The 46,092-nt window shown below is 71.7% G+C and carries 43 protein-coding genes and 1 pseudogene; 27 read left to right on the top strand and 17 right to left on the bottom strand.

Annotated features, from left to right (window positions below; all coding sequences use genetic code 11):
* Window positions 1–106: 106 nt before the first annotated feature.
* Window positions 107–774, bottom strand: a pseudogene (locus ACWFRU_RS39255) (IS5 family transposase); the annotation flags it as partial.
* 30 nt (window positions 775–804) lie between these two features.
* Here ACWFRU_RS39255 and ACWFRU_RS39250 point away from each other — a divergent pair.
* On the top strand, window positions 805–1,014 hold the full coding sequence (locus tag ACWFRU_RS39250) for an EF-hand domain-containing protein (protein WP_453693123.1): 210 nt from the start codon (window positions 805–807) through the stop codon (window positions 1,012–1,014).
* 378 nt (window positions 1,015–1,392) lie between these two features.
* Here the strand turns inward: ACWFRU_RS39250 and ACWFRU_RS39245 are convergent, their stop codons facing one another.
* The 3 genes from ACWFRU_RS39245 to ACWFRU_RS39235 form a co-directional block, all read right to left on the bottom strand.
* Window positions 1,393–2,625 (bottom strand): glutaminase, encoded by a 1,233-nt coding sequence (locus ACWFRU_RS39245; RefSeq protein ID WP_453693117.1) that lies wholly within the window; start codon window positions 2,623–2,625, stop codon window positions 1,393–1,395.
* Between the two features lie 59 nt (window positions 2,626–2,684).
* Window positions 2,685–2,990, bottom strand: coding sequence for a GNAT family N-acetyltransferase (locus ACWFRU_RS39240; RefSeq protein ID WP_453693115.1), 306 nt, complete (start codon window positions 2,988–2,990; stop codon window positions 2,685–2,687).
* Between the two features lie 208 nt (window positions 2,991–3,198).
* Window positions 3,199–3,666 carry a MarR family winged helix-turn-helix transcriptional regulator gene (locus ACWFRU_RS39235; protein WP_453693113.1) on the bottom strand — a complete coding sequence of 156 codons (468 nt, stop codon included), beginning with the start codon at window positions 3,664–3,666 and terminating at the stop codon, window positions 3,199–3,201.
* 383 nt (window positions 3,667–4,049) lie between these two features.
* Here ACWFRU_RS39235 and ACWFRU_RS39230 point away from each other — a divergent pair, with 383 nt between their 5' ends.
* The 5 genes from ACWFRU_RS39230 to ACWFRU_RS39210 all read left to right on the top strand — a co-directional run bounded on the left by ACWFRU_RS39230 (window position 4,050) and on the right by ACWFRU_RS39210 (window position 6,700).
* Window positions 4,050–4,706, top strand: a complete 657-nt coding sequence (locus tag ACWFRU_RS39230) for a hydrolase (protein WP_453693111.1) — start codon at window positions 4,050–4,052, stop codon at window positions 4,704–4,706.
* 54 nt (window positions 4,707–4,760) lie between these two features.
* The gene (locus tag ACWFRU_RS39225; protein WP_453693109.1) at window positions 4,761–5,069 is read left to right on the top strand and encodes a GNAT family N-acetyltransferase; all 309 of its coding nucleotides are present in this window, start codon (window positions 4,761–4,763) and stop codon (window positions 5,067–5,069) included.
* A gap of 49 nt (window positions 5,070–5,118) precedes the next feature.
* Window positions 5,119–5,352, top strand: coding sequence for a (4Fe-4S)-binding protein (locus ACWFRU_RS39220; RefSeq protein ID WP_453693107.1), 234 nt, complete (start codon window positions 5,119–5,121; stop codon window positions 5,350–5,352).
* Between the two features lie 20 nt (window positions 5,353–5,372).
* Window positions 5,373–6,212: an alpha/beta fold hydrolase gene (locus ACWFRU_RS39215; RefSeq protein WP_453693105.1), complete on the top strand. Its 840-nt coding sequence runs from the start codon at window positions 5,373–5,375 to the stop codon at window positions 6,210–6,212.
* An 83-nt stretch (window positions 6,213–6,295) separates the two neighbouring features.
* Window positions 6,296–6,700 (top strand): FKBP-type peptidyl-prolyl cis-trans isomerase, encoded by a 405-nt coding sequence (locus ACWFRU_RS39210; RefSeq protein ID WP_453693103.1) that lies wholly within the window; start codon window positions 6,296–6,298, stop codon window positions 6,698–6,700.
* 57 nt (window positions 6,701–6,757) lie between these two features.
* Here ACWFRU_RS39210 and ACWFRU_RS39205 read toward each other — a convergent pair whose 3' ends face one another.
* Entirely contained in the window at window positions 6,758–8,038 is a 1,281-nt protein-coding gene (locus ACWFRU_RS39205; protein ID WP_453693101.1) for a YeeE/YedE family protein, read from the bottom strand.
* Between the two features lie 311 nt (window positions 8,039–8,349).
* Here ACWFRU_RS39205 and ACWFRU_RS39200 point away from each other — a divergent pair, with 311 nt between their 5' ends.
* Window positions 8,350–9,702 carry a CARDB domain-containing protein gene (locus tag ACWFRU_RS39200; protein WP_453693099.1) on the top strand — a complete coding sequence of 451 codons (1,353 nt, stop codon included), beginning with the start codon at window positions 8,350–8,352 and terminating at the stop codon, window positions 9,700–9,702.
* A 2-nt stretch (window positions 9,703–9,704) separates the two neighbouring features.
* On the opposite strand, the gene ACWFRU_RS39195 is transcribed toward ACWFRU_RS39200, so the two are convergent.
* The 4 genes from ACWFRU_RS39195 to ACWFRU_RS39180 all read right to left on the bottom strand — a co-directional run bounded on the left by ACWFRU_RS39195 (window position 9,705) and on the right by ACWFRU_RS39180 (window position 15,237).
* Complete coding sequence (locus tag ACWFRU_RS39195) at window positions 9,705–10,466, bottom strand: ANTAR domain-containing protein (RefSeq protein ID WP_453693097.1); 762 nt, start codon at window positions 10,464–10,466, stop codon at window positions 9,705–9,707.
* A 236-nt stretch (window positions 10,467–10,702) separates the two neighbouring features.
* Window positions 10,703–11,404 carry an alpha/beta hydrolase gene (locus tag ACWFRU_RS39190; protein WP_453693095.1) on the bottom strand — a complete coding sequence of 234 codons (702 nt, stop codon included), beginning with the start codon at window positions 11,402–11,404 and terminating at the stop codon, window positions 10,703–10,705.
* 72 nt (window positions 11,405–11,476) lie between these two features.
* On the bottom strand, window positions 11,477–13,408 hold the full coding sequence (locus ACWFRU_RS39185; RefSeq protein WP_453693093.1) for a hypothetical protein: 1,932 nt from the start codon (window positions 13,406–13,408) through the stop codon (window positions 11,477–11,479).
* A 155-nt stretch (window positions 13,409–13,563) separates the two neighbouring features.
* Complete coding sequence (locus tag ACWFRU_RS39180) at window positions 13,564–15,237, bottom strand: sulfite oxidase (RefSeq protein ID WP_453693091.1); 1,674 nt, start codon at window positions 15,235–15,237, stop codon at window positions 13,564–13,566.
* Window positions 15,238–16,052: 815 nt separating this feature from the next.
* On the opposite strand from ACWFRU_RS39180, the gene ACWFRU_RS39175 reads away from it, so the two are divergent.
* The 9 genes from ACWFRU_RS39175 (at window position 16,053) to ACWFRU_RS39135 (ending at window position 26,246) form a co-directional block, all read left to right on the top strand.
* Window positions 16,053–18,209 (top strand): hypothetical protein, encoded by a 2,157-nt coding sequence (locus ACWFRU_RS39175; RefSeq protein ID WP_453693089.1) that lies wholly within the window; start codon window positions 16,053–16,055, stop codon window positions 18,207–18,209.
* Window positions 18,210–18,432: 223 nt separating this feature from the next.
* A complete protein-coding gene (pelF, locus tag ACWFRU_RS39170; protein ID WP_453693087.1) occupies window positions 18,433–19,977 on the top strand; it encodes a GT4 family glycosyltransferase PelF in 1,545 nt (514 codons plus the stop codon).
* Complete coding sequence (locus ACWFRU_RS39165; RefSeq protein ID WP_453693085.1) at window positions 19,974–21,413, top strand: hypothetical protein; 1,440 nt, start codon at window positions 19,974–19,976, stop codon at window positions 21,411–21,413. Before pelF ends, ACWFRU_RS39165 begins: the two co-directional genes overlap by 4 nt.
* A gap of 89 nt (window positions 21,414–21,502) precedes the next feature.
* Window positions 21,503–22,504, top strand: a complete 1,002-nt coding sequence (locus tag ACWFRU_RS39160) for a GDP-mannose 4,6-dehydratase (RefSeq protein ID WP_363207341.1) — start codon at window positions 21,503–21,505, stop codon at window positions 22,502–22,504.
* Between the two features lie 88 nt (window positions 22,505–22,592).
* Window positions 22,593–23,306, top strand: coding sequence for a nucleotidyltransferase family protein (locus ACWFRU_RS39155; RefSeq protein ID WP_453693082.1), 714 nt, complete (start codon window positions 22,593–22,595; stop codon window positions 23,304–23,306).
* Window positions 23,307–23,313: 7 nt separating this feature from the next.
* On the top strand, window positions 23,314–24,276 hold the full coding sequence (locus tag ACWFRU_RS39150) for an NAD-dependent epimerase/dehydratase family protein (protein WP_453693080.1): 963 nt from the start codon (window positions 23,314–23,316) through the stop codon (window positions 24,274–24,276).
* Window positions 24,273–24,938 carry a spherulation-specific family 4 protein gene (locus ACWFRU_RS39145; RefSeq protein WP_453693078.1) on the top strand — a complete coding sequence of 222 codons (666 nt, stop codon included), beginning with the start codon at window positions 24,273–24,275 and terminating at the stop codon, window positions 24,936–24,938. The genes ACWFRU_RS39150 and ACWFRU_RS39145 overlap by 4 nt, the downstream gene beginning before the upstream one ends.
* Complete coding sequence (locus tag ACWFRU_RS39140; RefSeq protein WP_453693076.1) at window positions 24,935–25,726, top strand: endo alpha-1,4 polygalactosaminidase; 792 nt, start codon at window positions 24,935–24,937, stop codon at window positions 25,724–25,726. Before ACWFRU_RS39145 ends, ACWFRU_RS39140 begins: the two co-directional genes overlap by 4 nt.
* A 133-nt stretch (window positions 25,727–25,859) precedes the next feature.
* Window positions 25,860–26,246, top strand: a complete 387-nt coding sequence (locus tag ACWFRU_RS39135) for a hypothetical protein (RefSeq protein WP_453693074.1) — start codon at window positions 25,860–25,862, stop codon at window positions 26,244–26,246.
* 17 nt (window positions 26,247–26,263) lie between these two features.
* Here the strand turns inward: ACWFRU_RS39135 and ACWFRU_RS39130 are convergent, their stop codons facing one another.
* The 3 genes from ACWFRU_RS39130 to ACWFRU_RS39120 all read right to left on the bottom strand — a co-directional run bounded on the left by ACWFRU_RS39130 (window position 26,264) and on the right by ACWFRU_RS39120 (window position 29,321).
* Window positions 26,264–28,387, bottom strand: coding sequence for an MMPL family transporter (locus tag ACWFRU_RS39130; protein ID WP_453693072.1), 2,124 nt, complete (start codon window positions 28,385–28,387; stop codon window positions 26,264–26,266).
* Window positions 28,388–28,626: 239 nt separating this feature from the next.
* Window positions 28,627–28,941 carry a hypothetical protein gene (locus ACWFRU_RS39125; RefSeq protein ID WP_363207335.1) on the bottom strand — a complete coding sequence of 105 codons (315 nt, stop codon included), beginning with the start codon at window positions 28,939–28,941 and terminating at the stop codon, window positions 28,627–28,629.
* Entirely contained in the window at window positions 28,938–29,321 is a 384-nt protein-coding gene (locus ACWFRU_RS39120) for an ArsR/SmtB family transcription factor (RefSeq protein ID WP_453693070.1), read from the bottom strand. Before ACWFRU_RS39120 ends, ACWFRU_RS39125 begins: the two co-directional genes overlap by 4 nt.
* A gap of 193 nt (window positions 29,322–29,514) precedes the next feature.
* Between ACWFRU_RS39120 and ACWFRU_RS39115 the strand changes: the two genes are divergently transcribed.
* From ACWFRU_RS39115 to ACWFRU_RS39075, 9 genes are all read left to right on the top strand, one after another.
* Window positions 29,515–30,696, top strand: a complete 1,182-nt coding sequence (locus tag ACWFRU_RS39115) for a sensor histidine kinase (RefSeq protein ID WP_453693068.1) — start codon at window positions 29,515–29,517, stop codon at window positions 30,694–30,696.
* The gene (locus ACWFRU_RS39110) at window positions 30,693–31,412 is read left to right on the top strand and encodes a response regulator transcription factor (protein WP_453693066.1); all 720 of its coding nucleotides are present in this window, start codon (window positions 30,693–30,695) and stop codon (window positions 31,410–31,412) included. The genes ACWFRU_RS39115 and ACWFRU_RS39110 overlap by 4 nt, the downstream gene beginning before the upstream one ends.
* A gap of 101 nt (window positions 31,413–31,513) precedes the next feature.
* A complete protein-coding gene (locus tag ACWFRU_RS39105; RefSeq protein ID WP_453693064.1) occupies window positions 31,514–32,473 on the top strand; it encodes an ATP-binding cassette domain-containing protein in 960 nt (319 codons plus the stop codon).
* The gene (locus ACWFRU_RS39100; RefSeq protein WP_453693062.1) at window positions 32,470–33,264 is read left to right on the top strand and encodes an ABC transporter permease subunit; all 795 of its coding nucleotides are present in this window, start codon (window positions 32,470–32,472) and stop codon (window positions 33,262–33,264) included. The genes ACWFRU_RS39105 and ACWFRU_RS39100 overlap by 4 nt, the downstream gene beginning before the upstream one ends.
* A 133-nt stretch (window positions 33,265–33,397) precedes the next feature.
* Window positions 33,398–34,741, top strand: coding sequence for a hemolysin family protein (locus ACWFRU_RS39095; RefSeq protein WP_453693121.1), 1,344 nt, complete (start codon window positions 33,398–33,400; stop codon window positions 34,739–34,741).
* Window positions 34,738–35,760 carry a hemolysin family protein gene (locus ACWFRU_RS39090; protein ID WP_453693060.1) on the top strand — a complete coding sequence of 341 codons (1,023 nt, stop codon included), beginning with the start codon at window positions 34,738–34,740 and terminating at the stop codon, window positions 35,758–35,760. Before ACWFRU_RS39095 ends, ACWFRU_RS39090 begins: the two co-directional genes overlap by 4 nt.
* 133 nt (window positions 35,761–35,893) lie before the next feature.
* Complete coding sequence (locus ACWFRU_RS39085; RefSeq protein WP_453693058.1) at window positions 35,894–36,301, top strand: GNAT family N-acetyltransferase; 408 nt, start codon at window positions 35,894–35,896, stop codon at window positions 36,299–36,301.
* Window positions 36,302–36,344: 43 nt separating this feature from the next.
* Window positions 36,345–37,025: a hypothetical protein gene (locus tag ACWFRU_RS39080; RefSeq protein ID WP_453693056.1), complete on the top strand. Its 681-nt coding sequence runs from the start codon at window positions 36,345–36,347 to the stop codon at window positions 37,023–37,025.
* Between the two features lie 97 nt (window positions 37,026–37,122).
* Complete coding sequence (locus ACWFRU_RS39075; protein ID WP_453693054.1) at window positions 37,123–37,959, top strand: DUF1206 domain-containing protein; 837 nt, start codon at window positions 37,123–37,125, stop codon at window positions 37,957–37,959.
* 34 nt (window positions 37,960–37,993) lie between these two features.
* Here the strand turns inward: ACWFRU_RS39075 and ACWFRU_RS39070 are convergent, their stop codons facing one another.
* The gene (locus ACWFRU_RS39070; protein WP_453693052.1) at window positions 37,994–38,590 is read right to left on the bottom strand and encodes an MBL fold metallo-hydrolase; all 597 of its coding nucleotides are present in this window, start codon (window positions 38,588–38,590) and stop codon (window positions 37,994–37,996) included.
* Between the two features lie 81 nt (window positions 38,591–38,671).
* Between ACWFRU_RS39070 and ACWFRU_RS39065 the strand changes: the two genes are divergently transcribed.
* Window positions 38,672–39,637, top strand: coding sequence for a GlxA family transcriptional regulator (locus tag ACWFRU_RS39065; RefSeq protein WP_453693050.1), 966 nt, complete (start codon window positions 38,672–38,674; stop codon window positions 39,635–39,637).
* Between the two features lie 9 nt (window positions 39,638–39,646).
* On the opposite strand, the gene ACWFRU_RS39060 is transcribed toward ACWFRU_RS39065, so the two are convergent.
* The 3 genes from ACWFRU_RS39060 to ACWFRU_RS39050 all read right to left on the bottom strand — a co-directional run bounded on the left by ACWFRU_RS39060 (window position 39,647) and on the right by ACWFRU_RS39050 (window position 43,278).
* Window positions 39,647–40,435 (bottom strand): VOC family protein, encoded by a 789-nt coding sequence (locus tag ACWFRU_RS39060; protein WP_453693048.1) that lies wholly within the window; start codon window positions 40,433–40,435, stop codon window positions 39,647–39,649.
* Window positions 40,436–40,526: 91 nt separating this feature from the next.
* The gene (locus tag ACWFRU_RS39055) at window positions 40,527–42,158 is read right to left on the bottom strand and encodes a sigma-70 family RNA polymerase sigma factor (protein WP_453693046.1); all 1,632 of its coding nucleotides are present in this window, start codon (window positions 42,156–42,158) and stop codon (window positions 40,527–40,529) included.
* Window positions 42,159–42,399: 241 nt separating this feature from the next.
* Window positions 42,400–43,278: an alpha/beta fold hydrolase gene (locus ACWFRU_RS39050; RefSeq protein ID WP_453693044.1), complete on the bottom strand. Its 879-nt coding sequence runs from the start codon at window positions 43,276–43,278 to the stop codon at window positions 42,400–42,402.
* A gap of 127 nt (window positions 43,279–43,405) precedes the next feature.
* Between ACWFRU_RS39050 and ACWFRU_RS39045 the strand changes: the two genes are divergently transcribed.
* Window positions 43,406–45,361, top strand: coding sequence for a BTAD domain-containing putative transcriptional regulator (locus ACWFRU_RS39045; protein ID WP_453693119.1), 1,956 nt, complete (start codon window positions 43,406–43,408; stop codon window positions 45,359–45,361).
* Window positions 45,362–45,403: 42 nt separating this feature from the next.
* On the opposite strand, the gene ACWFRU_RS39040 is transcribed toward ACWFRU_RS39045, so the two are convergent.
* The gene (locus ACWFRU_RS39040) at window positions 45,404–45,907 is read right to left on the bottom strand and encodes a MarR family winged helix-turn-helix transcriptional regulator (protein ID WP_453693042.1); all 504 of its coding nucleotides are present in this window, start codon (window positions 45,905–45,907) and stop codon (window positions 45,404–45,406) included.
* Between the last annotated feature and the right edge of the window lie 185 nt (window positions 45,908–46,092).

Raw genomic sequence — 46,092 nt, 5'->3', positions numbered from 1 at the left:
GTCAGAAGAAACAGCCCCTCCAGCCTCACCAGCAGCACATCGAGCGGCAGACCAAAGCAACTCAGAACACTGCACTCAGGAGGAAAACGACCTCTAAGAAGTCATCTCATTTGGCGAGTCTGCGATAGCAGATGAGGGTGCAGGCGATGCTGGTGAAGGCGAGGAAGTGGTCGGCCTTGCGTTCGTAGCGTCGGTGGAGGCGGCGGCAGCCGGCGAGCCAGGCCATCGTGCGTTCGATGGTCCAGCGGTGGCGCCCCAGCCGTTGCGAGGACTCGACTCCCTTGCGGGCGATGCGGTGGGTGATGCCGCGCTTGCGTAACCATCGCCGCAGGTGGGCGTAGTCGTAGCCCTTGTCGGCATGGAGTTTGCCGGGCCGGCGCCGTCGCCGGCCGCGGCGCGAGCGGATCGGCGGGATGCCCTTCACCAGCGGGATCAGGGCCTGGCTGTCGTGCAGGTTGGCCCCGGAAATGGCGACAGATATGGGCAGACCTGACCGTTCGGTGATCAGGTGGAATATCGATCCGTACTTGCCCCGGTCGACAGGATTCGGACCCGTCAGGTCCCCCTTTTCAGGGCCCGCATGTTCACCGAGTCGATCGCGCACCGCGACCAGTCCAGCTCACCGCGGGCACCGAGTTCGTCGAGGACCAGGCGGTGGAGCCTGGCCCACACCCTTGCCTTCGACCACTCGGCGAACCGCCGGTGGGCGGTCGCTCCGGACGGGCCGAACGACGCCGAAGGCAGCTGCTGCCAGGTACAACCCGACGTAGCCATCACAAGGAAAGGCGAACTCACGTGGTGGACATGCAAGCGGCCGCACGCAAGGTCTTCGACCGGTACGACCTCGACGGCGACGGTCAGATCACGGCCAAGGAGTACCGGCAGGTCGTCGCAGAGCTGAACGGCGAGCACCTCACCAACGAGCAGGCGCAGCGGTTCATCGACGTGCTGGACACGGACGGCGACGGCACCATGTCCTTCGAAGAGTTCTGGGCACCGATGCAGGACGCCTGACAGCACTCGGCCGAGGTCAAGTGGGCACAGAGACGAGAGGCCGTTCGCGAACGGCCTCTTTCCGCTCTCCGGGCGCTCTCGAGTGGCAGTGCGAAGCGGGAGCACTGCCCCTGCCGAGAAATACTTCCGCGCAGTTCAAGCGGCATGCTGCGGACTTGCCGCTTCAGGTGTCTCAGCGTCGCCGTAGCTCCGCGTACGGCGTCGCACGACCGTCAATGGCGCTTCAGAACTCCGAACCGGAATCGCGCGCCTGACTGGGGGTCAAGGGGTCGCAGGTTCAAATCCTGTCGTCCCGACGGAAACGTCGCAGGTAGGGGCCATCTTCGGATGGCCCCTACTTCGTGGTTGGGCGCAATTCTGGAAGCGGGAGCCCGGGGCTCAGAGAACGTCCGGGTAACTGCCGTCCCCCAGGTCAGGGTTCGGCAGCACTCCCGCGGGGTCGTGGACGGCGACCCTGTGTCCGTCCAGCCGCAGTCGGCGCAGCCCCTCGAGTGACATGCGACGGCCGAGGTCCGAGAAGGAATGCACCTTGGTGACGTCCAGGACCACGTCGGCCGTGCCATCCGAGTCGGCCATCAGGTCCAGGAGCTCCGAAGCGGCGGTGAGCTGGACGTTGCCCCGCAGGGTGAAGGTGACCGTGCCCTCTGACTCGCTCACGTCGACGGCGTCGAGTCGGCCCCGGTCGGAGGAGAACAGGTGCATTCCCATGTCCCGGGAGAGCCGTTCGAAGATGAGGCGCCCTCTCTGGCTGTTGCCGTGGGAGTCCAGGCGCGGGGAGAACGTCCCGATGCCCACGAGGTCGGGCAGGACGCCGACGATGCCCCCTGAGACGCCGCTCTTGGCGGGGATGCCCACCCGGGTGAGCCAGTCGCCGGCTGCGTCGTACATCCCGGCGGCGGCCATCACGGCCATGACGTGCTGAGCGACGGCGGGGTCCATCACCCGTTCGCCGGTGACGGGCTGGATGCCGCCGGTGGCGAGTGTCGCGGCCATCACCGAGAGGTCCCGGACGCTGACAAGGATCGAGCACTGGCGCGTATATCCCTCGACGACGGAGGGCACGTCCCCGTCGAGGATGCCGTAGGTGCGCAGCATGTGGCCGATGGCGAGGTTGCGGTGCGCGGAGACGAGCTCTGAGGCGCACACACGCTCGTCGACCTGCAGATCCCGGCCGGCGAGTCGGGAGAAGAACGTCACGGCACGGTCGACGCGATCGTCCTGGCTCGCCTCTGAGCCGATCAGGAGCGAGTGCGTGGTGATCGCTCCGGCGTTGATCATGGGATTCATGGGCCGGTGGGTGCCGCCTTCGAGGGAGAGTTCGTTGAAGGCCTCGCCGGATGGTTCGACCCCGACGGCATCCAGGACGCGGTCGAGGCCGCGGTCGATGATGGCGGCCGCGTAGGCGAACGGCTTGGAGATCGATTGGATGGAGAACTCGGTGTCGGCGTCACCGGCGGCGTACGTGCGACCGAGCGTCGTGGTCAGCGCCATGCCGAGGCGCTCCGGATCGGCTTCGGCGAGCTCGGGGATGTAGTCGGCGTTGGCGCCGCTGGTGTCGTCACGCAGGCTGTCGAGTACTTCGTCGAGGTAGTCGGGCACGGGAGTCTTCATGAGGCAGGTCCTTCTGTCGCAAGCGGAAGAAGCGAGGTCAACCTCCGGCGTGGGCCGCCTCAGAGCCCGAACCGCGCCCGTTGCCCCTGCGGCACCAGGTCGGCGTAATCGGGGTGCTTACCGATCCAGCCACGGATGAAGGGGCAGAAGGGAAGTACCCCGAGCCCCTGCTCCCTGGCCGCACCGAGGGCCGCTCGGGCGAGTACACCGCCGAGACCCCTGCCTTCGAACCGCGGATCGATCTCCGTATGAATGAAGGCGATCTCGTCCTGGTACTGGTGGTACTCGGCGAAGCCAGCGAGCTCGTCGCCGTCGAAGACCTCGAAACGCGATCGGTCGGGATTGTTCGCCACGCGGGATTCCATCGCTGCTCCTCGGGATGGTCGCTGCGCCGTCGCTCCTCTCCTCAGCACGAGGAGGAGGCTGCCGCGGCAAGACAACCATCAGGGTAGTTGATGGATCAACTGGATCGGGAAGGAGTGGCCGCGAGGCGTCTGATACGCCCACCGAGTGGCGGAAATGGATGCGGTCGACGGCCGGAACGCTGGTACGCCCTCGCCGCATTCGGAGCGGTCAGTCAGGCTGCTTCTTCATGTGTTCGAGGACGCGGTTCGAGATCCGGGCGAGCGTGTCGAGCTCTTCCTGGGTGAGCGCATCGATGAACAAACGGCGCACGTGCGCGACGTGTACGGGCGCGGCATCTTCGATCGCCTTGTAGCCGGCCGGGGTGGCGACGATGAACGCTCCGCGTCCGTCGTCGGGGCATTCTTCCCTGCCCACAAGGCCGCGCTTCATCATTCGTTTGACCTGATGGGACATGCGGCTCTTCTCCCACTCCACCTGCTTGGCCAGGTCCAGGAGACGCATCCGCCCGCCGCCCCGCTCGGTGAGGCTCACCAGGACGATGTAGTCGGCGGCTGACATGTGGGAGTCGGCCTGGACTCGGCGGGAGAGTCGTCCGATGAGCGTCTCCTGCATGCGGATGAAGCTGTCCCAGGCGGCCTTCTGCTCCGAGGTCAGCCAGCGAGGCGTCGCGTTCATCGATGGAGTGTAACGAAGACGTTGACAGCTCATCTATCTCGTTGACGTGGCCGTTTCCGCGCGATGCCCGGCATGTTCGGGGGTGCTGTGCGCGTCGGCCAGCTCCCCACTCTCGGCCCGCTCGTGGGCTCGAACGCACACGGACCGACCGCCCTCGACATCTGGTTGACGCGTCAACCGGGTGACCCTAATGTAGGTGACACGTCATCCAGTCGGGTTGAGGGGGGCCTTGGGCCGGTACTGCGGACCGCCGCTGATGCGCGGGGCCTGCATCGCCGACATCGAGATCGAAGGTGTCCCGTAGAGATCGACGGCGCCCGTTGAAATCGTCGGTGCCCCGTTTCACCCCGCAGGCCCACAGCGCCCGGAGAGGGATCGATCCCATGAGCACCGAAGCGAAATCCGGACTGCAGGCACTTCTGACGCCCGAGGAGAGCGTCGTCGTGCTGATCGACCATCAGCCGTTCCAGTTCGCCAACTTGAATAGCCACGAACCCACGATGATTGTGAACAACGTCGTCGGCCTCGCCAAGGCCGCCAAGGTGTTTGACGTGCCGACGATCCTGACGACCGTCCTGGAGGAGCGCGGCGGCTACCTCATCAAGGGGTTGCAGGATGTGTTCCCCGAGCAGAAGCCGATCAACAGGACTTTCATCAACACCTGGGAGGACGAGCGCGTCGTCGATGCCGTCAAGGCGACCGGCCGCAAGAAGCTGATCATCGCCGGTCTGTGGACGGAGATGTGTGTCGCGATGCCGGCGATACAGGCGGCGGGCGAGGGCTTCGAGGTCTTCGCCGTCACCGACGCCTCGGGCGGCGCCTCGAAGGAAGCCCACGACATGGCCGTACGGCGCATGGTCCAGGCCGGCGTGGTGCCGATCACCTGGATGGCCGTGCTGGGCGAGTGGCAGCGCGACTGGGCCCGCGAGAAGACCGTCCCCGGTGTCGCCGAGGTCCAGTCGCAGCACGGCGGTGCCAGCGGGGTGGCCTTCGCATGGGAGATGCAGCTTCTGGCCACGGCGAGGGGAAGCGGGGCCTGACCTCGCTGCCGCCCCGGCGCCACGCCGATCCGTAGCGGTAGAAAAGGAGGACACATGGCAGTGGAAGTGAACGACGTTCCCGAAGCCAGGCGGTACGAGGCCCGCGTCGACGGAGAGTCCAAGGTCGCGGGTGTCGCGGAATACATCCGTACGCCGGAACTCGTCGCGTTCGTACACACCGAGGTCTCGACGGAGTACGAGGGGAGAGGAGTCGGGTCGGCGCTGGCCCGCGCCGCCCTCGACGAGGCGCGCGCCGCGCACCTGCGGGTGCTCGCCACCTGCCCGTTCTTCGCGGGGTGGATCGCCCGGCACCCCGAGTACGAGGACCTGCTGTACCAGTCGCGCAGCAAGGTCAGCGACTGAATTGCCCGGCACGGGAGCGATGGAAGCGACAGAGGCGACGGAGGCCGGCATGAGCGGCGGAACCGAGAAGAAGGCGTACGAGGGCCGGTCGATCACCGTGACCTTCGAGGCGAGACGCTGCATGCACGCCGCCGAATGCGTCAACGGCCTGCCGGAGGTCTTCGACACGGCCGAGCGCCCGTGGATCCGCCCCGACGGTGCCGACGCCGAGCGCTTGGCCGAAGTGGTGCGGCGCTGTCCCTCGGGTGCGCTGCAGTATGAATTCGTGGACAGCGGGTCGTAGACCCAGAAAGGGACGAACACATGGGGTACATCACCGTAGGCAGTGAGAACAGCACGCCGGTAGAGCTCTATTACGAGGATCAGGGCGAGGGCAAGCCCGTCGTCCTCATTCACGGATATCCGCTGAACGGCCACAGCTGGGAGCGCCAGACGCGAAGCCTCCTGGCCGCCGGGTACCGCGTCATCACCTACGACCGACGGGGCTTCGGCGCGTCGTCAAAGGTGAACTCTGGCTACGACTACGACACCTTCGCCGCAGATCTGAACACCGTCCTGGAGACGCTCGACCTGCGCGACGTCGTCCTGGCGGGCTTCTCGATGGGCACGGGCGAAGTCGCCCGTTACGTCGCACGATTCGGACATGAAAGGGTCGCCAAGCTCGCGTTCCTGGCCTCGCTCGAACCCTTCCTTGTCGCCCGGGACGACAACCCCGAGGGCGTGCCCCAGAAGGTCTTCGACGGGATCGAGGCAGCGGCGAAAGACGATCGGTTCGCCTGGTACACGCAGTTCTTCTCGGACTTCTACGATCTCGAGGAGAACCTCGGCAGTCGGATCAGCCAGGAAGCCGTCACCGCGAGCTGGAACGTGGCGACGTCAAGCGCCCCCGTGGCGGCCTACGCTGTCGTTCCCGCTTGGATCGAAGACTTCCGCACCGATGTCGAAGCCGTCCGCGCCAGTGGCAAGCCAGCCCTGATCCTGCACGGCACAGCCGACAAGATCCTGCCCATCGACGCCACGGCCCGCCGCTTTCGACAGGCCTTGCCGGAGGCGCAGTACGTGGAGATCGAGGGAGCCCCACACGGTCTGCTCTGGACGCACGCAGACGAGGTCAATGCAGCCTTGCGTTCCTTCCTCGGCTAGAGCCCCGGGTCTTGCGTTGCAGGTAGCGTGATCGGCTGTCGCGTGGAGTGTCCATGTGTCCGGTGGTGAGTGATGGGGCCGTGATGAGTGAGCTGGCGAAGCCTGTGGTCGAGGTTCCGGAGGGGGACGCGCCTGCCGAGTTGGCGGTTCGGGACCTCGTGCTTGGGGACGGGCCCGAGGCGTTGCCGGGCAGGGTTGTCCAGGTTCACTACGTAGGGGTTACGTTCGCGTCCGGCAAGGAGTTCGACTCCTCCTGGGAGCGGGATCAGCCGTTCAAGTTCGCTGTGGGCGGTGGCAAGGCCATCAAGGGCATGGACAGGGGAGTGCGGGGGATGAAGGTCGGCGGTCGGCGCGAGATCATCGTTCCCCCGCGTCTTGGGTACGGCCGACAGTCGCCCTCTTCCTTGATCCCGGCGGGCTCGACGCTCATCTTCGTCGTGGACCTGCTCACGGTCGTGGGCGGGCCTGCCGGAGCGATGCCCGCCTGACCGGCTCGGACTGAACCGGGAGCAGTTGTTCACCGTGGGCAGCCCGGAGCCGACGAGTCAGCAGACGCTGTCCGTCGGCTTCGGGTTGCCCAGGCCGAACAGCGGGCGCAGGCGTAGGCCCGCCCAGGTGCCGAGGATGGCCACGGCTGCCCAGATCCAGCCGTGCAGGGAACCCGAGGCGATGCCGGCCAGGTAGGCGCCGATGTTGCAGCCGCCGGCGAGGCGGGCGCCGACGCCCATCAGGATGCCGCCGATGACGGCGGCGAGCGCCGTGCGGGCCGGGATGTCGCGGTGCAGCTTCCACACGCCGCCGGCCGCCGCCGCGACGGCCGCGCCGACCATGATGCCGATGTCGGTGAGGCTGTTCTTGTCGGCGAGGACCGGCCCGGACAGCTGCGCCGCGTTGTTGGGCTGCTGCCAGAACGTCCAGGCCTCCGGCGTCCCGCCGAGTGCCTCCACGGCCTTCGAGCCCCACAGGGCGAACGCGCTGGTGACGCCCCAGGCGCCACCCGAGACGAGCAGCACCCCGGCGCCGAGCACCGCCAGGGCGATCGCTCCCGCGGCCAGCGGCCAGGAGCCCCTGACCGCACGGCGGAGGGCGCCGCGCGCTGACGGCGGGGTGCCGACCGGCGGGGGATTGCGGCGGGCCTGTATGGCGCGGGCGATGAACCAGATCGCGGCGAGCGCCGCGATCGTCACCGCCCAGGAGCCGAACCAGCCGACGTGGTCGGAGAGCACGTACGGGTCGAGCGCCGGCAGATCGTTCCAGAGGCCGAACTGCCAGGCGGCCAGGGTGGAGCCGGTGATGAAGCCGAACAGGGTGAGCACGATCGTGCCCTGGCCGGAACCGACGGCGAACAGGGTCCCGGAGGCGCAGGCGCCGCCGAGCTGCATGCCGATGGCGAAGAGGAAGGCGCCGACGAGCAGCGCCACCCCGATCGGCCCGGCGCTGGGTGCGGGCACTGAACCGAACAGGCCGCTGCCTGTGCCGATGATCAGGGCGAAGAGCGTCGCGGTGGTGCCGAGGAGCAGGGTGTGGGCACGCAGCCCGGTCCCGTTTCCGACGGCCACCAGCTGCCGCCAGGCGGAGGTGAAGCCGAACCGCGAGTGGAACAGGGCGACCCCGAGCCCGATGCCGAGCAGCAGCAGGGTGCCGGGCTTGGCCCCGTGCTCCGCGAAGACGTAGGCGGCGAGCGCGACGCCGAGGGCGCCCGCGACCGCCAGCGGCACCCGCCGGACCGGCGGCAACGCCTCGGCCCGAGGTGCGGGGGCGGAGGTGGGGGAAGGGGGGAGCACGGCGATCCGGGGCGGCGCCCCGGCATCGGGAGCGGTGGTCAAGGGGGTCTCCGGGAGCGGGAGGGGATTCGGACAGGCTCAGCTGCTGCGGAGCGCTGAGCGGGGCGTCAGCTGCTACAGAGCGCGTCGTCGACGCTCCACGGCGTGGCCGCGAAGAGCGCGAGAGCGAGCTGACGAGCGGGTCCGAACATGCGGACCACCATAAGCATCCCGAAGCGATCTCGAAACGCCGTCTCACATAGAGAACACCTGAATGAGACGGCGGCGGTTTTGGCGCCTTGATGGTGTGTCGCGATGAATATGGCCATTTTGGCATTTATATGTAGTTCAGAACCATCGAACGAGAGGCACACGTGAGGCTTGCGAATCTGACCCGCGCAACGACCGTTTCCGCCGCGGTGGTGCTCTCCGCAATCGCCTCCACCGGATACGCCGTTCCCACCACCACGGACGGCGACCGCACCCGCGCGGCAGCGAAGCCGTCCCTGCGGGCGGCGGCCGACCTGCGGATCACGAAGTCGGTGTCCCCCGACCCACTGGTGATCGGCGGGTCAGCCGTCTACACCGTCACCGTGACGAACAACGGTGACGAGGACGCCACGGGCGTCACGGTGACCGACCAACTGGGGCAGGGGCTCAGCGTCGGAGAGCTGCCTGACTCCTGCACCGCGGAGGGCCTGCAGATCACCTGCGGCGGTACGGGCATCACCGTACCGGCGGGTGGTACACGCGAGTTCCGGATTCCGGTCTCCGTGGACCCTTCCCTCTCCGACGGCACCAACATCACCAACCAAGCCGCCGTACAGCAGGAAGGCTCGCAGCAGCCCGCGGACTCCACCCAACTGATCTCGCAGTCCACCACGCTGACGGACGTGGAGATCACGAAGACGGCCAGTCCGGAAGTCGAGGCCGACGGCACGTACACCTTCACCGTGACCGTGACCAATCACGGTCCCTCCGACGCCGTCGACGTCACCGTCCAGGACCCCACCAACGGTCAGCTCTCCTCCATCGAGGAGCGCCCCGAGGAGTGTCCGGACACCGGCCTCACTCTCAGCTGCCCCCTGAACACCCTCAGCCCGGGCGAGACGCGCACCTTCACCGTCACCATGCGCGCCAACCCCGACGCCGCGGGCCAGACCATCCCCAACTGCGCCGAGGTCTACACGGGTTCCCGCGAAACCAACACCGAGAACAACCGCTCCTGCGCCTCGACCGACGTCATCCCACCCGTCACCCCCTCCCCGTCGCCTACGACGGAGGAGCCCACCCCTTCGCCGTCGCCTACGACGGAGGAGCCGACGCCCTCCCCGTCGCCTACGACGGAGGAGCCGACGCCCTCCCCGTCACCCACGACGGACGAGCCGACGCCGTCGCCCACCACGGAGGAGCCCACCCCTTCGCCGTCGCCCACGACGGATGAGCCCACTCCCACTCCCACTCCCACGACGCAGGAGCCGACTCCCACTCCCACGTCCTCTCCCACGACGCAGGAGCCCACCCCCAGCCCGTCCGGCAGCGGTGGTTCGGAATCCCCCGCGCCCACCTCCTCGCCCACGTCCTCGCCCACTTCCTCACCCACCCCGCCCCCCGACGAGCTGGCCGAGAGCGGGCAAGGGTCCACCGCTCAGCTCCTCATGGGGGTCGCGGCAGTCGTTCTGGTCGGGCTCGGAGTCCTGGTCAGGCGCGTCATCCGGCGCCGCTAGGTTCAGCGTTCGGGGCGCAGCAGGGTCTCCGCGACGCCGCCGTTCAGGACCTGGCGGGCCACGTCGGGGAGCTTGAGGCGTCGGTTGCGGGCGTACGTGCGCATGCGGAGGAAGGCCTGGTCCGCGCTGCATCCGCGGGAGCTGGCGAGGAATCCCTTGGCCTGCTCGATGAGGACGCGGGACTCCAGGGCGTCCTGGAGCTGCGCGATCTGCGTGCGCTGCTCGTGCAGCGCCTGCTGGCGGACGACGCAGGCCGTGGCGGTGTCCGCCAGGGCCTGGGCCAGGCGCAGCCGGGTCTCGTCCAGTGGCCTCGGCCGGTCGTGGAGGAGGCTCAGGGCGCCGACCACCGATTCCTGGCTGCGCAGCGGGACCGTCGCGACCGAGGTGAAGCCGAGCAGCAGGGCGCGCGGCGTGAACCGGGGCCACCGCGTGCAGGCGGGCTCGGTGTCCAGCCGGGACTCGCGGACCTGAGCCCGGGAGCGACGGCAGTCCAGGAGCGGGCCCTCGTCCCATTCGAGGCCGAACAGTTCCAGTGAGCGGGTGTACTCGTCGGAGGCCGCCACTTCCACGACCCGGCCGTGCGGAAGGCCGTGCGGAACGTCCAGCATGACCCCGGCCGCCGACACCTCCAGCAGATCAACACAGTGTTCGGCCAAGGAGTGCAGGGCATCGGGCACGCTCACCTCGCGCACCAAGGGGGCAGCGAGATCCACGAACGCGGACGCCAACCGTTCCTCGCGCTGCCTCTCGGACATGGCGGTCATGCCGCCTCTCCCTTCCGTGGACACACCGTCCAGGCCCCCGGCGGTCGTACGCCGGCGGTTCGCTGCCCGCGGGGACGGTGTGAGGAGATGCCTGCCACGCTACCGCCAAAGGTCGCCCCATGGCAGACGCGCGCTCATCGTCTCGGCACGCCAACTTACGGCGCCTGCAATGGCCTTGAAAAGAATGCGCGGTGCGTTCTTCCTTGCGTCATGCGTCATGCGTCATGCGTCATGCGTCATGCGTCACGCGGTAGTCCGCCGTGCGTGCCGTCAAGCTGGTCGGCGATCGCGGCAGGCAGTTCGGCGAGGCCCAGGAAACCGGCCACGGTCGCTGCCGTCAGGGTGTGCCAGGTGCGGGCGCGTCGGAGCATGGCGTGGTCACCGCCGCGCAGCAGCACGGTGGCCGTCTCGGCGCCCGCGGCACCGGCGCGCGTCGCGAAGTCCAAAGACAACTCAGGATCGGTCGTACGGTCCTGGTCGCCGTGCAGCAGCGCCACGCGGCGGTCACGCAGGTGCGCGACCGGCTCCCCGGCGGGGCACCAGGGGGACAGGCCGACCACACCCCGCACCAGCGGGCTTTCGGCGGCGCGCAGTGCGGCGCGGGCCCCCATCGAATGCCCCACCAGGACGGTCGGCACGTCACCGGTGAGCTGTTCCAGCTCCCGCAGTGCTTGGAGGGCGTCCCGCGCGGGGTCCTCGCGCTCTCCGTTCCAGCCACGGACGCGATAGCGCACCCGCCCCATCAGCACCGCGCCCTCCGACGTGGACCGGCGGATCGCGCCCTCGAAGAGACGCAGCCGCACGCCCGGCAGATTCCACGGCGGGGGCACGTCGGTCCCGTGTTCCCGGCCGCCGTGCAGCAGAAGCACGGCGGCACGTGGCTCCTCGATCGGTCTGCTCAGCACCAGCGCTGGGCGCCCGCCGTCGTTGAAGGACACAGGTACCGAGCTCCTCGACTTGACCTGACCTGACCTGACTCGACTCTCGGCTCTCGACTCCGCCCGCTCCGTCTAGCGCGAGCGGCCCGAGTCGACCTCCTCCAGCCTCTCACCGTCCGTAAGGCGCGCCCGCACGGTCGTGTCGGGGTTCTTGGGAGCCTTGACGGCCAGGGTGCGCCCCCGCTCGGTCGCTTCCACGTCACCGGTCACGTCGATCCCTTCGACCTCGCGGCTGCCCGCCGCCAGCAGGTAGTGGCGCCCGGAGGCCGCAGTCCAGGGGGTGCCGGCCACGATGTGCTGGCCGAACCGGCTGCAGGCCGCGGTCGACCGTGCCTGCCCGACGACCTTCGCGGGTTCGGTGGGGGAGGCGGCGGACGTGCGGAACTGCACGAGGACGTCGCCGGGGCCGCGCCAGGTGGAGGAACGCGTGCAGGACCACACCGCCCGGCCGCCCCGCTCGGGCAGGTCCTGCTCGGCGAACTCCCATTGGTTGACGGCCCGTACGCCGCTCTCCCGCAATCCGGGGAGCCGGCACGCGGTGTGCGCCCAGCTCCGCAGTGCCACGCTGCCGGTCGCCTCGCGGGGCTGCCGGGGCGGGGCCCCGGTGCCGGGCAGCGGGGTGTAGCTGAGATGCGCGGGGGTGAGGCCGCCCAGGTCGGCCACGAGGAAGGCGTGCTTCTCCACGATCCGGCCCGATGAACGCAGTTGCAGCACCGGCAGGCTGTCGCACGCTCCCTTGGCCGGTGGCTCGGGGACGGCGTCGGTGAGTCCCTCGTCCGACACGTCGAGCGGACGCCCGGGGGACTCGGGGGCCAGCAGGTCGCGCGTCCGCGCCTCGGCGATCCAAGGCGCGGTCAGGTAGCGGACCTTGTCCGCCTCACGGCTGACGACGAGCGCGGCCGCCGTGGTCACGTCGGCGTCGTCGGCACGGGAGATGTCCAGGGTCGCGTTGCCCGGCGAAGCGAGCGGTTCGCCGTAGCGGACCACGCGCCGGCCGTCGTGGAACAGCACGACCGCCTCCCGGCCGACGACATCCGCGTACAGCAACTGCGTGTTCCTGGGCGGGGGTTCGGCGATGGTGGCTTTCGCGACGTCGACCTGAGTGCCGGACGGCGGGTCGGTCCAGGTGCCGAGCGCGCGGCTGATCAGCGCGTCGTCGTCGGTACGCGCGCCGCGGGCAGGCCAGGCGGTGAAGTCCACCCGCGAGGTGTCGGTCCAGGCGTCGCCGGAGGTACGGAGCAACTCGTCGGGGCCGAAGGCGAGGGGAACGTCGGCGGCGCGGGAAGGCTTGCCCGAGGGTGTGCCGCCGACGGTCGCCAACAGCACCGCACAACACAGGGCGACGATCCCCGCGGTGAGCCAGGCCAGTTGGTGCCGGCGCCTGCGGCGCAGCAGATCGGTCGGGCGGGTCTGCACGGAACAGGCGTCGAACTCCCGTGAACGCAGCAGCGCTTCCTTCGCCGGGCCCGCGGCCGCCGCCACGTCGCAGGCGGCGTGCACCGCCTCTTCGGGCCGGGGCACCTGGGCGGCGGTGAGCAATTCGGCGACCTCGGAGCGGGGCAGCCCGTCCAACTGCAGCAGCACGAACGCCGCGCGGGCTGCCGCGGGAACCTCGGCGAGCGCCTGCCCCAGAGCGACCTCCTCGGTGGAGCCCGCGCGCGGGAACAGCCGCAGCCCCCAGACCACCGGGAGCATGGGGCGCAGCGCGCGGGGCGGCGGAAGGAAGCCGGGCCAGCCGCGCGGACGACGGTCGTGCGCGAGTGCCGAGCGCAGGACGCGCGCCCGGGTGCTCGCCACCACGGGGTCGGGCGTGACCCTGCGCTGCTCGGGCACGCGGGGCGTGGCCCGGCCGACGCGGAATCCGGGCAGCGCGCGCTGTACCAGAGCGTGGGCGACGAGGACCCGCCGGTGCCTGCCCAGCGAGTGGGGGAGGGTGAGATAGGCGAGGCGTACGAGCCGGGTGTACTGGTCGACGATGACGGCCTCGGCCTGGTCAAGGGCCATCCGCCCGGACGCCTTCGATGAGGGCCGTTGCGATGTGCTCATTGATCAAGAAGCCTTCCAAAGGCTGACGACGTTGCGTCCTGACCACGTTCAAACGAGTGAATCGTGGGATGGTCACAGCCGTCGGAGCCGCCGCCGGTCGGCGTCGGTGGGCGTCAGTCGACGTTGACCACCACCGAATGCCGGCCGCTGGCCCCGTCGGGGATCGTGCGGGTGCGCTTCTCTGTCTGGACCTCGCCCGTGCGGTCGGTCGCCCGCACGGTGAGGGTGTGGCCCCCCGCGGTCGCCTTCCACGGGAAGGACCACTGCCGCCAGGTGTCCCGGGTGTCCTCCGCGGCCAGATCGGCCTGCTGCCACGGGCCGTCGTCCACGCGCACCTCGACCTTGTCGATGCCTCGGTGCTGGGCCCATGCCACCCCCGCGACCATCACCGTGCCGGCCTTCGGCCGGGCGAAGGGCTTGGGGGTGTCGATCCGGGACTGCGTCTTGACCGGCGCCTTGCGTGCCCAGTCGCGCTTCACCCAGTAGGGGTCGTAGGCGTCGAACGTGGTCAGCTCGATGTCCTTGATCCATTTACAGGCGGACACATAGCCGTAGAGGCCGGGGACCAACATGCGTACGGGGAAACCGTGCACGAACGGCAGCGGCTCGCCGTTCATGCCGAGGGCGAGCATCGCGTCGCGGCCGTCCATCACGTCGTCGACGGGGGTGCCGATGGTCATGCCGTCCACGGACCGGGCGACCAGTTGGTCCGCGGGGCCGCCCTTCGACGGGGGTTGGACGCCGCACTCCGCCAACAGGTCGGACAGGCGCACGCCGATCCAGCGGGCATTGCCCACGTACGGGCCGCCGACCTCGTTCGACACGCAGGTCAGGGTGATGTCGCGTTCGATCAGGTCCCGCCGCAGCAGGTCGTCGAAGGTGAGGGTCGTCGGACGGTCGACGCCCTTGCCGTGGATGCGCAGACGCCAGGTCTCGGCGTTCACCTTGGGGACCACGAGCGCGGTGTCCACCCGGTAGAAGTCCTTGCCGGGCGTCACGAACGGACTGATGCCGGGCACCCGGAGCCGCGCGCCCTTGGGCACCGGTTGCGCGGCCGACGCCGGGGCGGGCAGCTCGATCCGGTTCCGCGAGGCGACGGCGTCCTGCCCGCCCGCGGCGTTCAGTGATCGTCCGAGTACGCCGGCTCCGGCCGACGCTGCGGCAACGGCTCCGGCCGCGATGACGAACCCCCGACGGTCCCACTCCGGCCGATCGACGCGGACGCGGATGCTGTCGCCGTCGCCGTCGCCGTTCGGCATCGACGTCCGCGTCGGCTCGGAGGCCGTGCCCGCGGGAAGGGCGAGGTGGCCCGCGAGCCGGTACAACAGCGCGGCACCGACGACGGACCCCGCGATCGAGGGCAGCGCGTCGGTGAAGCCGGTGGAGTCGGGGCGGCCGGTGGCCGCCACCGCACCGATCACTCCGAAGAGCAGCACTCCCGCCGCGCCGAGAAGGCGGTGGCGCAGGGCGAGGAGTCCCAGCACGAGTGCGAGCAGGGCGAGCACCGCGAGGATGCCTGACTGCAGGACGAGTTTGTCGTCCGTGCCGAACTGCTGGATCGCCCAGTCCTTGACGGGTGCGGGGGTGCGGTCGATCGCCGCGCCGCCGACCGCCACCACCGGGCCGGCCTCGGGCCGCACCGCGGCGGACACCAGTTCCGCCACCGCGAGCGCGGCGAAGCCCGCGAGCAGCCCGCCCAAGGCGCCTGCCGGGACACGCCACCGGCCGGCCGGTCGTCGCAAGTCTTCTCGCGCTTCCAGCGCTTCCCGCACTTCTCGCTCTGCCATCACATGAGGTATCCGTCACCGAGGGCCTCATGGATTGCCCGACTCCCTCATCAGTGCGTGAAAAGGGCCTGCTCGGCCCAAAGCGCGCCCGCGGGCGGAGGAGGAGGTGGCGGCGGCAGCATCCGGGCGGAGGAGGCTCACGCCTCGACGTTCCACCGGGACCTCCGACATCCGCCGCCACCTCTGTGCGTCCGGGTCCCTCACAAACCCATGCGGACACGGGGGATTCGACGGCGGGCGCTCAACGGATTGGTTCGTGTCGCGGACTTCGTCGCGACGGGCTCCGCACCACCCCCGGGAGCGCCGGAAACGCAAGAGCGCCCCCTCGCGCGCCCCCCATCACGCCCTGAATTGCGCCCCCAGATGTTCATGGAACGCGCTTGCCGTGCAGGTCAGAACGCGCTTTCCGGAGGAAGGCGCCATGACACGGGACCGGATCGCTTGGCTGAATCAGCGCGGTAGGGAGCGCATTCGATTCCGGTGTCCGCCCGGCGCACCCGGATCCGGTGCGTGCGCCCAGCATCTATCCGGTGCCCGGGGATCTACGACCCCTCTGAGCGGCCACGACGTCCCGGAGCGCCCCACTCCGGTGTGTCATCTCCTGTCACGTGTCGCTCATTTCGTACCGCTAAGGGTTCGCCATCTTTTTTCCGCCAGGTTTCACAGAATCCGCACAGACCCCACAGGTGGGCCGCACTATGTGACGCGTCAGAGCGACGCGGACACACAGTGCGATGTGTGTGCGCGTCGTTGGGGGGCGGGCCGTGGGATGGAGACATCCCCTCGGCCCGACCGTGGAGGGGACCACGCACCGCATGAATCACACCGCACGAGCGGCGGCTCTCGGCGCCACCGCTCTGCTTCTCGCGCTCTCGCTGCCCGGCACTCCGGCATCGGCGGCCGAGCTGCCACGCATCGACCTACGCGTCCTCGTGGTGACCGACGGGGGCCCCGCGACCGCCGCGATCACCGCCGAACTCGACGGCCAGGGCACGCCGTACACAACCGTCGACCTGCGGCAGAGCGGACGGCCGGTGATCGACGCCGCGTTCCTGGCGGACACCGTCGACGGCAGGGCGCGCGCCAAGTTCCAGGCCGTCGTGCTGCCCAACGACAACCCGTTCGCGGCCGGTTCGGCCGAGATGGCCGCCCTCGCGTCCTATGAGCAGACCTACGCCATTCCGCAGGTCGACGCCTACACGTATGCCAGGCCCGAAGCGGGGCTGAAGACACCCGAGTTCAGCGGCACGCTCGACGGGGTGCGGGCCCAGGTGACCGCGTCGGGCAAGGCCGGCCCCTTCGGGTACCTCGCCGGGCAGGTGCCCTTCGAGGACAACGCCCCGTCCACGAACGAGAGTTACGGCTTCCTGGCCGAGCCCGCGCCGGGCGCCGACTTCACGAGTTACGTGGACGCGCCGATCCCCGGCACCTCGGACCGCGGCTCGCTGGTCGGTGAGTACCGGCACGACGGGCGGCGCGAGCTGGTGGTGACCTTCGTCTACAACCAGCATCAGCAGCAGTTCCGGCTCCTCGCCCGCGGCATCGTGGACTGGATGACCCAGGGCGTCCAACTCGGCACATCGCGCAACTACTTCGCCGTGCACGTCGACGACGTCTTCGGGGCGGACGACCGCTGGGACAGCGAGCTCAACTGCACCCCCGGCGACGTGGACTGCCCGCCGGGTCAGGGCACACCCGACCCGATCCGGATGACCGCCGACGACGCGGCCTACGCGGCCCAGTGGTCCAAGGGGCGCAAGTTCCCGCTCGACATGGCCTTCAACGGCGGCGGCAGCGAGCTCTTCCGCGAGGAGAACGGCGGCGCCGACCCCCTGGCGGACCGGCTGATCGCGGACCGGGGCGAGCACCGATGGATCAACCACACGTACAACCACCCCTTCCTCGGCTGCGTCCAGGACGTCAGCGTCGTGCCGTGGACCTGCGCGAAGAACGCGGACGGCAGCACGCGCTACGTCTCGCGCACGGAGATCTCCCAGCAGATCTCGAACAACCGCAACTGGGGCCGGCGCGCCGGACTCCCGCTCGTAGACGACGAGTTGGTGACCGGCGAGCACTCGGGCCTCAAGGTCCTCCCGCAGCAGCCCGACGACAACCCGAACCTGGGCCCGGCCCTGCGGGACAACGGTGTGACCTGGCTCGGCTCGGACAACTCCCGGGACCGGGGCCAGCGCCCGGTGGGCTCGGCCCTGACCGTGCCGCGCTTCCCGATGAACGTCTTCTACAACGCGGGCCGCACCAGCGAGCAGATCGACGAGTACAACTGGATCTACACCCGCAAGGCGGACGGAGGCAGCGGTGTCTGCGAGAACTCCTCCGTCGCCACCTGTCTCGAGAGTCCCCTCGACCCCGCCACCGGCTATCAGGACCACATCGTGCCGGTGGAGTCGACGATCGCGATGGGGCACGTCCTGGCGAACGACCCCAGGCCGCACTTCATCCACCAGTCGAACCTCGCCGAGGACCGCATCGCCTACCCCGTGCTCGGCTCGATCCTCGACGCGTACGGCGAGCTGTTCGCGGACAACGCCCCCGTGGTCAACCTGCGGATGGCCGACATCGGCGGCGAGCTGCGCTCCCGCGCCGCCTGGGACACGGCCGTCAAGGCGGGCCGCGTCACCGCCTACCGGATCGGCGGCAAGGTGACCGTCCAGGCCCCGGCCGGCGTGGCGGTCCGCGCCACGATGCCCACCGGCACCGTACGGCAACTCCTGCTGGGCACCGACGCGTTCGGGACCGCGTACGCGGGAAGAACCTCTGGCTGGGTGTCCCCGGCGCTCCTCCAGAGCCGCGTCACGCTCAACCTTCCGTCCGCACCGGCCTCGGCCGCGGCGGCCGCAGAACCCGACATCGCGAAAGCGGCCAGGAAACTGCCCGTCCCGCCCGGCGTCGCCACGTACGTGAAGCCCGGCACCGACGGTCACACGCCACGCGCGCTGCCGACCCGGCGCTGACCTGACGGTCGCACCCGGTGGCAGGCCGGCCCCACCCGGCCGGCCACCGGGCCCGAGAAGCCGCCCCACACCGCCCGTCGATCAAGAGCCACACCGCACCACCATCCCCCCGCGCCCGTACGACCCGCACGCCGCCGTTCACGGAACGCGCCCACCCCGCACCACCGGGGCGGGCGCCGCCGTCGGCTCCCTCGCGTTCGTATCTCACCCGCGGAGCCCCACCATGTCCCCCTCGCCCTCGCCCGTGCCGATACCGGCACCCTTCCCCGCTCCGTCGCGCCGCCCCGCACGGACCCGCGTCACCCTGCTGACCGAAGGCACCTACCCGCACAGCCACGGTGGCGTCAGCGTCTGGTGCGACCAACTCGTCCGCGGCATGCCCGACGTCGACTTCGGCGTGCTCGCCGTCACCGGCACCGGCCGTGAGAGCCTCGCCTGGGAGCTGCCGCCGCACGTCGACGAGCCCGTCTGCCTGCCCATGTGGGGCCCGGCCCCCACCGGACACCCCCCGCGCGGCCGACGCCGACGCCAACTCCTCGGCTCCTACGAGCAGTTCCTCACGGCCCTGCTCGACGCGGCCGCCGAGGACGGCTTCGCCCCCGCGCTGCACGACCTCGCCCGGCACGCCCGCGACGGAGCCCTGGCGCCCGCGCTGCGCACCGACCGCGCGGTGCACGTCCTGACCTCCGTGTGGAACGTCCCCGGACGCGCGACCGCCGAGGCGCGGCCGACCCTGCACGACGCGGTCACCGCCACCAGCCTGCTCGAACACGCGCTGCGCCCGCTCGCCGCCCGGCCCCCGGAGAGCGGCGTCGCCCACGCGGTGAGCGGCGGCATAGCGGCCATGCCCGGCCTGGTGGGGCGCCAACTCCACGGCGTGCCCCTGCTGTTGACCGAGCACGGCGTGTACCTGCGCGAGCGCTACCTCGGCTACCGCACGGGACCGTACAGCTGGCCCGTCAAGGCCCTGCTGCTCGGGTTCTTCCGGCTGCTCGCCGAGGAAACGTACCGCCAGGCCTCCCTGATCACCCCGGGCAACCGCTACAACCGCCTCTGGGAGGAGCGCGGCGGCGCGGAGCCCTCCCTCATCCGCACCGTCTACAACGGCGTGGACCCCGAGGCCTTCCCGCCCGCGGGCCCCGAACCGCTGACCCCCACCCTGAGCTGGGCGGGCCGCGTCGACCCCATCAAGGACCTGGAGACCCTGATCCGCAGCTTCGCGCTGGTCAGGCAGGAGATCCCGGACGCCAGACTGCGCCTGTTCGGCGGCACCCCGCGCGGCGGCGAGGCCTACCGCGAGCGCTGCGAGGCCCTGGCCGCCGAGCTCGGCCACGGCGACGCGGTGGTCTTCGAGGGCCGCGTCGAGCACATCAAGGACGCCTACTCGGCGGGCAACGTGGTGATGCTGTCCAGCATCAGCGAAGGCTTCCCCTTCACCCTGATCGAAGCCATGTCCTGCGGGCGGGCCACGGTCTCCACGGATGTCGGCGGGGTGCGCGAGGCCGTGGGCCCCACCGGACTCGTGGTGCCGCCGCGCGCCCCGGAGGCCATGGCACGAGCCGTCGTCGAACTGCTCCGCGACCCCGCGCGCCGCGCCGCGATGGGCGAGGCGGCCCGGCTGCGCGTGATCGAGCAGTTCACGCTGCGCCAGACGGTCGACGCGTTCCGCTCGATCTACGAGGAGCTTGCCAACCCAGGCCAACAGGGCCTGTATCAGCCGGAGTTCGTCAGCCATGGCGCCCCCTTCAGCGGCGAGGTGGCGGGATGAGCGGCCCCCTCCCTCTCAGGCCGCGCGGCACACACGCCCGCGGCGCGGAGCACGGCGAGACGTACGGCGCCGACGACACCCTCGCCCTGCGCCTGGCGCGTCCGCCCCGCACCGGCCCCCTCGACAACCGGCCCCGCCCACACCCCGGCGTCGCGCTGCGCCCCGCCAGGGCCGACGACCCCGTGGACAGCCTCGCCGCCGAACTCGCCGAGGAGGCGGGCGCGGCCGTGCACGCCTACGAAGTCGCCGCGCTCCTGGAGTCGCAGGGCCTGACCGGCGACAGGATCCAGGAGACCTATGGGCACCCCGATCTGTTCTCGCTGGCCGACGCCGTCTTCCGGCGGGTGCCGCGCAGCCATCCGAAGCCGCCTGTGCCGCCCGACCCCTGGCGCCCCGACCACCTGCGCTGCGCCCTGCGCGGGCTGCTCTTCGCGCTTCCCGGCACGGCATACGTACTGGCGCAGGGCGCTTGGGGGCCGGCCTCCGGGCTGTACGGGCTGATCGCCGCCGCCCTCGTGTCCTGGGCCTGGTCGCAGGCGCTGAGCCACCGCGCGTACAGCAGGCTCGCGACAGGGCGGCACGAGGCGGGGCGCACCCTGCTGGCGGGCGCGCCGCTCGGCATCGTGGCCGCGTCGCTCACCGGCCTGCTGGTCGCGGGTCCGGGAGCCGCCGCGCTGTTCGCCGTCGGGCAGTCCTGCTATCTCGCCGCGGCGGGGCTGCTCCTGGTGCTCGGCCGCGAGAAGATCCTCGCGGCGGCGCTCCTGCCGGTCGTGGCGGGCGCGGCCGCCCTGCCGTGGTGGCAGCCGCCGGAACTCCTGCGCATCGGACTGCCGCTGCTCACCGTCCTGCTCGCGACGGCCGCCGCGGGGCATGCCCTGCGCTCGGCGCTGCGGGCGACCCCGGTGCCGGGCCCCGCGCCACGCCTGGCGCATTCGCTGCCGTACGGCCTGTTCGGGCTCGCGGCCGGTGCGCTGACCGCGGTGGCGGGACACCAGGAGCCGTACGCCGTCATCGTGCTGACGCTCAGCATGGGCCTCGCCGAGTGGCTCCTCTACCGCTACCGCGGGCTCGCCGTGGCCGCCCTGCACGCCTCGACCACTCCCCGAGGCTTCAGGCTGCGCTCCGCGCGTGCGCTCGCCGTGTGCGCCGCCGCCTATCTCGTGCCGCTCGCCCTGGGCGCCGTACTCGTCGGCGCGAGCGCGACCCGGCTCGTCCTGCTCGGGGCCGTGCTGTGGACCGCCCTGCTCCTCCAGGCGTTCGGCGCGGCCTGGCCGTCCGCCGCGCCCTGTATCGCCGCCGCGGCCCTCGCGACGGCACTGCCGCTCACCGGCACCGTCCCGACGCCCACCGCCCAACTCATCGGCTGCGCCGCCGCCGCCGCGGCGCTCCTCGCCGTCGCCGTCCACCACCTGGGCAGGCCCACGGCGCACGCCTGAGCCGGCCCGCGCCGTCCGGCGCCACATCCACCGGGCCCTGCCCCCGCCCGGCGCACCACCTCTCGTCCGTCCCAGCACCAGGAGAACTCATGGCATCCGCACCACTCGTCGCCGTCACCGGGGCCGAAGGCTTCATCGGCTCGCACCTCACCGAGGCGCTCGTCGCGTCGGGCCACCGGGTCCGCGCGATGGCGCAGTACAACTCCTTCTCCTCCTACGGCTGGCTGGAGACCCTCGCGCCCGAGGTGCTGGCCGAGGTCGAGATCGTCCTCGGCGACGTACGCGACCCCGGCTCCGTCCGCGGCCTGGTCACCGGCGCCGAGACCGTCTACCACCTGGCCGCCCTCATCGCGATCCCGTACTCCTACCAGGCCCCGCACAGCTACGTGGACACGAACGTGACCGGCACGCTCAACGTCCTCGAGGCCGTGCGCCACCTGGAGATCCCGCGCCTGGTGCACACCTCCACCAGCGAGACGTACGGCACCGCCCAGACCGTGCCGATCACCGAGGACCACCCCATCAACACCCAGTCCCCGTACGCCGCTTCGAAGGCCGGCGGCGACCGGCTCGCCGACAGCTACCACGCGAGCTTCGAGACGCCCGTGGTCACCCTGCGCCCCTTCAACACCTTCGGGCCGCGCCAGTCGATGCGGGCCGTCATCCCGACAGTCATCGGCCAAGTGGCCTCCGGATCACGGGAGATCACCCTCGGTGACCTGCGGCCGACCCGCGACTTCACCTTCGTCGCCGACACCGCGCAGGCCTTCATCGCCGTCGGCACCGCGCCCGCCGACGCGGTCGTGGGCCGCACCTTCAACGCGGGTACGGGCGGCGAGATCTCCGTGGGCGACCTGGTGCGGCTCATCGGCAAGGTGATGGAGGCCGACCTCGACGTCCGCGAGGACGAACAGCGCATCCGCCCCGCGGCCTCCGAGGTGATGCGCCTGGTCGCCGACGCGAGCCGGCTGCGCGCGGCCACCGGCTGGGCGCCCGGACACGACCTGGAGCAGGGCCTGGCCCGCACCGTCGAGTTCTTCCGCGACCCGGCCAACCTGGCCCGCTACAAGACGGACATCTACAACATCTGAAGCACCCCCGCACTTCGCTGACCGCCCGTCAGCACCACTGCGCATCTGGCCACTTGACCGCTCCGGGTCACTCACAGGGGAGACAACCATGCACGCAGTCATTCTTGCCGGGGGCAAGGGCGTCCGGCTCCGGCCGTACACCACCGCGCTGCCCAAGCCGCTCGTCCCGATCGGCGACCAGCACGCCATCCTGGAGATCGTCCTGCGCCAACTGGCGAGCGCCGGCTTCACCAGCTGCACCATCGCCATCGGCCACCTGGGCCACATCATCCGCGCGTACGTCGGCAACGGCGCCCGCTGGGGCCTGCGCGTCGGCTACTCCACGGAGGACAGCCCGCTCGGCACCATGGGCCCGCTCCTGACCATGATGGACCGGCTGCCCGAGCACTTCCTCGTGATGAACGGCGACGTCCTCACCGACCTCGACTACGCGGACGTCCTGAACAGCCACCGCACCTCCGGGGCGCCGCTGACCATCGCCACGTACGCCCGCCAGGTGCGCATCGACTTCGGCGTGCTGACCACCGACTCGGAGCGCGTGGTCGCCTTCACGGAGAAGCCGAGCGTGGACTACCGCGTCTCCATGGGGGTCTACGGCCTCTCGCGCGACACGCTCGCCTCCTACACGCCGGGCCTGCCGCTCGGCTTCGACGAGCTCGTCATCGACCTGCTGAAGACCGAGACCCCGCCGCACGCCTACGACTTCGACGGCTACTGGCTCGACATCGGGCGCCCGGACGACTACGACCGCGCCAACGCGGAGTTCACCTCGCACCGCTCCCTTCTCCTCAAGGGAGCGTGAGGGGACCGTGCGCGTTCTCGTCCTCGGCTCCAGCGGATACCTGGGCGGGCACATCGCCGAGCGGCTGCACGCCCTGCCGGGCGTGCGGCTGCTCCGCGGCGGCCGCGGCCCCTCGGACGACCTCCGGGTCGACCTCGCCCACATGACGCCCGCCGCGCTGGCCGAGCAGCTGACCCGGGCCGAGCCCGACGCCGTGGTCAACTGCGTGGGCGCGGTCGGCGGCAGCACGCTGAGCCTCGCCGAGGCCAACTCCCGTGGCCCGGCCGCCCTGTGCGCGGCCATGCGGTCGGCGGCGCCCGACGCGCGCCTGGTGCACCTCGGCTCGGCGGCCGAGTACGGGCCGACCGGCATCGGCGAGCGGACGGCGGAGGAAGCCTGCGCCCGCCCGGTCGCCCCGTACGGAGCCACGAAGCTGGCCGGCACCCTGGCCGTCCTCGACACGCAGCTCGACTCGCTCGTGCTGCGGGTCACCAACCCGGTGGGCCCCGGCGCTCCCCGGGCCGGACTGCCGGGGCGGCTCACCGCCGATCTCGGCCGCGCGGTGGCCAGGACCCCGCACGCCACCGTCCACCTCGGCGACCTGTCCGCGTACCGGGACTTCGTCGACGTACGCGACGTGGCGGACGCCGTCGCGCTGGCCGTGACCCTGCCGGGACGGCTGCCGCGCCTGCTCAACATCGGCAGCGGGCGCGCCGTGCCGGTGCGCGATCTGGTGCACGGCCTGGTCGGCGCCGCGGGCTTCACCGGGCGCGTCGAGGAGTCGCTCGGCAAGGTGGGCCGGTCGGTGGCCGTGCCCTGGCAGTGCGCCGACATCGGCGCCGCGGAACGGCAGTTGGGCTGGACGCCGACGCACTCCCTGCGGGATTCCGTGACCGCGCTGTGGGCCGCGGACGGCGCGCCACGGACGTGGCCGCAGGGCGCCGACGGCGGTCCGCCGCCTCTCGCGCAGGCCGGCGGGGACCCGCGATGACCCTGCTGGTGCCGCTGTACGTCCACCCGGCCGCGGACCCCGCGGCCTGGCAGGCGCTGGTGGCGGCCGCGCCCCAGTTGTACGGCGTCGTCCTGAACGTCGCCGACGGCCCGGGCGCGGCCCCCGACCCCGCCTTCACCACCGCATCGCGGGCCCTGCGCGAGGCGGGGGTGCGGGTGCTCGGGTACGTCGACACGGCGTACGGGGAGCGGTCGCCGGCCGCCGTCAGTGACGACCTGGAACGGCACCGCGCCTGGTACGGCGTCGACGGCTGCTTCCTGGACCAGGTGGCGTCCGGGCGCCGCGAGCTGCGGAACTGCCGGCGCATGGTCCGTGCGGTGCGGGAGCGGGGCGCGGACACGGTGGTCCTCAACCCGGGCGTGCATCCGGCGCCCGGCTACGCCCGCGCCGCCGACCTGATCGTCACGTTCGAGGGGCACTGGACGACGTATCTGCGCTCGTTCGAGGCCCCGTCCTGGACGGCCAGACACCCCCCGGAGCAGTTCTGCCACCTCGTCTACGGAGTGCCGCCCGCGCTGGCCCGCCTCGCCGGGCGCACCGCCGTGCAGCGGGGCGCGGGGGTGCACTGCGCGGTGCCCGGCGCGGGACCCAACCCCTGGACGCAGCCACCGCCCCCGCCGGTGTCCGGAGGCACGTCGTGAAGCACCGCGCTTCGTGGCTCGGCCCGCTCCTCGTCACCGTCCTGCTGCTGGCCGGTTGCGCGTCGGCGGAGCGGCACGGGGACACCCCGGACCGCTGGCGGCCCCGCCCCGGCGCGGCCTGGCAGTGGCAGCTCGACGGGCGCGTCGACCCGCGCGTGGACGTACCCGTCTACGACATCGACGGGTTCGAGAACCGCGCCTCCGACGTGGCCCGGCTGCACCGCGACGGGCGCCGCGTCATCTGCTACATCAACGCCGGTGCCTGGGAGTCCTTCCGCCCCGACAGCGACGCCTACCCCGCGTCCGTGCTCGGCCGCGCCAACGGATGGAAGGGCGAGCGCTGGCTCGACATCCGGCGCCTGGACGTGCTGCGTCCGCTCCTCGCGGAGCGCTTCGACATGTGCCGCCGCAAGGGCTTCGACGCGATCGAACCGGACCTGCTCGACAGCTACCTCAACCGCACCGGCTTTCCCCTGACCGCGCGCCACCAACTGGCCTTCAACCGCATGGTCGCCCGCCTCGCGCACGAGCGCGGCCTGTCCGTCGGCCTGAAGAACGACCTCCCGCAGATCCCGCGGCTCGTGCGGGACTTCGACTTCGCGGTCAACGAGGAGTGCGCCCAGTACGACGAGTGCGCGTCACTCACCCCCTTCGTCAAGGCGGGCAAGGCGGTGCTGCACGTCGAATACGCCGTGCCCAACGAGAAGTTCTGCGCCCAGTCCAAGCGCCTCGGCCTGTCGTCCATGCGCAAGAAACTGAACCTGGACGAATGGCGCAAGCCCTGCTGACCGGCCGTGCTGACAGGCCCTGCCGAGGTGCGCGGGGGGAAGCCGCGTAACCGGTGATCTTGCTCTCGCGTTGGTGTGCCGGGGCCCGGCACGTCCTGCCGGGCCATGACGCGAAGGCTTGAGGGCACTCACCATGCACGACATCACCAGGAAGATCGCCGCGGGGATCGGGGCCATGGCCGCGGCGCTGGGCTGTGTCATCGTCTCGGGCCCGTCGGCGGTGGCCGACGGCAAGTGGTGCAACCACTCGGTGTGCATCGAGACGTACGACAGCGGCACCTATCTCGGCAGGGTCGAGGTGTCGGTCACCAACACCAACCAGCCGCACCGCATCAGCGCGCGCGTGTGGACGACCAACGGCTGGAGCGCCGACACCAAGGTCGAGGACGTCGCCAAGTTCCGTACCTACCGCGACCAGGCCTACCCCCAACGCCACTTCCCCGCAGGCACCCGCCTCTGCGCGGAGGGCTTCCGCGGCGGCGCCAGCGTGGGCTTGCCCTGCGTCACCCTCACGAACTGACCCCGGCCGCCGGGCCGTCAGGCAGGTTCCCGTGTCGCGTCCGCGGTGGCGTGCGTGGCGCGGGACGGTCCCGCGTCGTCCTCGTGGCGGCGCGGGTCGTGGAAGAGGCGGCCCGGCCACCAGAACCAGCGGCCCAGGTCCAGGGCCAGGGCGGGCACCAGGACCGTACGCACGAGGAAGGTGTCCAGCAGGACGCCGATGCCGACGAGCACTCCCATCTGCGCCATCGTCACCAGGGGCAGGCCGGCGAAGACCGCGAACGTCGCGGCCAGCACGATGCCCGCCGAGGTGATCACCCCGCCCGTGCTGGTCAGGCCCTCCAGGACGCCTCGTGTGTGGCCCAGGCGTGCGGCTTCCTCCTTGACGCGGTGCATCAGGAAGATGTTGTAGTCGATGCCGAGCGCGACCAGGAAGACGAAGCCCATCAAGGGGATCGACCAGTCGACGCCCGCGAAGCCGAGCACGCTCTCGAAGAGCACGTTCGACGCGCCGAGGGCCGCGAAGAAGGACAGGACCACCGTCGCCAGGAGGAGGAGCGGGGCGACCAGCGAGCGCAGCAGCCAGATCAGTACGCCGAGGACGACCAGGAGGACGATCGGGATGACCGTCCGCAGGTCGCGGTCAGCGGCACGCCGGGTGTCCAGGGTCTGCGCCGTCGTGCCGCCGACCAGGGCGTCCGCGCCGTCGACCTCGTGCACGGCGTCCCGGAGCCTGTCCACGGTGTCCTTGGCGGACTGGCTGTCCGGGGTGTCCTTCAATACCACCGCCAACTGCGTGAGTTGGGCGTCTCGGGAGCGGTCGCCCGTCTCCACCCGGGCGACCCCCTCCACCCCAGAAGCGGCCGAGCGGACCCGTGCGGCCTGCCCCGTGTTCGTGACGATCTTCGCGGGGTCCGACGCGCCCGACGGATAGTGGGCGGAGATCTTCTCCTGGGCGACGACCGACTCGGGCTTGTCCTGGAACATCTCGGACTGCGTGAGGCCCAGGTTGATGCCGAAGGCGCTGAGCGCGAGGACTCCGGTGACGGCGACGGACATCATCCACGCCCACCGCGGGCGCCCGGCGACGGCGGCGCCGATGCGCGACCAGACCGTACGTTCCTTGCGCGCGGGCGTGCCGTGCCGCGGCACGAACGGCCAGAAGACCCAGCGGCCCGCGACCACCAGCAGCGCGGGCAGCACGGTGAGCATCGCGAGCAGCGCGCAGATCACACCGACGGCGCCGACCAGGCCGAGGGAGCGCGAGGAGTTGATGTCGGCGAAGGCCAGGCAGGCGAGCCCGACCGCGATGGTCCCGGCCGACGCGAGGATCGCGGGGCCCGAGCGGCGCAGTGCGGTGCCCATCGCCTGGTGCCGGTCCTCCTGGCGGTGCAGTTCCTCGCGGTAGCGGGCGATGAGCAGCAGGGCGTAATCGGTGCCGACGCCGAAGACGAGCACCATCAGGACGCCCGCGCTCTGCGGGTCCACGGGCAGATCCGCGTACTTGGCGAGGAGGTACGTGCCGACCTGGGTGAGCACGGCGGCGAAGCCGACGGAGATCAGCGGGAACAGCCACAGGACCGGGCTGCGGTAGGTGATCAGGAGCAGCACGGCGACGACGACGCCGGTGGCGATCATCAGCGTCGAGTCGAGGGTGTCGAAGACGGCGACCTGATCGGTCAGGGAGGCCGCGGGCCCGCCGACCTCGACGTCCACGCCCGGCGGCGCGTTGGCTCCGGCGATCTCGCGCAGCTCGTCGACCTTGTCGGTCAGGCCGTCGTCATCAGCGGACATCGGGACCATGACGAGCTGGGCCCTGCCGTCGTCCGAGGGGACCGGCCGTGAGACGCGCTCGCCCTTGGCGGTGAACTCCGCGAAGGCGGCCCGGTCGGCGGCGGCCACCCCTTCATCGGCGCCCCGGCCTGTGTAGACGACGACGGCGGGCATGAGTGTGTCGTCGCGGAACTTCTCCAGCTCGGTGTTGACCTGAGCGGACTCGGCGCCGCGCGGCAGGAAGGCGTTCGCGCTGGTGTCCTCGACGTCGCCGAGTTTCCCGGCCAGCGGGCCGAGGGCCACCGCGAGGATCAGCCAGGCGGCGAGGACGAGCCATTTGGCGCGCCGGTCCGATGGTGCGGCGGCGACGCGCCGGAGCAGCGGACGCATGAGTAGTCTCCTTCGTGTGTGGAGCGCGCCGCCGGTCGGTGACCGGCACAGGGCGCACGGGGCCCGCACCACGGCGCTGTAGGTGTGACGACCTGCCGTGGCGTACGGGTGGGTGTGAGAGTCCGGGCCGCTCGGGCCCGGGGCGCGTGCCGCGTCGCACGGCCGGGAGTTGCAGCTCCCGGCCGTGCAGGAGCACACGGTCGCTCTTCGGACTTCCGTGTCTTGCCGGCCTCTTGCGGCTACTCGATCTCGCGCATCATCTTCTCCATGGAGCCGACGGAGTGGCGGGTCTGCGCCAGCTCCTCCCGGGTCTGCCTCATCTCCTCGATGGAGCGCCGGTGCAGTTCGACGTTGTCCTCGAGGAGTTGCGCGTACTTCGAGGCCAGCGCCTTGTACTGCTCCTCGCGGGCGGCGAGCATCCGGGCCCGCCAGGTGGCGGCGACCTGCCAGACGATCACGATGAGCAGAAGGAAGAAGCCGGCCGCGCCGACGCCCCCGACCCATGCGCCCACGGCGTCGCCCCCGTCCGCGAGCGTCACCAGTTGTCCGTTCACTTCGCTTCCTCTTTCGTGGGTGCCGCGGATCCCGTGGTCTCCGCGGTGTCTTTGGGGCGGGTGTCGGAGAGGGTCCGGACCGCCCTGGCGAACAGCTGCGGCGTCAACTCGTAGAGAAATGGCGCCACTTCGAAGTACTTCATGGACTTGCCGTCCTCGGCGACCTCCAGCGACCCGATGACGAGGCCGGCGGCCTCGAGCAGCTTCAGGTGCATGTGCAGCAGCGGACGGCCCATGCCAATCTCGCGGGCGAGCGCGCTGACGTAGTTACGGCGCTCGGTGAGCGCCGCGACGATCCGCATGCGGTGCGGATTGCCCAGCGCGCTGAGCGCCTTCAGCAGTTCGTCGCCCGTCGGTTCCGGGGTCGGGACCTCGGCCATCGCGGCCTCTCTTTCGTGCCTGTCAAGAAAAGCTGACACGAGGTCCAGCCACCTGTCAAAGATTCCTGACACATCTCAGGGTTAGATCGGGGTCGTCACTGGGGGACGTCTCGGGGGTGCTCTCAGGGGCGTGTACCGGGCCTACTCCCTGTGTCGTACGCGCCCTGCGCGCGCGGCTCCTATCGTGAGTGTCGTGACCACCGCCTTCCGCTCCTGGCAGCGGCGCCTCCCGTGGCCTCTGCCCCCGCACCTCACCGACCCGGCCGTAGCCGCGGTCGTCGCGGTTCTCACGGGTCTGGACGCGGCGGTCAACGACTCCGGCCACCGGCAGGCCGACTGGCTGACCTGGCTGCTGTTCGCCGTGTCCGTCGCGGCCCTCTTGGTGCGCAGCCGGTGGCCCGTCGCCGTCACCGTCATCACCGGGGCGGCCTGCGCGGGCTGGGCGCTGTACGGGCACATCGGGGAACTGCTCAATCTGCCGGTGATGGTCGCGCTGTACGCCCTCGCCGTACGGGGTGACCGGCGCCGCACGCTGCGAACTGCCGTCGTCGCCGCCCTCGTGTCGGGGACGGTGTCGGTCATCGCGGGCAAGGACGTGGCACAGCCGCAGGGCGCCCCGCTCCTGGAGATGCTCTGGCCCCTCGTGCCGCTGCTGCTCGGTGAAGTCGTGCGCGGGCGACAGGAGTTGCTGCAGGAGTACGCCGAGCGGGCCGAGCGAGCGGAGGCCGACCGGGAGCGGGAGGCGCGGCGCAAGGTCGACCAGGAGAGGGTGCGCATCGCACGCGAACTGCACGACGTCATCGCCCACACCGTGTCCGCGATGACCGTGCAGGCGGGCCTGGCCCTGGACGCCCTCGACAGCAGACCCGAGGTGGCGCGGACGGCGATGCGGCAGGTGCGGACCTCGGGCAAGGAAGCCGTGCGCGAGCTGCGGACCACGGTGGGGGTACTGCGCGAGGGCCGGCACACGGCCGCCGCCGCCCCGGCTCCCCGCCTCGCGCAACTGGACGAACTGGTGGAGGGGGTGCGCGGCACCGGACCGCGCATTTCCCTGCACACCGACACGGGTGGCCGGGAGCTGCCGCAACTGGTGGAGTTGGCGGCGTACCGCATCGTCCAGGAGGCCCTGACCAACGTGATCAAGCATGCGGACGCCCGGCATGTGGCGGTGTCGGTGGCGGTGGTGGGCGAGGGCCTGGCCGTGGAGATCACCGATGACGGGCCGGAGCGCTCCGTGGACTCGGGTGAGGGCTACGGCCTGATCGGCATGCGCGAGCGGGCCACGACGATGGGCGGCGACCTGGAGGCGGGCCCGCTGCGAGGCGGCGGGTGGCGGGTACGTGCGGTGCTTCCCGTCGAGGGAGGCGCGCGATGAGTGAGGGGACGAGCGAGTGGACGAATGAGACGAGTGAGCGGACGAGCGAGCGGGTCCGGGTGGTCCTTGCCGACGACCAGACCGTCGTCCGTGCCGGTTTCCGCGCCCTGCTGGACCTCACCGACGACCTCGCCGTGGTCGGCGAGGCGGCCGACGGCCTGGCGGCCGTGGAGTTGACCCGCACCACGCGCCCGGACGTCGTCCTGATGGACATCCGCATGCCGCGGGTGGACGGACTCGAAGCCACGCGGCGCATCGTCGCCGACCGCGCCCTCGACGCCGTACGCGTCCTGGTCCTGACCACCTTCGAGACCGACGAGTACGTCTTCGAGGCGCTGCGCGCGGGCGCCGCCGGATTCCTGCTCAAGGACATCGAACCGGACGACCTGCGGACCGCGATCCGCACCGTCGCCGCCGGACAGAGCCTCCTGGCGCCAGGGGTCACACGCCGGGTGATCGAGGAGTTCGCCCGCCTCAAGGCGCCCGAGGCACAGGCGCTACGGCTCCTCGACCCGCTCACCGACCGCGAGCGCGAGGTGCTGGCGCTGGTCGGCCGCGGACTGTCGAACGACGAGATCGGCGCACGGCTCCTCATGTCGCCGCTGACGGCCAAGACGCACGTCAGCCGGTCGATGACCAAGCTCGGAGCGCGGGACAGGGCCCAGTTGGTGGTGCTCGCGTACGAGACGGGCCTGGTGCGCGCGGGCGAAGTCTGAGCCAGCAGCACTGCCCCCCGCCGGTCGGTACTCCGCGGGGAGTAGTCGCCGACTCCCGGCGGCAGATGTCAGGGGCGCCGGGCCTTCGTAGCGTCGACGGCATGATCGAAGCACGGGAACTCACCAAACGGTACGGCGACAAGGCGGCTGTCGACCGGCTCACCTTCAGCGTCCGCCCCGGCCGCGTGACCGGCTTCCTCGGCCCGAACGGCGCCGGGAAATCGACCACCATGCGCATGACCCTCGGCCTCGACGCACCGAGCGGCGGCACGGTCACGGTCAACGGGCGGCGCTACGACCGCCTCACCGCGCCCCTGCGCGAGGTCGGCTCACTTCTGGACGCCAGGTCGGTGCACGGCGGGCGCACCACACGCCGGCACCTCCTCGGCCTGGCCCGCAGCAACGGCATCGGCGCGCGCCGGGTCGACGAGGTGCTCGAGGCAGTGGGCCTCACGGACGTCGCGGGACGGCGGGCCAAGGGGCTCTCCCTGGGCATGGGCCAGCGCCTGGGCATCGCGGCCGCGCTGCTCGGCGACCCCGGCGTACTCATCCTCGACGAGCCGGTGAACGGCCTGGACACCGAGGGCATCCGCTGGATACGCGACCTGCTCAAGTCCCTTGCCGCGGAGGGCAGGACGGTGTTCCTCTCCAGTCATCTCATGAGCGAGATGGAACTGACCGCCGACCACCTCATCGTGATCGGCCGGGGGCGCCTCCTCGCGGACACGGACATGCGGGACTTCATCGAGACCAACTCCCAGGGCGCCACCCTGCTGCGTACGCCCGACTCCGAGGCGCAGCGGATGCGTGCCCTGCTGGAGACGGCGGGCGCCTCCGTGCGTCTGGACGCGCGGGGCGGCTGGCGGGTGGACGGTCTGAGGTCCGCCGAGATCGGTGAGCTGGCCCGCACGCAGGGCCTGGCCATCCATGAACTCACCCCCGTTTTCTCCTCCTTGGAGGAGGTCTACACCGACATGACGCGGACCTCGGTGGAGTACCGGGGCACGGCGACGGCGACGCGCGAAGCCGCGGCGTCCAAGGGAAAGGAACCGGTCCGATGACGACGACAGCGACGGCGACAGTGACGACGGCAACAGCCCCTCCCGCCCCCGGCTTCCGCGAGGCCCTCGCCTTCGAGTGGACCAAGTTCGCGGGCCTGCGCTCCACGCGCTGGACCCTGCTCGTGACCGGCGCGCTCACCGTCGTCGGCGCGGTGTTCGTCGGTCTGAGCGGCAGCCTGCAGTCCGACGACACGGTGCTCGGCGGCAGCCTCACCCTCAGCGTCGTCTCGCTGATGGTTGCGGGCACGGTGGGCGCGCTGACCATGTGCGGCGAGTACGCGAGCGGCACCATCGCCGCCACCCTCACCGCCGTACCGCGCCGCGGCCGGGTGCTCGCCGCGAAGGCGACGCTGCTGGCCTGCCTGCTGTACGCCACCGGCCTTGTCTCCTGCACGGTGGCCTATCTCCTCGGTGGTGCGGTCCTGGAGGACGGCACGTACGCCCAGGGGGAGCCGATGCCCGCGCTGCTCGGCATCGCGGGGCTCTTCGCGCTCGTCGGTCTCATCGGCCTGGCGGTCGGCACCCTCCTGAAGCACTCGGCCGGGGCGGTCGTCACGGTGGTCGGCGTGCTGCTCCTGCCGTCCCTGTTCGGACCACTGCTCGGCGACCTCCAGCGCTGGGTGGCGGGCGCGACGCCCACCGCCGCCCTGGAGAAGCTCACGCAGACCGCGGACGCGAGCCCGGAGACCGTCGGCAGCCTCGGCGCCTGGCCCTCGCTCGGCCTGGTCGCCGCGTACACCCTGCTGCTTCTGGTGGCGGCCGGGTGGCGCCTGCGCCGAAGGGACGTATGACCGGCACTTTGCGTTTCTTTTACAGTGGGTGTAGAAGTGAGGCGTGCCGGGGTGTCCCGGCCGGCGTGGCGAGCTGCCCCCGTCCCGCCGAGAATGACCGGCACGCCCCTTCGTCGGAACGGAGCCACCGTTGCTGTCCGCCGTCCTCGGTCTGCTCGCCGTCCTCGTCCTGACCGCGGGCACCGGCTACTTCGTCGCGCAGGAGTTCGCGTACGTGGCCGCGGACCGCCTCGCTCTCACCCGTGAGGCGGAAGCGGGCGACAGGCGGGCCGCCCGTGCCGTGCAGGTCCTCGGGCGGCTCTCGTTCATGCTGTCGGGCGCCCAGCTGGGCATCACCGTCACCGGTCTGGTCGTCGGCTTCCTCGCCGAACCGTCCGTGTCCGGACTCCTGAGACCCGCCCTGGACGGCACCGGCCTCTCGGACGGCGTCGTCTCGGCGCTCTCCGTGGTCCTCGGCTTCGTCTTCGCCACGGTCCTCCAGATGGTCCTCGGCGAGCTCGCTCCCAAGAACCTCGCGCTCGCCGTCCCCGAACGGCTCGCGAAGTCCCTCGCCGCCTCCACGCTGGCGTATCTGAGAGTCGTCGGCCCCCTCGTCCGCGTCTTCGACGGCGCGGCCGACCGGCTGCTGCGCCGGATCGGCATCGAGCCCGTCGAGGAGCTGCACCACGGAGCCACGCTCGAAGAGCTCAGCCACCTCATCGGCGAGTCCCACGAGCACGGTCAGCTGCCACGCGAGAGCGCCGAACTCCTCGACCACGCCCTGGAGTTCACCGAGCGCACACTGGACGAGGTGATGGTGCCGCGGGCGGACGTCACGTTCGTGCGCAAGGACGCCACGGCGGACGAGGCCGTGCGGCTCATCGCCCTGCACGGCCACTCGAACTACCCCGTCATGGGCGACCACCCGGACGACGTCGCGGGCGTCCTCGGGGTGCGCGAGCTGATGCGCCTGCCCGCCACCCGCTTCGACCGTGCCACGGCGGGCGGCGAGGCCCGCCGCGCCCTGCTGCTGCCCGACACCCTGCCGCTGCCGGGCGCGGTGGCGCAGATGCGCGAGCGTGACGACGAGTTCGCGGTCGTCCTCGACGAGCACGGGGGAGTGGCGGGCATCGTGACGTACGAGGACATCGCCGAGGAGCTCGTCGGGGACATCGCCGACGAGTCCGACACCGTCGTGGAACTGGCGGTCGCGGACGGCGCGGGCTGGTTCGTCGACGCGGGCCGCCGCCTGGACGAGGTGGCCGCCGCGACCGGCATCGACCTGCCCGAGGAGGACGACTACGACACCGTGGCCGGGCTGATCGTCGACCGGCTCGGCCGCTTCCCGGCCATCGGCGACCGCCTGACCGTGCGGCTGCCCGACGGCGGCCGCGTCGCCGTCGCCGTACTCGGCCTCGATCGCCACGTCCCCGAGCGCGTACGGATCGAGCGTCTGCCGACGGCGGACGCGCCGACCGCCGAGGAGGCCCCGGCATGAGCTTCCCCCTGGCCCTCCTCGTGACCGTCCTGCTGCTGATCGCCAGCGGGTTCTTCGTCGCCGCCGAGTTCGCCCTCGTCGCCGCCAAACGCCACCGCGTGGAACGCGCGGTCGCCGCCGGACAGCGCGGCGCCAAGTCCGCGCTCGCGGGCATGCGGGAACTGTCCCTGATGCTCGCCGGGGCCCAACTCGGCATCACCGTCTGCACCTTGGGCCTCGGCTCGGTCTCCAAGCCCGCCATCTCCCACGCACTCGACCCGCTCCTGGCGAAGCTGGGCCTGCCCGCCGGGCTCAGCTACGGCATCGCCTTCGCGCTCGCCATGATCGTCGTCGTGTTCCTGCACATGGTCGTCGGCGAGATGGCCCCCAAGTCCTGGGCCATCGCCCACCCCGAGCGCTCGGCGATGCTGCTCACCCCGCCCTTCCGGGCCGTGGTCAAGGCCGTGCGCCCGCTGCTCACCGTCCTCAACAAGGTCAGCAACGCGCTCGTACGGCTGTGCAAGGTCACCCCGCGCAACGAGCTCACCTCGGTGCACAACCGCGAGCAACTCGCCCATCTGGTCGAGGAGTCGTGGCGGCTCGGCCTGATCAGCGACGCCGACTCCGGCCTCATCACCACCTCCCTCACCGCGCCACTGACCGCGGTGGGCGACCTGCAGACCGCCGCCGCGCAGATCACGTCCGTCGCGGCCGACGCGAGCATCGACGAGGTGCTTCAGACGGCCGCCGCCAGCGACCGCACCCGCCTCCTCGTCACGGACGGTGCCACCGTCCTCGGCTCGGTGCACGCCCGCGACGCCCTGGTCGCCCGCGCCCGCAGCCGCGCACTGACCGCCCGCGAGCTGGCGCGCCCCGTCCCCGAGCTCGCCGCGGACGACACCGTCGCCCACGCCGTCGAGGAACTGCGCCGCCGCCGCGCCTCGCTCGCCGTGCTCTGCGACGAGTCGGGCCGGCTCACCGGCCTGGTCAGCCTGGACGACCTGCTCGCCCGCCTGATGGAACCACGGCAGCCGGTCTGAGGCCGCCGATGAGCCCCGTCCCGGTACGCCCGCCGCGCCTCTCCCCGGTCCGCCCGAAGCGCCCGTCCTGGCACGAAAAGCCACCCGGTACGGGGATATACGGGGGTCGCTCCCTGTGGCTAGTGTGCCGGCGATGAAGTTCCGAAGACAGCCTCCCCCATGTCCGCGGGCGGTCACCTACCGGTGCGCCCCCGCCACGGTGGCGGCGGGCCGCCAGGTCGTCACGCTCCTCGACGCCGGCGGCCGGGAGATCGGACACCTCGTCCACCAGGTGTGCCACCTGTGCGCCGCCGCCCACGTCAACACCGTCGCGATCGCGGGCCCTTGGCAGGGGCTCGGCCTGGGGCGCGAGGCCCTGCACCGCGCCACGGACCCCTGGCCGGGTTACGCGTGGACCACCTCCCGGCAGTCCGCGGACGGCCGGAAGTTCTTCGCCGCGATGGCGGAGGAGACCGGCATGGACTTCGTGCCGGGATCCGCGGGATGCCCGCACATCGAGGCCCGAGCACGAGAGTCGAGGACCGGGGGAACGTCCCCCTGATGCGCCCGCCGGCCCAGGACCCGCACGCGATAGCGTCACCGCCGTGACGATCAACACCCGTGGGACCACCGCCGACTCCGCCGGGCACCCGGAGGTGACCGCGGGACAAGGGCGCACCGCGCGCCGCGTCGCCGACTGCGTCGTCCTTCTGACGCCGCCCCTGCTGTTCGTGGTGCCCGTACTGCTCATCAGGGCCCGGCTGATCGACGACGGGTTCCTCTTCCTCAACCTGGTCTCGCTCTTCATCAGTGCCCTGGTGGCCGCCTACGCCCACATGGGCTGGCGCGCGCGCCCGTACGACGGTGACCTGCTGTCCGCCCGCACCCTGACCGGGCGGCACACCGTCGACCTCTCCCGGCTCACCAAGGTCGGCCGCCTCGAAGTACCGGGCGAGACCCGAGTCGACGACCGGCTGATCCTCACCGACGCGCACGGCGTGCGGATCGTCCTCGACAAGCTCGCGGGCGGCGACGAGACGGTCGACGCCCTGGTGCGCAAGGCTCTGCTGAGCAGGCCGCCCGGCGCGGGCGTGATCGTGTCGGACCGGGCCGCCGAACGCCTCGACCTGCGGACGGAGGTGCGCCGCCCGCACGGCCGCCTCAAGGCTGGACGCACTATCCGCGAGGGGCTCACCGCGTGGGTTCCCCTGCTGTTGCTGCTCGTGGTCGCGCCTGTGGGCTTCGGTCTGCTGGTGGGCGCTTTCCTGCTCTCCGACCTACGCTGACCTCCCGGGGCCGGAGGCTGTCAGGAATGCCCGGCGGCTGACGGGGGCACTCGGTGACCGGGCGCGTACCGCGCGCAGACGGTTCTGGGAGGACACGATGACGCTGTCTCGAGTGCACATGCGAGGCTGGACCAAGAAGCCCTTGGTCGGACGCTCGGCGGAGAACGAATCGCTGACGGCGGCCGGCCGAGCGGGCTTCGTCGCACGGGGTGTCGTCTACGTCCTCATCGGCGCGCTGGCCCTTCAGATCGCCTTCGGCAGCAGCGATGAAGAGGCCGACCGGCAGGGCGCGTTGGCCCAGGTCCGCGAGCAGCCCTTCGGCGAGGTCATGCTGTGGGCGCTGGTCGTCGGCTTCGGCTGCATGGCTCTGTGGCGGGGCGCCCGCGCGGTGGGAAGGAGGGCGCCCCACCGCAAGGCCCCTTCCCGGGCCCTCGACGGCGGCAGGGCGGTCTTCTACGCCTTCGTCTGCTGGGCGACCGCCTCGTACGCGGCCGGTGGAGGCCAGGGCTCCAGCGGCGACGCCAAGTCGCAGGACTGGACGAAGACCGCGCTGGAACTTCCCTATGGCCGCTACCTGGTGGGCGGCGCGGGCCTCGTGCTGATCGGCGTCGGGGTGGTGCTCGCCGTACGGGCGATGATGCGCCGCTTCCTGAAGCAGCTGGACCTCGGCCGCCTCAAGGGCCGCAAGCGGCAGGTCGTCACCACCCTGGGCGTGACCGGCGGTGTGGCGCGCGGCGCCGTGTTCGCCGCCGCGGGCGTGTTCATCGTGACGGCGGCCGTCCAGTTCGACCCCGACGAGGCCAAGGGCGTGGACGCGACGCTCCGCAGCTTCTCGCACACCCCCGCGGGCCCCTGGCTCCTGGCCGCCGTCGCGGCCGGTCTCGTCCTCTACGGCATCTTCTCCTTCGCCTCCGCGCGCTGGCGTCGGCTCTGAGCCCGGGGCGGGCACCGCGTGCGGCGGACGGGTCCTAGACCGGCGCCGTCTCGTCGGCCTTGAACGCACCGCCGTGGCCCGGCACGATCACGTCGGCGGCGGCGAGGACGCGCAGCCGTGACGTCCGCAGCGTCGTGAGGTCCGGAGACACCGGGTCCTCCACCGGGCCGTTCGGGCGCCACCACAGGTCGCCCACGAACGCGATGGTGCCCTCGGCGGTGCCCGCGAGCAGCGTGATGTCCTCGCGGCTGTGTCCCGGAGTGCGGATCAGCCGCAGGGACGGGGCGAGTTCGTACCCCTCGGCGTCCCGGTCGGTCCACTGGTCGTTCTCGTAGATCGCCTTGTGGTCGTGGACCCGGGCCCGCCCGAACAGGCCCACGTTCATGGTGTTGTCCGGGTGGTGGTGGCTGAGCACCACGTCGGTGATGTCGTCCGGGCCCAGGCCCAACTCCGCGAGCGGGCCCAGGATCCGGTCCCGGCTCGCCACCATGCCCGGGTCGACGATCACATGCCGGTCGGCGTCGCGTACGTAGGAGACCGTGGCGGCGACTCCGGGGCCGGTGGAGCCCGTGTAGCCGGTGGTCAGGATCGTGTAGCCGGCGCTCTGGCCGAGCGGTGCGTCTGTCGTCATGCCGATGAGTCTTCCGGCCGGACGGCCGGGCGACGAGTGGCCCTTCTGCCACCGATCGCAGGAAACGTGCCACACTCCCGTATGCCGCCTTTCGTGACCATCGCCGCCTACGCCCCGACGGGCGTCGGCATCCTCGGCGCCGGCATCGTCTCCGAGGTGTTCGACGAGCGGGGCCCCGGTCTGCCCCGCTTCGACTTCGCCCTGTGCACCGACCGGCCCGGGCAGGTCCGCAGCGACGCGGGGGTGCCGATCCTGGTGGAGCACGGCCTCGACAGGATCGCCGCCGCCGACCTCGTGATCGCCCTGCCCTGGGCCGACTTCCGTACGCTGCCCGCGCCCGCCGTCCTCGACGCGTTCACCGCGGCCCACGAGCGGGGCGGCCTGGTCGCGGGGCACTGCGTGGGGGCGTTCGCCCTGGCCGCGGCGGGGCTGCTCGACGGGCGGCGCGCGACCACCCACTGGCGGTTCGCGGAGCTCCTCGCGGAGCGGTATCCGCACGTCACGGTGGAGCCCGAGGCCCTCTACATCGACGAGGGACAGGTCGTCACGGGCGCGGGAGCGGCCGCGGGCTTCGACCTCAGCCTGCATCTGCTCAGACGGGAGTACGGCGCGGCGACGGCCAACACCATCGCCCGGGACCTCGTCCTGCCCTCCCACCGCGACGGCGGCCAGGCCCAGTACCTCGCCGCTCCCGTCCCCGAGGACTGCGGGGACGACCGGCTCGCCGAGGTGCTCGACTGGGCCCGCGCGCATCTGCACGAGCCGCTGCCGGTCGCCGAGCTGGCCCGCCGCGCACTAATGAGCAGACGTTCGTTCGCCCGCCGCTTCTCGGCGGCGACCGGCACCACCCCGCACGCCTGGCTGGTCAACCTGCGACTGAGCAGCGCGGAGGAACTCCTGGAGACCACCGACCTGCCGGTGGAGGAGATCGCCCACCGGGTCGGTTACGGCAGCGCGGCGGTCCTGCGCGAGCAGTTCGTACGCCGCAGGGGCGTGCCCCCGCGGTCCTACCGCCGCGCGTTCACGCGGGCGCCGGAGCCCTTCTGACGGATCTCCTCAGGAGAACGAGGGCATCTCGCCCTCCGTGGTCGTCAGGTCGATGACGCTGAAGACGGCGCCCTGCTGGTCGGCGACCGTGGCGAAGCGGCCGAAGGGGCTGTCCATCGGGCCGAAGAACAGGCGGCCGCCGAGCTTGGTGACGGTCGCGATCGCGGCGTCGCAGTTGTCCACGGCGAAGTGCACGTTGATGAACGGATCCACGTCCGGCGGGAAGTCCTCGGTCATCTTCAGCCTGCCGAGCACGGGCTCTCCTTCGATCTCCAGGACGCTGAAGTCGACGTCGTCGACGTCCATCCGCTTCATCCCGAAGGGGAAGACGGCGGGCAGGAACGCGTCCGTCGCCGCCGGGTCCCGCGTGGTGAGCTCCGCCCAGCAGTACGCGCCCGCCTCGCCGGTCTTCTCGAAGCCCTGGTGAGAGCCGGGCTGCCAGACGCTCAGGTACGCGCCGCTCGGCTCCCGCGCCACCGCCATGGTGCCGAACTCGCCGACCTGCGTCGGCTCCACGGCGAGGGTCCCGCCGTTGTCACGGATTCTGGCGGCCGTCGCCGCGGCGTCGGGCGAGGCGAAGTAAAGGTTCCACGCGGCGGGCCCCTCCACCCCCTGCATCTGCGGGACGACGGCCGCCACGGCCCTGCCGTCCGAGCGGGCCTGCGTGTAGCCGCCGTGCTCCTCCGAGGCGGAGTCGAACGTCCAGCCGAGCAGCTCGCCGTAGAAGCTCTTCGCGGCCGTCACGTCGGGGAACATCGCGTCCGCCCAACAGGGTGTGCCTTCCGGGTACGCCGTCATCGCGAGGCCTCCAGTTCCGGCGGTTCCTGTTGTTCACGCTATGCGAGCGAGGGCGCCCGCGCCCGTCGAAACCCCGGCCCCGCGGGCCCGGCTACCGCGCGCCGAAGTTCTGCGTCCACCAGGGTCCGCCGCTGCCCTCGCGGTAGCCGACGCCGATCTCCTTGAAGGAGCAGTTGAGGATGTTGGCGCGGTGGCCGGAGCTGTTCATCCAGGCGTCCATCACGGCGGCCGGGGTGCGCTGGCCCGCGGCGATGTTCTCGCCGTAGGTGCTCCACTTGTAGCCGGCGGCCGTGACCCGGTCGCCGGGGTCCTTGCCGTCGGGGTTCGTGTGGTCGAAGAAGTCGCGCTCCGCCATGTCGTCGGAGTGGCCCTGCGCCGCGTCGTCCAGCTTGCTGTTCAGGGTCAGCGGGCCGCAGCCGCTCTTGGCGCGCTCGGCGTTGGCGAGCCGGGTGACCTGCTCGCCGTACGAGTTGCCCGCCGGGGCCTGCGGGGCCTGGGGCGGGGTGCTGGTACGGGTGGGCTTCGGGGTGCTCGCCCTGGGCTTCGGCGCCTTGGTCTTCTTCGAGGGCGAGGCCTTGGGGGACGGCTTCTTCGAGCGGCTGGGGGAGGCGGAGGGGGACTTGCTCGGCTTGGCGGCCTTGGTGGACGGAGCCGCCGGGGAGGGCGGCTGCGAGGCGGTCAGGGGCTGCGCCTCGGTCTTCTTGTCGTCCGAGGGGCGCGTGGCCGAGTAGATGACCCCGGTCGCGACGACGAGCACGGCGACCCCCGCGGCCACGGTCCGGCCCTTGCGCGGCGTCCGGTGGCGCTTGGCGGCATGTCTCGCCGGGGCGCTCCGGGAGCCGGATATCTCGTACGTGTTGCCGCCCGTGGAGTGCGCGTCGGGCGATATGTGCGGTGAGTCGGCCGACGGGTGGTGGGCGTGGCCGGCGCTCACCGCGCGTATCGCACCGGGGGCGGCGAGCGCGGCGGACAGCGGCACCAGGGCGAGGCCCACCAGGAGCCGCTCGGCGAGCACCATGCCCGCGCCGTGGCCCGAGCACATCGGGCAGTCGCGGACGTGCCGGGCCAGGCGCTTGCGCCAGAGGGCGGACGGCGTGCCGTCCCACGGGGCCACCACTTCGCTCAGGTACACGCACCGGGGGTCCGCGGCGAGCGCGCGGACCACGATCCGGGCCGTCTCCAGCTGCGTCTTCATCCGCTGCACCCGCACCGTGGCGTGCTGCGTGGGCAGCTCCATGGCCGCCGCCACCTCCGGCCGGGTCAACTCCCCGGAGACCTCGAGCCACCACAGCGAGAGGAGCGCGCGGTCGTCGGTGTCCAGCCAGCGGGTCGCCTCGGCCACCTCCTTGCGCTGCCCCACCAGACCGAGCCGGATGATCGTCAGGTCGACGAAGTCGGCGCCGGGGTCCGCGACGTCGTGCGCCTCGTGGAGCGGGCTCGGGCTCTTCTGGCCGGACGCGCGCTGAACCCAGTGCCTGCGGATCTCGTTCATGGTGATGGCCACGAGCCAGGACCGGAAGCTCGCCGGATCGCGGAGCGACGCCAGGCCGGCGAGCGCGCGCAGCATGGTCTCCTGCACGACGTCGTCGACGTCGGCGTGGCCGTCGAGCGCCCGCCCGACGATGTTGTAGACCAGCGGCAGGTATCCGGCCACCAGCTCGTCCTGCGCCTGCTGGTCCCCGGTCTGCGCCGCCGTCACCAGAGGATCGTGTTCACCGATCATGGACTGCCTCACTCGCTTTCATCGTCGGCACGTTTGGCCTTACACCTGGGAGATCGCGTGAGCGTACGGAGATAACAGAAATCCGCGAACAGATATCCGGGCCGAGTCGGTGAGCATACGCACCCGGTGGCCGGACGAGGGCACGCATGGCCTTTCGTCCGGCATACCGGACATCTGCCGCTCACGCACCGTTCGATGGGCTGAACGCGGCCATGAGGCCGGGTCGGCGCGGGACGAGGGTTCAGCGCGCCAGGAGGTCCCGCAGTGCACCGGCGATCTCGTCCGGTGCCTCCTCGGCCATGAAGTGGCCGCAGGTCACCGGGGTGTGCCGCAGGTCCGGCGCCCAGGCACCCCACAGGGCCGCCGCGTCGAAGCCGAGCGCGGCGCCCCAGTCCTGCTGGAGCACGGCGACGGGCATCTTGAGCGTGCTGCCGCTGTCCCGGTCGGCGCGGTCGTGGTCGACGTCCACACCTGCCGAAGCGCGGTAGTCGGCCACGATCGAGGGCACCGCCGCGCGGCAGGCGTCCAGATAGGCGGCGCGTACGTCGGCGGGGATCGCCTCTGGATCATTCGTCCAGATGTCGAGGAAGTGACCGAAGAACGCGTCCGGGGCGGCGGCGATCAACTGCTCCGGCAGACCCGGGGGTTGGGCCATCAGATACAGGTGGAAGCCGACGGCGGCGGTGACGCCGTGCATCACCTCCCACATGTCCAGGGTGGGCAGCACGTCGAGACAGGCCAGGTGCGTGACCGTGCCCGGGTGGTCGAGACCGGCGCGGAAGGCGACCAGGGCACCCCGGTCGTGCCCGGCCAGCGCGAACCGCTCGTGGCCGAGGGCACGGGCCACGGCGACGACGTCGGCCGCCATGGTGCGCTTGGAGTACACGGTGCCGTCGGTCTCCGCGGGTTTGTCGCTCGCCCCGTAGCCGCGCAGGTCGGGGCAGATCACCGTGTGGTCCGCGGCGAGGTCGGCGGCGACGTGCCGCCACATCAGATGGGTCTGCGGGAAACCGTGCAGCAGCACCAGCGGCGGCCCCGAGCCGCCGACGGCCACGTTCAGGGCGACGCCCTCTTGGACGGGCACACGGTGGTAGCCGAAGTTCTCGATGGGAGGGGTCATGGTCGCGGTCCTTCGCGGTGGCGGAACAAGTGCTCCCGAGCCTGCCGGGCGCCGATGAGCATCCGATGAGCGCGCTACCGTGACCAGGGGCGATGCCCACGAGAACGGGTGGAAGGGCTGGTCAGGCGTGCAGGTCACATTCGGGGTGCTCGGGCCGGTGGCGGCCTGGGACGGCACCGGGGGAGCCGTCGCGCTGAAGGGTCCGCGGCACCGCGCGGTGCTCGCCCGGCTGATCACCGCACGCCGCCGCGTCGTCCCGGTCGCCCGCCTGGTCGACGACCTGTGGCAGGACCCGCCCCAGGACGCGGTCGGGACCGTACGCACCTTCGTCGCCGCACTGCGCCGGGCCCTGGAACCCGGGCGCCCGCCCCGCACGCCCGCCCGGCTCCTCGTCACCGAGGGCCCCGGGTACGCCCTGCGTGCCGAGCCCGCCGCCGTGGACGCCTGGCGCTTCGAGCAGGCGGTGAGCGACGCGGCGAACCTGCCGCCGGGCCAGGCCGTCGACCGCCTGACGGAGGCGCTCGGGTGGTGGCGCGGCCCCGCCTACGCCGAGTTCACCGACGAGGCCTGGGCCCGCGCCGAGCGCTCCCGCCTGGGCGAGCTGCGCCTGCACGCCATCGAACGCCGGGCCGCGGCACGGCTCGACCTGGGACGTGCCGCCGACGCGGTGCCCGACCTCGACGCGCACGTGGCGGAGCATCCGTGGCGCGAGGACGCCTGGCGGCTCCTCGCCCTCGCGCTCTACCGCACCGGCCGCCAGGGCGACGCGCTCGCGGTCCTGCGCCGGGCCCGCGCGCTCCTGGTCGAGCAACTGGGCGTGGACCCCGGCCCCGCGCTGCGCCGCCTGGAGGCGGACATCCTCGGCCAGGCCCGCCACCTCGATCCCGAGCCGTCCCGGGCCGCCGGGGCGGCGGAAGAGGTGTGGGCGCGGGCCACCACCGCCTACGACCGGACCGTGGCGTCCGGCGCCCGCGCCAGGCTGGACTCGACGGTGAGCCTGCTGCGCAACCTGGCGGTCACCGGGGGCGGCGGCCTCGAAGCGGCCCGCGAGCACCGCATGGCGGCCGTCGAGGCGGCGGAGGAACTGGGCGACGCGGAACTCACCGCCCGCGTGATCGGCGCGTACGACGTCCCGGCGATCTGGACCCGCGTCGACGACCCGCGCCAGGCCGCGCAGGTCGTCGCGGCGGCCGAACGCACCCTGGCCGCGCTCCGGCCCGACGCGCACCCGGCGGCGCGGGCCCGCTTGCTCGCCACGATCGCCCTGGAGTCACGCGGCACCAGGTCGGCGCGCGGACCCCAGGCCGCCCGCCAGGCCGAGGAGATCGCCCGCCGCCTCGACGACCCCGGACTCCTCGCGTTCGCCCTCAACGGCCTGTTCATGCAGAGCTTCCACCGCACGGGCCTTGCCGCACACCGGGACGCGATCGGCGCCGAACTCGTCGCCCTGTCCACCCGGCACGGGCTCGCCACCTACGAGGTCCTCGGCCACCTCATCCGGCTCCAGGCCCGCAGCGCGCTCGCGGACTTCCCGGGCGCCGACGGCCACGCGGCGGCAGCCGACCTCCTGGCGGAGCGTCATGAACTGCCGCTGGTAGGGGTGTTCACCCAGTGGTACGCGGCGCTGCGGCTCGCCGCGACAGGTCAGACCCCGGCAGCCGAGGCCGCCTACCGGGAGGCCGCCGGGCGACTGCACGGCTCGGGCATGCCGGGCCTGGAGCACGGACTGCTGCCGCTGGCGCTGCTGACCCTGGACCGGGGGCAGGACGCGGGCACCGTCTGGGGCCCGTACGAACCCTGGGCCCGCCCCCTTGTGCTGCTGTCCCAGGACCGTCGCGGCGAGGCGGCCGAGGCGCTGCGCCACATCCCGGACCCACCCCGCGACCTGCTGCAGGAAGCCCTGTGGTGCCTGGCAGGACGAGCGGCGATCGCCCTGGCCGACAGGGAAACGGTGGAACGCGCCCACACCGAACTCACCCCAGCCGCAGGCGAGTTGGCGGGAGCGGGCAGCGGCCTGCTCACACTGGGGCCGGTCGCACGGCACCTCGACGACCTGGCCTCGGCTCTCCGCCGTCTCGGGTGAACGCTCAGGCAGGGAGCGACCGACGCCGCTGCCCCTACGACCTCAAGAACCCTGCGCGCCTTGCACGTTGGCCACCATCGCGCGGAGTACCTTCAGCGCGGCCACATACTCCTCGTCGCTGATCCCCTCGTGCACCACGGCGCGCAGCTCGGTCATCACCTCGCGCAGCCGGAGCCTGGCCGCGTCGCCCGCGTCGGTGAGATACAGGCGCTGCCCCTCGTCGGCCCTGAGCCAGCCGCGGTGCAGCAACTGGTCGACGACGCGCGAGATGTCGTACGGCCCGTCCGCGAGCGGGGTGAGCTGGCCGGCCACTTCCTCGCGACTCGGCGCTGTGGGACCGCCGTTGACGCGGTTGAGCACCCAGTACTGGGGCTGGGTGACATCTATCCGGGCCAGCGCGTCGCGCAGATGCCGGGTCACCGCGTCGTGGGCCAGGCCGCTCCAGTAGCCGATGGGCTGAGTGGCGAGCATGTCGTCGGTGGCGGCGGGATCGGCGGGGGCCTGGTCGGTGGTGGGACCGCTGGTGTCGCTGTTCGACGGAGTCATGATCGCGAGGCTATCCCGGCACAGGGGCCGCACAGAGCTCGGCCCGGCGGCGCGGGCTCCGCGCGGCCGGGCCGAGGTTTGAACAGGCTTAGCCCTTGCGGGTGTTGATCTCTTCGGTGAGGGCGGGGACGACGTCGAAGAGGTCGCCGACCACGCCGTAGTCGACCAGGTCGAAGATGGGGGCC

Source organism: Streptomyces sp. NPDC055099 (assembly GCF_053607685.1).
Note: the sequence above shows the minus strand (reverse complement) of the source record. Positions and strands in the feature narration are given on the sequence as shown.

What these genes read in the sequence shown, in the direction of transcription:
- ACWFRU_RS39250 (WP_453693123.1), top strand. Translation starts at nt 805, where the DNA reads ATGCAAGCGGCCGCACGCAAGGTCTTCGACCGGTACGACCTCGACGGC.
- ACWFRU_RS39245 (WP_453693117.1), bottom strand. Translation starts at nt 2,625, where the DNA reads ATGAAGACTCCCGTGCCCGACTACCTCGACGAAGTACTCGACAGCCTG.
- ACWFRU_RS39240 (WP_453693115.1), bottom strand. Translation starts at nt 2,990, where the DNA reads ATGGAATCCCGCGTGGCGAACAATCCCGACCGATCGCGTTTCGAGGTC.
- ACWFRU_RS39235 (WP_453693113.1), bottom strand. Translation starts at nt 3,666, where the DNA reads ATGAACGCGACGCCTCGCTGGCTGACCTCGGAGCAGAAGGCCGCCTGG.
- ACWFRU_RS39230 (WP_453693111.1), top strand. Translation starts at nt 4,050, where the DNA reads ATGAGCACCGAAGCGAAATCCGGACTGCAGGCACTTCTGACGCCCGAG.
- ACWFRU_RS39225 (WP_453693109.1), top strand. Translation starts at nt 4,761, where the DNA reads ATGGCAGTGGAAGTGAACGACGTTCCCGAAGCCAGGCGGTACGAGGCC.
- ACWFRU_RS39220 (WP_453693107.1), top strand. Translation starts at nt 5,119, where the DNA reads ATGAGCGGCGGAACCGAGAAGAAGGCGTACGAGGGCCGGTCGATCACC.
- ACWFRU_RS39215 (WP_453693105.1), top strand. Translation starts at nt 5,373, where the DNA reads ATGGGGTACATCACCGTAGGCAGTGAGAACAGCACGCCGGTAGAGCTC.
- ACWFRU_RS39210 (WP_453693103.1), top strand. Translation starts at nt 6,296, where the DNA reads ATGAGTGAGCTGGCGAAGCCTGTGGTCGAGGTTCCGGAGGGGGACGCG.
- ACWFRU_RS39195 (WP_453693097.1), bottom strand. Translation starts at nt 10,466, where the DNA reads ATGACCGCCATGTCCGAGAGGCAGCGCGAGGAACGGTTGGCGTCCGCG.
- ACWFRU_RS39185 (WP_453693093.1), bottom strand. Translation starts at nt 13,408, where the DNA reads ATGGCCCTTGACCAGGCCGAGGCCGTCATCGTCGACCAGTACACCCGG.
- ACWFRU_RS39180 (WP_453693091.1), bottom strand. Translation starts at nt 15,237, where the DNA reads ATGGCAGAGCGAGAAGTGCGGGAAGCGCTGGAAGCGCGAGAAGACTTG.
- ACWFRU_RS39175 (WP_453693089.1), top strand. Translation starts at nt 16,053, where the DNA reads ATGAATCACACCGCACGAGCGGCGGCTCTCGGCGCCACCGCTCTGCTT.
- pelF (WP_453693087.1), top strand. Translation starts at nt 18,433, where the DNA reads ATGTCCCCCTCGCCCTCGCCCGTGCCGATACCGGCACCCTTCCCCGCT.
- ACWFRU_RS39165 (WP_453693085.1), top strand. Translation starts at nt 19,974, where the DNA reads ATGAGCGGCCCCCTCCCTCTCAGGCCGCGCGGCACACACGCCCGCGGC.
- ACWFRU_RS39160 (WP_363207341.1), top strand. Translation starts at nt 21,503, where the DNA reads ATGGCATCCGCACCACTCGTCGCCGTCACCGGGGCCGAAGGCTTCATC.
- ACWFRU_RS39155 (WP_453693082.1), top strand. Translation starts at nt 22,593, where the DNA reads ATGCACGCAGTCATTCTTGCCGGGGGCAAGGGCGTCCGGCTCCGGCCG.
- ACWFRU_RS39145 (WP_453693078.1), top strand. Translation starts at nt 24,273, where the DNA reads ATGACCCTGCTGGTGCCGCTGTACGTCCACCCGGCCGCGGACCCCGCG.
- ACWFRU_RS39135 (WP_453693074.1), top strand. Translation starts at nt 25,860, where the DNA reads ATGCACGACATCACCAGGAAGATCGCCGCGGGGATCGGGGCCATGGCC.
- ACWFRU_RS39130 (WP_453693072.1), bottom strand. Translation starts at nt 28,387, where the DNA reads ATGCGTCCGCTGCTCCGGCGCGTCGCCGCCGCACCATCGGACCGGCGC.
- ACWFRU_RS39120 (WP_453693070.1), bottom strand. Translation starts at nt 29,321, where the DNA reads ATGGCCGAGGTCCCGACCCCGGAACCGACGGGCGACGAACTGCTGAAG.
- ACWFRU_RS39110 (WP_453693066.1), top strand. Translation starts at nt 30,693, where the DNA reads ATGAGTGAGGGGACGAGCGAGTGGACGAATGAGACGAGTGAGCGGACG.
- ACWFRU_RS39105 (WP_453693064.1), top strand. Translation starts at nt 31,514, where the DNA reads ATGATCGAAGCACGGGAACTCACCAAACGGTACGGCGACAAGGCGGCT.
- ACWFRU_RS39100 (WP_453693062.1), top strand. Translation starts at nt 32,470, where the DNA reads ATGACGACGACAGCGACGGCGACAGTGACGACGGCAACAGCCCCTCCC.
- ACWFRU_RS39090 (WP_453693060.1), top strand. Translation starts at nt 34,738, where the DNA reads ATGAGCTTCCCCCTGGCCCTCCTCGTGACCGTCCTGCTGCTGATCGCC.
- ACWFRU_RS39085 (WP_453693058.1), top strand. Translation starts at nt 35,894, where the DNA reads ATGAAGTTCCGAAGACAGCCTCCCCCATGTCCGCGGGCGGTCACCTAC.
- ACWFRU_RS39075 (WP_453693054.1), top strand. Translation starts at nt 37,123, where the DNA reads ATGACGCTGTCTCGAGTGCACATGCGAGGCTGGACCAAGAAGCCCTTG.
- ACWFRU_RS39070 (WP_453693052.1), bottom strand. Translation starts at nt 38,590, where the DNA reads ATGACGACAGACGCACCGCTCGGCCAGAGCGCCGGCTACACGATCCTG.
- ACWFRU_RS39065 (WP_453693050.1), top strand. Translation starts at nt 38,672, where the DNA reads ATGCCGCCTTTCGTGACCATCGCCGCCTACGCCCCGACGGGCGTCGGC.
- ACWFRU_RS39060 (WP_453693048.1), bottom strand. Translation starts at nt 40,435, where the DNA reads ATGACGGCGTACCCGGAAGGCACACCCTGTTGGGCGGACGCGATGTTC.
- ACWFRU_RS39055 (WP_453693046.1), bottom strand. Translation starts at nt 42,158, where the DNA reads ATGATCGGTGAACACGATCCTCTGGTGACGGCGGCGCAGACCGGGGAC.
- ACWFRU_RS39050 (WP_453693044.1), bottom strand. Translation starts at nt 43,278, where the DNA reads ATGACCCCTCCCATCGAGAACTTCGGCTACCACCGTGTGCCCGTCCAA.
- ACWFRU_RS39040 (WP_453693042.1), bottom strand. Translation starts at nt 45,907, where the DNA reads ATGACTCCGTCGAACAGCGACACCAGCGGTCCCACCACCGACCAGGCC.